Source organism: uncultured Roseibium sp. (genome assembly GCF_963675095.2).
Taxonomy (GTDB): domain Bacteria; phylum Pseudomonadota; class Alphaproteobacteria; order Rhizobiales; family Stappiaceae; genus Roseibium.
In genome coordinates this window covers 1-42,344 of record NZ_CAXXSJ010000039.1, presented here as the reverse complement: position 1 = coordinate 42,344, position 42,344 = coordinate 1, and the positions used below count along the sequence as shown (strand labels likewise).

The 42,344-nt window shown below is 61.3% G+C and carries 44 protein-coding genes; 26 read left to right on the top strand and 18 right to left on the bottom strand.

All coding sequences use genetic code 11. The features are described from left to right. Positions 1 to 68 precede the first annotated feature (68 nt). On the bottom strand, positions 69 to 1,448 hold the full coding sequence (locus ABIN98_RS15145) for an ATP-binding protein (RefSeq protein ID WP_346911263.1): 1,380 nt from the start codon (positions 1,446 to 1,448) through the stop codon (positions 69 to 71). Next, entirely contained in the window at positions 1,445 to 2,188 is a 744-nt protein-coding gene (locus tag ABIN98_RS15140; RefSeq protein ID WP_394701515.1) for a response regulator, read from the bottom strand. The genes ABIN98_RS15145 and ABIN98_RS15140 overlap by 4 nt, the downstream gene beginning before the upstream one ends. Positions 2,189 to 2,351: 163 nt before the next feature. Between ABIN98_RS15140 and ABIN98_RS15135 the strand changes: the two genes are divergently transcribed. The 3 genes from ABIN98_RS15135 (at position 2,352) to ABIN98_RS15125 (ending at position 3,863) form a co-directional block, all read left to right on the top strand. Further along, positions 2,352 to 2,855: a calcium-binding protein gene (locus ABIN98_RS15135; protein ID WP_346911262.1), complete on the top strand. Its 504-nt coding sequence runs from the start codon at positions 2,352 to 2,354 to the stop codon at positions 2,853 to 2,855. 61 nt (positions 2,856 to 2,916) lie between these two features. Beyond that, a complete protein-coding gene (locus ABIN98_RS15130) occupies positions 2,917 to 3,405 on the top strand; it encodes a cytochrome b/b6 domain-containing protein (RefSeq protein WP_346911260.1) in 489 nt (162 codons plus the stop codon). A 26-nt stretch (positions 3,406 to 3,431) separates the two neighbouring features. Further along, complete coding sequence (locus ABIN98_RS15125; protein ID WP_346911258.1) at positions 3,432 to 3,863, top strand: EF-hand domain-containing protein; 432 nt, start codon at positions 3,432 to 3,434, stop codon at positions 3,861 to 3,863. 145 nt (positions 3,864 to 4,008) lie between these two features. Here the strand turns inward: ABIN98_RS15125 and ABIN98_RS15120 are convergent, their stop codons facing one another. Beyond that, positions 4,009 to 5,331: an MFS transporter gene (locus ABIN98_RS15120; protein ID WP_346911256.1), complete on the bottom strand. Its 1,323-nt coding sequence runs from the start codon at positions 5,329 to 5,331 to the stop codon at positions 4,009 to 4,011. Between the two features lie 7 nt (positions 5,332 to 5,338). Next, complete coding sequence (locus ABIN98_RS15115; RefSeq protein ID WP_346911254.1) at positions 5,339 to 5,596, bottom strand: metal-sensing transcriptional repressor; 258 nt, start codon at positions 5,594 to 5,596, stop codon at positions 5,339 to 5,341. 776 nt (positions 5,597 to 6,372) lie between these two features. Between ABIN98_RS15115 and ABIN98_RS15110 the strand changes: the two genes are divergently transcribed. The 5 genes from ABIN98_RS15110 to arsB all read left to right on the top strand — a co-directional run bounded on the left by ABIN98_RS15110 (position 6,373) and on the right by arsB (position 9,987). Next, complete coding sequence (locus ABIN98_RS15110) at positions 6,373 to 7,032, top strand: HupE/UreJ family protein (RefSeq protein ID WP_346911265.1); 660 nt, start codon at positions 6,373 to 6,375, stop codon at positions 7,030 to 7,032. 69 nt (positions 7,033 to 7,101) lie between these two features. Continuing rightward, positions 7,102 to 7,665: a transmembrane anchor protein gene (locus ABIN98_RS15105; protein WP_346911252.1), complete on the top strand. Its 564-nt coding sequence runs from the start codon at positions 7,102 to 7,104 to the stop codon at positions 7,663 to 7,665. A 95-nt stretch (positions 7,666 to 7,760) separates the two neighbouring features. Beyond that, a complete protein-coding gene (locus tag ABIN98_RS15100; protein ID WP_346911250.1) occupies positions 7,761 to 8,141 on the top strand; it encodes a DUF6488 family protein in 381 nt (126 codons plus the stop codon). Between the two features lie 338 nt (positions 8,142 to 8,479). Further along, complete coding sequence (locus tag ABIN98_RS15095) at positions 8,480 to 8,824, top strand: metalloregulator ArsR/SmtB family transcription factor (RefSeq protein WP_346911248.1); 345 nt, start codon at positions 8,480 to 8,482, stop codon at positions 8,822 to 8,824. A gap of 122 nt (positions 8,825 to 8,946) precedes the next feature. Beyond that, entirely contained in the window at positions 8,947 to 9,987 is a 1,041-nt protein-coding gene (gene arsB / locus ABIN98_RS15090; RefSeq protein WP_346911246.1) for an ACR3 family arsenite efflux transporter, read from the top strand. Between the two features lie 4 nt (positions 9,988 to 9,991). Here arsB and ABIN98_RS15085 read toward each other — a convergent pair whose 3' ends face one another. Continuing rightward, the gene (locus tag ABIN98_RS15085; RefSeq protein WP_346911244.1) at positions 9,992 to 10,648 is read right to left on the bottom strand and encodes a GntR family transcriptional regulator; all 657 of its coding nucleotides are present in this window, start codon (positions 10,646 to 10,648) and stop codon (positions 9,992 to 9,994) included. Positions 10,649 to 10,770: 122 nt separating this feature from the next. Here ABIN98_RS15085 and ABIN98_RS15080 point away from each other — a divergent pair, with 122 nt between their 5' ends. From ABIN98_RS15080 to ABIN98_RS15055, 6 genes are all read left to right on the top strand, one after another. Beyond that, positions 10,771 to 11,664, top strand: coding sequence for a dihydrodipicolinate synthase family protein (locus ABIN98_RS15080; protein WP_346911242.1), 894 nt, complete (start codon positions 10,771 to 10,773; stop codon positions 11,662 to 11,664). Between the two features lie 4 nt (positions 11,665 to 11,668). Then, positions 11,669 to 12,910, top strand: coding sequence for an FAD-binding oxidoreductase (locus ABIN98_RS15075; RefSeq protein ID WP_346911241.1), 1,242 nt, complete (start codon positions 11,669 to 11,671; stop codon positions 12,908 to 12,910). Positions 12,911 to 12,923: 13 nt separating this feature from the next. Next, positions 12,924 to 13,955 (top strand): 4-hydroxyproline epimerase, encoded by a 1,032-nt coding sequence (locus ABIN98_RS15070; RefSeq protein WP_346911239.1) that lies wholly within the window; start codon positions 12,924 to 12,926, stop codon positions 13,953 to 13,955. A 138-nt stretch (positions 13,956 to 14,093) separates the two neighbouring features. Continuing rightward, positions 14,094 to 14,762: an SH3 domain-containing protein gene (locus ABIN98_RS15065; RefSeq protein ID WP_346911237.1), complete on the top strand. Its 669-nt coding sequence runs from the start codon at positions 14,094 to 14,096 to the stop codon at positions 14,760 to 14,762. 133 nt (positions 14,763 to 14,895) lie between these two features. Next, entirely contained in the window at positions 14,896 to 15,915 is a 1,020-nt protein-coding gene (locus ABIN98_RS15060; protein WP_346911235.1) for an MliC family protein, read from the top strand. A gap of 232 nt (positions 15,916 to 16,147) precedes the next feature. Next, positions 16,148 to 16,903, top strand: a complete 756-nt coding sequence (locus ABIN98_RS15055) for an autoinducer binding domain-containing protein (protein WP_346911233.1) — start codon at positions 16,148 to 16,150, stop codon at positions 16,901 to 16,903. 25 nt (positions 16,904 to 16,928) lie between these two features. Here ABIN98_RS15055 and ABIN98_RS15050 read toward each other — a convergent pair whose 3' ends face one another. Next, positions 16,929 to 17,264: a PAAR domain-containing protein gene (locus ABIN98_RS15050; protein ID WP_346911231.1), complete on the bottom strand. Its 336-nt coding sequence runs from the start codon at positions 17,262 to 17,264 to the stop codon at positions 16,929 to 16,931. A 170-nt stretch (positions 17,265 to 17,434) separates the two neighbouring features. On the opposite strand from ABIN98_RS15050, the gene ABIN98_RS15045 reads away from it, so the two are divergent. Further along, positions 17,435 to 18,559 (top strand): ATP-dependent RecD-like DNA helicase, encoded by a 1,125-nt coding sequence (locus ABIN98_RS15045; RefSeq protein WP_346911229.1) that lies wholly within the window; start codon positions 17,435 to 17,437, stop codon positions 18,557 to 18,559. Here ABIN98_RS15045 and ABIN98_RS15040 read toward each other — a convergent pair. Continuing rightward, positions 18,556 to 19,113 carry a TetR/AcrR family transcriptional regulator gene (locus tag ABIN98_RS15040; RefSeq protein WP_346911227.1) on the bottom strand — a complete coding sequence of 186 codons (558 nt, stop codon included), beginning with the start codon at positions 19,111 to 19,113 and terminating at the stop codon, positions 18,556 to 18,558. The two genes, ABIN98_RS15045 and ABIN98_RS15040, sit on opposite strands and share 4 nt — an antisense overlap. Before the next feature lie 187 nt (positions 19,114 to 19,300). On the opposite strand from ABIN98_RS15040, the gene ABIN98_RS15035 reads away from it, so the two are divergent. Further along, entirely contained in the window at positions 19,301 to 20,038 is a 738-nt protein-coding gene (locus ABIN98_RS15035) for an SDR family oxidoreductase (protein ID WP_346911225.1), read from the top strand. Between the two features lie 88 nt (positions 20,039 to 20,126). On the opposite strand, the gene ABIN98_RS15030 is transcribed toward ABIN98_RS15035, so the two are convergent. Then, positions 20,127 to 21,071 (bottom strand): glutathione S-transferase family protein, encoded by a 945-nt coding sequence (locus ABIN98_RS15030; protein ID WP_346911223.1) that lies wholly within the window; start codon positions 21,069 to 21,071, stop codon positions 20,127 to 20,129. A 213-nt stretch (positions 21,072 to 21,284) separates the two neighbouring features. Here ABIN98_RS15030 and ABIN98_RS15025 point away from each other — a divergent pair, with 213 nt between their 5' ends. Then, on the top strand, positions 21,285 to 23,726 hold the full coding sequence (locus ABIN98_RS15025; RefSeq protein WP_346911221.1) for a Tex family protein: 2,442 nt from the start codon (positions 21,285 to 21,287) through the stop codon (positions 23,724 to 23,726). 134 nt (positions 23,727 to 23,860) lie between these two features. On the opposite strand, the gene ABIN98_RS15020 is transcribed toward ABIN98_RS15025, so the two are convergent. Next, on the bottom strand, positions 23,861 to 23,983 hold the full coding sequence (locus ABIN98_RS15020; RefSeq protein WP_346911219.1) for a hypothetical protein: 123 nt from the start codon (positions 23,981 to 23,983) through the stop codon (positions 23,861 to 23,863). Positions 23,984 to 24,146: 163 nt separating this feature from the next. Between ABIN98_RS15020 and ABIN98_RS15015 the strand changes: the two genes are divergently transcribed. Next, complete coding sequence (locus ABIN98_RS15015; RefSeq protein WP_346911217.1) at positions 24,147 to 25,058, top strand: LysR substrate-binding domain-containing protein; 912 nt, start codon at positions 24,147 to 24,149, stop codon at positions 25,056 to 25,058. 9 nt (positions 25,059 to 25,067) lie between these two features. On the opposite strand, the gene ABIN98_RS15010 is transcribed toward ABIN98_RS15015, so the two are convergent. The 3 genes from ABIN98_RS15010 to ABIN98_RS15000 all read right to left on the bottom strand — a co-directional run bounded on the left by ABIN98_RS15010 (position 25,068) and on the right by ABIN98_RS15000 (position 27,347). Next, positions 25,068 to 25,886 carry a sugar phosphate isomerase/epimerase family protein gene (locus tag ABIN98_RS15010; protein WP_346911215.1) on the bottom strand — a complete coding sequence of 273 codons (819 nt, stop codon included), beginning with the start codon at positions 25,884 to 25,886 and terminating at the stop codon, positions 25,068 to 25,070. Positions 25,887 to 25,989: 103 nt separating this feature from the next. After that, positions 25,990 to 26,937, bottom strand: coding sequence for a glyoxylate/hydroxypyruvate reductase A (locus tag ABIN98_RS15005; RefSeq protein WP_346911213.1), 948 nt, complete (start codon positions 26,935 to 26,937; stop codon positions 25,990 to 25,992). After that, positions 26,934 to 27,347, bottom strand: coding sequence for a VOC family protein (locus ABIN98_RS15000; RefSeq protein WP_346911211.1), 414 nt, complete (start codon positions 27,345 to 27,347; stop codon positions 26,934 to 26,936). The genes ABIN98_RS15005 and ABIN98_RS15000 overlap by 4 nt, the downstream gene beginning before the upstream one ends. 384 nt (positions 27,348 to 27,731) lie before the next feature. Here ABIN98_RS15000 and ABIN98_RS14995 point away from each other — a divergent pair, with 384 nt between their 5' ends. Together ABIN98_RS14995 and ABIN98_RS14990 are read left to right on the top strand one after the other, a co-directional pair. Further along, on the top strand, positions 27,732 to 28,433 hold the full coding sequence (locus tag ABIN98_RS14995; RefSeq protein WP_346911209.1) for a GntR family transcriptional regulator: 702 nt from the start codon (positions 27,732 to 27,734) through the stop codon (positions 28,431 to 28,433). A 108-nt stretch (positions 28,434 to 28,541) separates the two neighbouring features. Further along, positions 28,542 to 28,736, top strand: coding sequence for a hypothetical protein (locus ABIN98_RS14990; RefSeq protein WP_346911207.1), 195 nt, complete (start codon positions 28,542 to 28,544; stop codon positions 28,734 to 28,736). A gap of 15 nt (positions 28,737 to 28,751) precedes the next feature. Here the strand turns inward: ABIN98_RS14990 and ABIN98_RS14985 are convergent, their stop codons facing one another. The 5 genes from ABIN98_RS14985 to ABIN98_RS14965 form a co-directional block, all read right to left on the bottom strand. Beyond that, entirely contained in the window at positions 28,752 to 29,243 is a 492-nt protein-coding gene (locus ABIN98_RS14985; RefSeq protein ID WP_346911206.1) for a copper chaperone PCu(A)C, read from the bottom strand. A 9-nt stretch (positions 29,244 to 29,252) separates the two neighbouring features. Continuing rightward, positions 29,253 to 30,575 carry an FtsX-like permease family protein gene (locus tag ABIN98_RS14980; RefSeq protein ID WP_346911204.1) on the bottom strand — a complete coding sequence of 441 codons (1,323 nt, stop codon included), beginning with the start codon at positions 30,573 to 30,575 and terminating at the stop codon, positions 29,253 to 29,255. Beyond that, positions 30,568 to 31,248, bottom strand: coding sequence for an ATP-binding cassette domain-containing protein (locus tag ABIN98_RS14975; protein ID WP_346911202.1), 681 nt, complete (start codon positions 31,246 to 31,248; stop codon positions 30,568 to 30,570). The genes ABIN98_RS14980 and ABIN98_RS14975 overlap by 8 nt, the downstream gene beginning before the upstream one ends. Positions 31,249 to 31,255: 7 nt before the next feature. Beyond that, positions 31,256 to 31,699 carry a hypothetical protein gene (locus tag ABIN98_RS14970; RefSeq protein ID WP_346911201.1) on the bottom strand — a complete coding sequence of 148 codons (444 nt, stop codon included), beginning with the start codon at positions 31,697 to 31,699 and terminating at the stop codon, positions 31,256 to 31,258. 92 nt (positions 31,700 to 31,791) lie between these two features. Next, positions 31,792 to 33,285, bottom strand: coding sequence for an alkaline phosphatase (locus ABIN98_RS14965; RefSeq protein WP_346911200.1), 1,494 nt, complete (start codon positions 33,283 to 33,285; stop codon positions 31,792 to 31,794). 456 nt (positions 33,286 to 33,741) lie between these two features. On the opposite strand from ABIN98_RS14965, the gene ABIN98_RS14960 reads away from it, so the two are divergent. The 6 genes from ABIN98_RS14960 (at position 33,742) to ABIN98_RS14935 (ending at position 40,237) form a co-directional block, all read left to right on the top strand. After that, positions 33,742 to 34,527: a DeoR/GlpR family DNA-binding transcription regulator gene (locus ABIN98_RS14960; RefSeq protein WP_346911198.1), complete on the top strand. Its 786-nt coding sequence runs from the start codon at positions 33,742 to 33,744 to the stop codon at positions 34,525 to 34,527. Further along, on the top strand, positions 34,524 to 35,597 hold the full coding sequence (locus ABIN98_RS14955) for an ATP-binding cassette domain-containing protein (RefSeq protein WP_346911196.1): 1,074 nt from the start codon (positions 34,524 to 34,526) through the stop codon (positions 35,595 to 35,597). The genes ABIN98_RS14960 and ABIN98_RS14955 overlap by 4 nt, the downstream gene beginning before the upstream one ends. A gap of 66 nt (positions 35,598 to 35,663) precedes the next feature. After that, the gene (locus ABIN98_RS14950) at positions 35,664 to 36,947 is read left to right on the top strand and encodes an ABC transporter substrate-binding protein (RefSeq protein ID WP_346911195.1); all 1,284 of its coding nucleotides are present in this window, start codon (positions 35,664 to 35,666) and stop codon (positions 36,945 to 36,947) included. Between the two features lie 208 nt (positions 36,948 to 37,155). Then, complete coding sequence (locus tag ABIN98_RS14945) at positions 37,156 to 38,043, top strand: sugar ABC transporter permease (protein WP_346911193.1); 888 nt, start codon at positions 37,156 to 37,158, stop codon at positions 38,041 to 38,043. Further along, positions 38,040 to 38,861 carry a carbohydrate ABC transporter permease gene (locus tag ABIN98_RS14940; RefSeq protein WP_346911191.1) on the top strand — a complete coding sequence of 274 codons (822 nt, stop codon included), beginning with the start codon at positions 38,040 to 38,042 and terminating at the stop codon, positions 38,859 to 38,861. The genes ABIN98_RS14945 and ABIN98_RS14940 overlap by 4 nt, the downstream gene beginning before the upstream one ends. A gap of 113 nt (positions 38,862 to 38,974) precedes the next feature. Next, positions 38,975 to 40,237 carry a glycerate kinase gene (locus tag ABIN98_RS14935; RefSeq protein ID WP_346911190.1) on the top strand — a complete coding sequence of 421 codons (1,263 nt, stop codon included), beginning with the start codon at positions 38,975 to 38,977 and terminating at the stop codon, positions 40,235 to 40,237. Here ABIN98_RS14935 and ABIN98_RS14930 read toward each other — a convergent pair. Beyond that, positions 40,234 to 42,344, bottom strand: a 2,111-nt coding sequence (locus ABIN98_RS14930) for a PAS domain-containing protein (RefSeq protein ID WP_346911188.1), incomplete at its 5' end; no start/stop codon positions are given. The two genes, ABIN98_RS14935 and ABIN98_RS14930, sit on opposite strands and share 4 nt — an antisense overlap.

Below are 42,344 nucleotides of genomic sequence, written 5' to 3'. Positions count from 1 at the left end.
TTTCCGCCGATATGTGGCGCTGGACTTCGACGAGCGAACGCCAGATGCTCATCAGGACAGCGGTCGCCTCAGTCAGCATGATGCTTCTTATCGCGGATATGCCCCGTCGATAGGGGCAAGCGGACCAGTGTCCGCAAGCCGCCTTCGGCCCGGTTGGACAGACTGACGTCGCCGCCATGAGCGCGCAGGATCGAACGGGCGATCGGCAGGCCGAGGCCGACGCCACCCGTGTCACGGGAACGGGAGGTCTCCAGCCGGTCGAACGGATTGAAAACCCGTTCGAGATCCGCCTCGGGAATGCCAGGGCCGTTATCGTCGATCACGATCTCCACCATCTCTCCCTTGCGCGAGAGCGTGGCGGCAGCCCCGCCGCCGTAGCGTTGCGCATTTTCCAGTAGGTTCCGGAGCGCCCGGCGCATGGCGACGCGCCGGAGCGGCAGCACCGCCGGCTCGGCGGCAGTGATCTCCACCGGCGGCCCGATGGTCGACAGTTCCTGTGCCAGTTCGCCCAACAGGGCGGCCAGGTCGACCTCTTCCACGGGCTCGGCAACAGAGACCCCGCGCGCGTAGGCGAGCGTAGCCTCGGTCATTTCCTGCATCTCGTCGAGCGATGTGAGAATGCGCTCGCGCGTTTCGTCATCATCGACCATTTCCGCCCGGACCCGCAAGGCGGTGATCGGTGAGCGCAGATCGTGACCGAGTGCGGCGAGCATCTGGGTTCTTTCCCCGATCATCTGCGACAACCGGGCATGCATGCGCGCGAGCGCTTCCGATAGGGCCCTGACCTCGCGCGGACCGCCTTCCGGCATCTTCGGCAGATCCGTTTCCAGCTCCATCTGATCCGCGGCGCCCACCAATTCCCGCAAGGGCCGTGTGATGCGCCGCAGGCCGAGCCAAAGCGCACCGACCAGCAACGTGACGGTAAGCAGCGTTGATGCCACGATCTGCGGCGGCAATTGCAGTCCCGGCCGTTCCAGCCGCGCCTTTGAATTGAGCCAATCGCCGTTTGCAAGCGGCAGGGACAGTCGCAGTTCCACCGGCGCGAGACCGGCCTTCATCATGGCCTCGCGCAACCATTGCAGGCCGGGCGGCGGGCGCAAGCGGCCATGAGGCGTGATGACGTATTCCCTGGACCGGCTTCCGGGCCATTCGGTGGCAAGGTCCGTTCCCGACCCAACGACCGATGCCTGGAGCGCCACGTCAAACCCAAGCGCGGTCGATGTCGCCGCTTCAACGAGACTGTCGCGCAAAACCAGGGGCTTGCTGTCCAGCAGCCTTGCGAGGCGGATCGTCCGTTCGATCGCCTCGGAGCGTTGCTTGGTCCGGATCGCGGTGGCACGTTCTGCGGTAAACAGCCAGTACCCGGCGACCTGGGCAAGGATCATGGCAATGATCGTAAGCCAGGCGACCTGGGTGAGCAGACTGCGGGCGCGGCGGGGGTGTTTCACGAAACCTCCCGGACATCAGCGGCAAGACTGTAGCCTCCGGCTCGAACGGTGGTGATGATTTTCGGATTCGCCGGATCATCCTCGATCTTGCGGCGCAGGCGGCTCACCTGATTGTCAATCGTCCGGTCGAAAACATCGGCACTGCGGCCGCTGGTGATATCGAGCAATTGCTCGCGAGAGAGCACGAAGCGCGGACGCTCGAGAAAGGCAATCAACAGTTTGAAATCCGCGCTGGTCAGCGACACCTCGTGTTCATCGGCTTCCCGTACGAGCTTGCGCGTATCGGTGTCGAGCACCCAGCCCGCGAAAGACAGTTTTCGCCCGCCAAGTTCTCCTGCCAGCGGTTCGAGACGTTCGTGCCGGCGCAGGATCGCCTTCACCCGCGCCAGCAGTTCGCGTGGATTGAACGGTTTAACCAGATAGTCGTCCGCTCCGATCTCAAGGCCGATAATGCGGTCGGTGTCCTCTCCGAGCGCGCTCAACATGAGGATCGGCGGCCCGCTTGCGGCACTCAGCCGGCGTGCAACCGACAGGCCGTCCTCGCCCGGCATCATCACGTCGAGAACGATCACATCGAAGCGGCCGTTTCGAAGCTGCTCGTCCATCTCCGTAGCGTTCTTCGCCGGAGTCGCCCGCAGGCCGTTCTTTTCCAGGTAGCGGGTGACCGCATCGCGGATTTCACGGTGATCGTCCACGACCAGGACATGCGGGATGTGAAGCTGCTCAGACATGAATGCCATTTAACATGCCTCACCGATTGCCGAAAAACGAATTGTCGCGGCCGGTCGCAGTCCATCCCCTTTGCGACAGAGCGATACAAAACGGCCGGTCGGTTGATAAGGTTCTGCGACACGGGCGCCTCATCTTCACCTCATCGAAACGCAGAACCGAAGAGGTGATGACATGAAACGCAAGACGATTTTCGCAAGCGCCGCCGTTGCTGCCGTGGTGATCGCGGGTGCCGTCGCGATCCCGGCAATCGCAGCCGGACCGGGCGGTTGGGGCCCGATGGGCTGCGACGGCGGCCCCGGCATGATGATGCAGCGTATGCACGGTGGCATGGGGTGGCAGCGCGGACCCGGCCGCATGGGCGGCTTCGCCAACAATCCGGTATTCCTGTCCTTCGACACCGACAAGGACGGCACCGTGACCGCAGCCGAAGTCGAAGCCGGTATCGACGGTCTCCGCAAGACCCATGACGCCGACGGCGACGGTGTCCTTTCCCGCGCCGAGTTCGACGCGCTGTTTGCGGAAGTGACCCGCAGCTTCGCCGAGCGGCCCTTCACGATGCTCGACGCGGACGAGGACGGCAAGCTGAGTGCCGAGGAAATGCAGTTTCCCGCCAAGATGATGGCGCGGATGCAGAAGTGGCACGGGCAGCCGACCGAGGCGCCGAAGAACCAGTAAGCCGAGACGATGGCGGCCCCATGCGGGCCGCCGCTCTCCTCAGAATTCTAAGGGGCAAATCATGACCACTCCCGGATATTCACGCACGCAGATCGCGCTGCACTGGATCGTCGCGGCCCTTATTTCCGCCCAATACCTGTTCAAGGATGCCATCTCGGAGGCCTGGACCGCCTATGTCCAAGGCCAGAGTTTTGCATTCGATCCGCTGATCCTGGCCCATGTGACCGGAGGGATCATTATCCTGGCATTGGTGCTCTGGCGCATCGTCCTCCGTTTTTCCCGTGGCGCACCGCCGCTTCCGGAAAAGGAACATCCCGCCCTGAAGCTGGCGGCAAAGGCCGTCCACGTTGTCTTTTATCTGGTTCTGATCGGTCTTTCCGTCAGTGGCGGGCTGGCCTGGTTCGCCGATGTCCGTGTCGCCGCCAACCTGCACAATGTGCTCAAGGTGGTGCTGTTGGCCCTGATCGTCGTGCATGTCGGCGCAGTGGTCTTCCACCAGCTCATCCTGAAGACCGCGATCATGCAGCGGATGCTGCGCCCGAGCGTTTGAGACAGGCCGATCAAGAGGATAATGACATGACCAATTACCGACTTTCCTTGGCGCTCGCGTTGACCCTGACGGCGTCCGCCGCCTTGGCGCAGACCACGCCCGGCGATCAATTCCTTCAAAACTGGGATCTCGACGGCAACGGCACGGCCACGCTTGCCGAACTGGAGGAAATGCGAGGCAATGTCTTCATCACCTTCGACGCCAACGAAGACGGCTATCTCGATGCCGAGGAGTATGTCACCTTCAATGAGGCCCGCGCCAATGACGTCGGCAACTATCAGGCCGAACAACGCGCTCAGATGAAACGCGTTGCCGACGGCATGAGCCTCGCCGCAAACGATCGCGATGGCGATGGCAAGGTCTCCCGTGAGGAATTCCTTCAAGGTGCCGCCGACTGGTTCAAGTTCCTGGACAAGAACGGTGACGGCGGCGTGAGCCTGGAGGATTTCCGCAGGTAGACTCTCAATACGAAAGCTGGGCGATAATCTCGCACCGGAGGGAAGCACGGGGGCCCTTACTTCCTCCGGTGTTCCGATCTCAGGATTACGGTCTTATCGTCGTGGTGCTCACATCGATCGGACCCCATGGTCGAAACGGTCGATTTCAGCGAAGGTGAGACCGGCCTTCGGGCCAGTGCCCGTGAAGGTCGTCGATCACGATCTGGTGCTGATGGTCTTTGCCGCCGTGTTCCTTCAGGTGCGGATGATCCGGCGGCAGTTCCGGATGCGCGTGGGGCAGTATGTCCGGTTCGTGCGCCGGCCAGAACCACAGCGCTCCGGCAACGCCGAGCCCTGCCAGACCAGCCATCAGGAAAAAGGTCGTGTCGAGCCCTGATGCGGCCCCGAAACGGCCCGCCAGCGGATACGCCAAAAGCCAACAGGCATGGCTTAGCGCGAACTGAGCGGCGAAGATTGCCGGACGATCTTCCGGATGGGCCGAGCGGCGCAGCAGTCGACCGGTCGGGGTCTGGGTCAGGCTGTAGCCGAAGCCGAGAACAAGCCATAGCGCCATCAGCCCGGCAAACGAACCGACGAACGGCCCGGCGAGCGTGCCGAGGGCGAGAACGGCCGCACCTGCGATCATCGGCGGCCGGTCGCGCATATGGTCCAGAAGTTGCGGCAGGAGCAGGGCGGCGACCATGGATCCGCCACCGAACGCCGCCAGCGCCAGCGCCACCTGGGTTTCGCCGAGGCCGAGGCGGGCCTGGACGATGACGACCGTATTGACGATCACCATGGCGCCGGACGCGGAGACGGAGAGGTTCAGGGCCAGCAACCCCCTCAGGCGGGGCGTGGCGAGATAGATGCGGATGCCGCGCGTTGTCCGATCCCAGATGCCGCGAGGGGCGGCGGGTTTCGGCGAAGGCAGGGTTACGGAAACGACCAATGCCGCGGAAGCCAGGAACCCTATGACGGTTCCGCCGAACAGGACCGGAAAGCTGACCAGGGTCAGCAACGCCGCAGCGAGCATGGGCGAGAGCAGGTTTTCAAGGTCATAGGCCAGCCGGGACAAAGACAAGGCGCGGGTGTAGTCGGCCTCGTCCGGCAGCACGTCCGGAATGGTCGCCTGGAATGTCGGCGTGAAGCCTGCCGAAGATGCCTGCAAAAGGAAGATCAGCAGGTAGATTTGCCAGACCTCCGTGACGAACGGCAGCGCAACCGCGATGGCCGCCCGGATCAGGTCGAGCGTGACCAGCATCGCCCGCCGGGGTACCCGGTCGGCAAAGGCGGAAGCGATGGGCGCGAGCGTGACATAGGCAATCATCTTGATCGCCAGTGCCGTTCCCAGCACCAAACCGGCCTTGTCTCCCGCGATCTGCCAGGCGAGCAGGCCAAGGGCGACTGTCGCTAGCCCGGTTCCGATAAGCGCAATCACCTGGGCCGCGAACAGATGCCGATAGGTCCGGTTGGCGAGAATGGTCAGCATGCAAACCTCAAAGAAGCTTGGCGAGCGCCCGCATTTCGGCGAGATCCTGCTCGCCGCCATGACCGAGGCAGTGATCGATGTGGTCGTGGATCAGCATGCGTTTCGCCGCCGTGATCGCCTTTTCGACGGCCTGAAGCTGGATAGCGATATCACCGCAAGGCTTGCCATCCTCGATCATGTCGATGACGTGGCGCAGGTGCCCGTCGGCGCGTTTCAAGCGCTTGATCAGGCCCGGGTGGCTTGCATGTTGATGCGTATCTGACATATATGGAAATTATCCCCCCTGGGGGGATATGGCAAGTTCCTTCCGGTAACGTTATGATGGCATGGTCCCGCTTATGGGCATTCTTGTAAGAGGACAGATCTCCATCACCTTTCGGCAGGGGCCGCCACCGGCTGGCCGGCGGTCACTGCGATTTCGCAATTTTGTGGGGAACGTGTTCCATTGGCTGCTGCCATCGCTCTCCGGCCACAATGTTTGGTCACAGTGAGCCAAATCGGATATAGAGTACCCTCAGATCCAAAGAGCGAAAGGGATCGGCAGGTTTGTTCGTAACGGGCTTCATGACCAGACTGGCTTCGCGGAAATTTCTATCCGCGATCTTGTGCCTCTGCCTGTTTGCCTGGGCGTTGGCCCCGGCTTTTTCGCATAAACCACAATGGATCGAGGCTGTTCAAGACCATTTTCAGATGGTCGAGGAACACGGTCATTCCCATGGCTTGGACCTCGATCTCCTGTGGGCCATACATGGCCATCAACACGATCTTGCAGATCACGATCACAAGACGGCTGTTCTGGTCTGGCCTCGCCTCACACCTGAACATCGCTATCACCGAACGGCCTGGCATTTTCCGCCCAGCGGTGCCGTGTCCGCCCTCCATTCTCCTCCGGAGCGTCCTCCCAGAGCCTGACAGAGACCCGCTTGCCGGGTGTTCAATCAAATTCATCTGTCAACTGACTGGGAAATTCTCATGAATTCTGCAGCCACGGTTGGGCAAAGCCGTCTGGAAAAGACCGGCTATTTTGTCCTGCCATTGTCAATGCTGGCGCTTCTTCTGTGGCCGGCATCAGCCCTTGCGCATAATGTTACTGCCGGTGACGCAGGTTACATTCAGGAAATATGGGGGGTGAACATCATTCCCTTCATGTACCTGGGCGCCAAACACATGGTCACCGGATACGACCACATCCTGTTTCTTTTAGGAGTCGTGTTCTTCCTCTACCGGATGAAGCACGTAGCGATTTACGTCAGCCTTTTTGCGCTCGGTCACTCGACCACGATGCTGGCGGGGGTCTATTTCGGCTGGAACGTCAACCCGTATATCATCGACGCCCTGATCGGGCTGTCCGTGGTCTACAAGGCGCTTGATAATCTCGGCGCCTTTCAGCGCTGGTTCGGTTTTCAGCCCGACACCAAAGCCGCCACCCTGATATTCGGGCTGATTCACGGCATCGGTCTGGCCACCAAAATCCTTGACTACGAAATCGCCTCGGAGGGTCTGATACCGAACCTGCTCGCCTTCAATGTCGGAGTGGAAATCGGACAGCTTCTGGCGCTTGCCCTGATCCTCATCGTGATGGGCTATTGGCGCCGGACTGCGGGTTTCTGGCGGCACGCCTACACCGCCAATGTGGTGATGATGTCCATGGGATTTGTCCTGATGGGGTATCAGATCACCGGATATTTCGTCGTTTCCTAATTCAAAGAAAGAACTGATATGTACAACGCAAACAAACCAAACCCCGATGAGCTGCCGAGCTCGGCGCAGTTGATCCGTTCAACGGTTCTCGCGCTGATAGCTGCCGTCATTATCCTTGTGACCATCGTTCTGCCCGCGGAATACGGCATCGACCCGACCGGCATCGGCCGGACGATTGGTCTCGCCGAGATGGGAGAAATCAAGACAGAACTGGCAAGAGAAGCGGAAGAGGACCACAAGGCAGGTGCGGTTGACCGACGGTCGAACTTTCTCGACGGGTTGTTCGGCCTTATCATCGGCACAGCCCATGCCCAGGATGCCTGGCGCGAGACTGTCACCTTCACCCTGGAACCCGGTGAATACACCGAGATCAAGTTGGTCATGAAGGAGGGAGACACGGCAGAGTACGATTGGGTGGCCGAAGGTGGACGTATCAACTACGACCTCCATGCCCACGGCGGCGGCAAGTCGATCGACTATGAAAAAGGACGTGGAAAGACCGACGGGAAGGGAAGCTTCACGGCGCCGTTTCCCGGCGATCATGGATGGTTCTGGCGCAACCGCGACAATGCGGATATCACGGTGACCCTGCAGCTGCGCGGTGACTTCAGCGACATCAAGCAGTCGAAGTAAGAGAAACGAGGCCGGGTTTCAGGGTGACGCTTCGCCTAAGTGGCAAGTCTCACAGCGAGGCCCGGCCTTTCTTACCCGTTTCAGGAGAAAGCATCATGTTGAAAATCATCGCCTTGGTTGCGGCGCTGTTTCTAGGAACTGCCTCGGCCTACGCTCATTCCGGCGGGCATGGGTTTCTGACGGAAGAAGATGCCCGGATCACAGCTTCGAATGCGGCCGGCTATTTCGTAACCCATGATGTCGGCAAGCAGTGGGGGATGCTGCCGCAGAGCTGGAGCGTCATTCCTTTCGACCAGACGAAGATTCTGGCGGTCGTGGATGGGGACTTTGTCATCGCGGTGATGAACCTTGAGGAAAAGAAGACCCTCTACGTTCTCGTTGCAGGGAGCGGGGATGTCCTCGATGCAAATTTCGAAGGCATTTTTCCCTTCGTTTACGATGCCAAGAAGGAAGGCACGCTTGTCACCCTCGACTGAGTGCGAAAGCCCAAGCGATTGAGTTCCTGCCTGAGCCTTCGGCATTTGTCGTACTCTGAGAGGTTTCGCCCCGGTAGCAAAAAGCCTCCGGGGCATTCCTTTTCGAAAGCCTGCCGAAAGGCAAGGAGACGCCTTCTGCCCTTTTGGCATGGTGGCAGGAGACAGGAAAACTGAAAGAGAGCTTCACGGAGTTTTCCTGGTGGGGTGCTCAACATTGGCTTCTGACGGTCATCGAGCCACCGGTTCTCGGGGTGCTCGGTTGGGAAGGTCCCAAGCGGTTCGGGAGTTGATTTGATTTTTCCATTGCTATATTTCGATAATTCGACTACTTTCGAAATATGAAGAAAGAACTCGCACTCGACGCGCTGGCGGCGCTTGGGCAGGAAACGCGCCTCGACGTCTTTCGCCTGTTGGTGAAAGCCGGACAAGAAGGCATGCCTGCCGGCGCCATATCCGATGCGCTCGACGTGCGGCCGAATACCCTGTCGACCCACCTGGGCGTCCTGTCCCGCTCCGGCCTTGTGCACGCCGAGCGGGACGGGCGCTCGATCCTTTACCGGGCGGACCTCGCCGCGATGGGAGACCTGGTGACCTATCTGCTGCAGGACTGCTGCGGCGGCCAGCCGGAACTCTGCGCTCCCGTCCTGTCCTGCCTTACACCTGCTGTCGAAGCCGAAACGTAACGTCATTTCATTCGCAGGCCCCATCAAAGGGCCTTTGACCATTCCGCCCCACCAAGGATGACAGCCCGTCACGGAAACGGCGATTTCCTGGTCGAGGTGAACCGCTGTCTGGAGACTGAGACATGGCAACTGTCGATGAAACGCCGCTTGGCGTGTTCGAGCGCTATCTTTCCGTTTGGGTGGCCCTGTGCATCGCTGCCGGTGTCGCGCTCGGGCTGGCCGTTCCGGGCCTGTTTTCGGCGATTGCCGGTCTGGAATACGCCAGCGTCAATCTGGTCGTGGCGGTGTTCATCTGGGTGATGATCTATCCCATGATGGTCAATGTGGACTTCGCGTCGCTGAAGGACGTCGGCAAGAAGCCCAAGGGTCTGTGCATCACGCTGGTGGTCAACTGGCTGATCAAGCCATTCACCATGGCCGCCCTCGGTATCCTGTTCTTCGAATATCTGTTCGCGGGCTTGGTCGCTCCGCAGGATGCCAAGGAATATATTGCCGGCATGATCCTGCTCGGCGTCGCGCCGTGCACCGCCATGGTATTCGTCTGGAGCCAGCTGGTCCGGGGGGATGCCAACTATACCCTGGTGCAGGTCTCCATCAACGACATCGTCATGGTGTTCGCCTTCGCGCCGATCGCGGCCCTCCTCCTGGGCGTGACCGATATCATCGTGCCCTGGGAAACTCTGCTGCTTTCCGTCATTCTTTACGTGATCATTCCGCTGGCAGCGGGATACGTGACGCGGCGGTCCCTGGATAATTCGGGTCATCATGAACGCATTGCCCAGTTCACAGGACGGGTGAAGCCGTTCTCCGTCATGGGGTTGCTGGCGACCGTCGTTCTGCTGTTCGGGTTCCAGGCGCAGACCATCGTCGACAAGCCGATGGTGATCGTCCTGATCGCGATCCCGCTTCTGGTGCAGAGCTACGGCATTTTCGCGGTGGCCTATATCTGGGGCTATCTGTGGCGGGTGCCGTTCGCGACGGCCGCACCGGCGGCGCTGATCGGCACGTCCAATTTCTTCGAGTTGGCAGTGGCCGTCGCCATCAGCCTGTTCGGCCTGAACTCAGGCGCGGCGCTCGCGACCGTTGTCGGCGTGCTGGTGGAAGTGCCGGTGATGCTGTCGCTGGTCGCCTTCGCCAACCGGACGCGCAGCCACTTCGCCTGACCGTCTAGCCCGCCCAGTCGACACCAGCGATCAGGGCCGCGGCCTGGCGGTGGAGATACTGCATCAGTTCGCCGGCCTTCATGATGGCCAGCTGTTCCTCGCCGGCCGCGATCGCCTGCATCAGTTCAAGATGGGCCCATGCGGCCGCGTCGAGATCGCTGTCGGCGAAATAACGGAACCAGAACCGTCGGCTGAGGGTCTGTAAGGGCGCGACTGCCTTTGCGGCGAAGGGATTGCACGACGCGCCCGCGACGATTCCGTCAAAGCTCTTGTCCAGCCGGTAGAAGGCGGTGACGTCCTGGCCGGATGCAGCGTCTCGCATCTTGCCCGCACACTCCTCCAAGGCAGTGCGCTCCTCCTTGCTGGCAAGACGGGCCGCGGCGCCGGCCAGCAGAATCTCCAGTCCATGGCGGGCGTCGAGCACGCGAGCGAAGTCGCCCGGGTGCAGGTCGGCAATGACGATGCCGAGCCTGGGGCGGATCGAAACCAGGCCTTCCCAGCTTAAGCGCTGGATCGCTTCGCGGATCGGCGTCCGGCCCATTTTCAGGTCCTGGGTCAGCCGGCTTTCCGTGACCGCCTCGCCCGGTTTCAGCTTCAGTGTGACGATGGCTTCCTCAAGCTGCCGGTAGGCGGCTTGCGAGAGGCTTTCTTCTTCTCCCATCTGATCTCCGAACCTGACAGGGATGGCGTGGCTTTCTTGATATTCTATTGATATATCACTTGTTGACAAGTGGCAAAGGGAGGCGCACGATCCGGATCAACCGGTTTCTTGAGGAGAGTGTCATGTGGAAGGGTGTTTTTCCGGCGGTCACGACGAAGTTCACGGAAAACGATGAGCTGGATGTAGCCGAAATCGAGCGCTGCTTCGGCCTGCAGTTCGATGCGGGCTGCGACGGCATGATCGTTTGCGGCTCGCTCGGCGAGGCGATGGCCCTGGAGCCGGAGGAAAAGCTCGAACTGCTGCGGATCGCGAAATCCGCAGCCGGTAGCCGGCCGGTCCTGATGACGGTCTGTGAAAGCTCGACCAAACGGGCCGCCAAAGCTGCCCAGGCGGCGGCCAAGGCCGGCGCCGATGGCCTGATGGTGTTGCCGGGCGTGCCCTACAAGTCCGCGCCCCATGAGACGGTTGCTCATCTGAAAGCCGTGACGAAGGCCGCCGGCCTGCCGGTCATGATCTACAACAATCCGGTCGCCTATGGTGTCGACGTTACCCTCGACATGTTCGAGGAACTGGCCGAAGAGCCGCTGGTCGTTGCCATGAAGGAATCCACCGACGATATCCGCCGCGTAACCGACGTGATCAACCGGTTCGGCGACCGGTTCGACGTCTTCACCGGCGTCGACAATCTGGCGCTGGAAAGCCTGATGATGGGCGCGGTCGGCTGGGTCGCCGGTCTGGTGGTCGCCTTCCCGAAGGAAACGGTCGCCATCTACAAGCTGGTTCAGGTCGGACGTATCGCCGAGGCACTCGAGATCTATCGCTGGTTCCGGCCGTTGCTCGATCTCGATGTCTCCACCAATCTGGTGCAGAACATCAAACTGACCGAGGTCCATGCCATCGGTTCCAGCGACCGCTGCCGCGCGCCGCGCCTGGCGCTCTCCGGTGCGGAAAAGGAACGCGTCGAGGCGGTGATCAAATCCGCTCTTGAAAAAAGACCCGAATTACCCGTCATTTAGTGACATGACCAAACCTCATGTTCATATCGTCGGCGCCGGGATCGTCGGCCTCGCGACAGCCTGCATCCTCGTCGAGCGCGGCTGCAAGGTCACGATCATCGACCGGGAAGGGCCGGCGGCAGGCGCCAGCCAGGGCAATGCCGGCGGTATCGCTTGGACGGATGTTGCGCCGCTGGCGTCTCCCGGTGTCTGGAAGCAGGCGCTGAAATGGCTGGCCGATCCGCTCGGGCCGCTCACCATCCGTCCGGCCTATGCGCTGAAGATCCTGCCCTGGATGCTGCGTTTTCTGGCCGCGTCCAGCCGCTCGCGGGTGAAGGAAAGTACCGAGGCACTGGCCGCGCTCAACAGCACGGCGCTGCCGGCCTGGGAACGGGCCTGGCGGCTGACCGGCACCCACAACCAGGTGAACTACAACGGTTGCCTGGAAATCTTCGATAACAAGGCAAAGCTTGAAAGCTACCGCAAGACCTGGGCGGAACAGCGGGACTACGGTGTCGAGGTCCAGGAACTGACCGGCGACCAGATCCGCGAGATGGAACCGGAACTAACCGAGCGAATCCTCGGCGGCGGTCTGCTGCCGGGCTGGGCGCAGATGGACGATCCGAAGAAGCTGTGCCTGTCGCTTGCCGACTGGCTGAAAGCGCAAGGGGTGACTTTCGAGATCGCCGCGGTCGATGGTGTCTCGGCCAGGGAAGATGGTGCGGAACTCCGCTTTGCCGATGGAACCAGCCGGTCGTGCGACAAGCTGGTGATCGCCTGCGGCGCATGGTCGAAAAGGCTCACTGCCCAGCTCGGAGATGCGGTGCCGCTCGACACGGAACGCGGTTACAACATCACCGTGCCGGACCCGGGCATCAGGGTGACCCGGTTCATCATGCTGCCCGGCCACGGTTTCGTCCTATCGCCGTTGGAAACCGGTCTTCGGATCGGCGGCGCGGTGGAATTCGGCGGTCTCGAGTTACCGGAGAACTGGAAGCGAGTAGATGCCATGATCGCCCGGGCGAAGACGATCTTTCCGCGGCTCGATGCCTCGACCGGCACCCGCTGGATGGGTTTCCGGCCGTCGCTACCCGACAGCCTGCCGGTGATCGGATCGTCCTCGGCAAGCGATCACATCGTCTACGGTTTCGGCCATGCCCATCACGGCTTGACGGAGGCGGCGGCGACCGGTGAACTGCTGACGGCGCTTATTCTGGGCGAGACACCGGCAATCGATCTGTCGCCGTTCCGGGCGACACGATTCTAGAGGAGAGCAGGGGATGGCACGTCACACGTTTTTCTGCATCGACGGTCATACCTGCGGTAACCCGGTCCGGCTCGTGGCGGGTGGAGGCCCACGTATAGAGGCTGCTTCCATGTTCGAGCGGCGGCAGAAGTTCCTCGCCGATTACGACTGGATCCGCACCGGACTGATGTTCGAGCCGCGCGGCCATGACATGATGTCGGGCACGATCCTCTATCCGCCGTCCTCCGACGATTACGACGTCGGCGTGCTCTACATCGAGACCACCGGCTGCCTGCCCATGTGCGGTCACGGCACCATCGGCACGGTCACGATGGCGATCGAGGAGGGGCTGTTGACGCCGAAGACGCCGGGTATCACCCGTCTGGAGACGCCGGCGGGTCTGGTCACCGCCGAATACCGGATGGACGGCGAGTATGTGGCCTCCGTCAAGCTCACCAACGTGCCGTCTTTCCTGGCGGCCGAAGGCCTGGAAATCGACTGTCCGGAGTTCGGCCGGCTGACGTTCGATGTCGCCTATGGCGGCAATTTCTATGCGATCTTCGAGCCGCAGGAGAACTTCCCCGGTGTCGGCAAGGTGCCGGTCGACCAGCTGGTGGCGGTGAGCCCGAAATTGCGTGTGGCGCTGAACGAAGCCTTCGAGATGCGCCATCCGGAAAACCCGGAGATCAAGGGCATCACCCATATCCAATGGACCGGACCGGCAGCAGATCCCAAAGCCGATGCCCGCAACGCGGTTTTTTACGGCGACAAGGCCATCGACCGGAGCCCCTGCGGCACCGGCACCTCGGCGCGGATGGCGCAGCTCTTCGGAAAGGGCAAGCTGAAGGTAGGCGAAACATTCGTCCATGAAAGCGTCATCGGCTCGCTGTTTACAGGTGGCGTCAAGCAGGACGTTCTCGTCGGCACCAAGCGTGGCATCGTGCCGACCATCGAGGGCTGGGCGGTCAAGACCGGCATCAGCACCATCACCCTCGACGAACGCGACCCGTATATGACCGGCTTCTCGGTCACCGGCACCGGTGTGAAACGGTATCCGCGGCCCTAGATCGTATCGCTCTAACACGCTGAAAAATACCGTTCATCTTCGGTTCATCCGCGATATCGTAGTTACCAGACGTCACTTCATGAATCGCCACGCGCTTTCTGCGTGGCGTCTTACCGTTTATTCTAGGCAGGAATTTTCATGCGCGGTTTTTTGCAGCTTGTTATGCTTGGCCTTCTGGCTTTATCCACTCCGGCCTCGGCCTCTCCGGATGTCGATTTCCCCCAGCCGGGTACCTCCTACGGCGGCAAGGTTCGCGGTGGTCCGGGCATGCAATATCAGCAGGTCGGGAGCCTTCGCGAAGGCGACAGTATCCTGATCCTCAACGGCACGGGCGCCATGATGAACGGCTACGAGTGGTTCCTGATCCGCTTCCACAATGGCCGGACCGGCTACCAGTGGGGCGGGATCATGTGTTCGCAGAAGCCTTATCCGACGATTTACCGGGTATGTCCCGGTTATCAACCCCAGGCAGCCCCTCAGCCCACCTTTCAGAACCCTCCCGTGACGCAGCCCGCTCAGGTGGACGAGGTGCAGATCAAAGCGAATGGCTTTAACGTCGTTGTGGTGAATTACAACGGCGGAGGGTTCGTGCGGACCGGCATTCATGGCCAGTGGACCGAATCGGATCATTTTGGAAACGAGAAGTTCTATTTCCAGCAGAAAAGCCATGACCCGGTGTCGGTTACGCTCTTCGACGCGTCCAGAAATGTGACGATCAAGCTTAATCTGAGCCGCAGGAAAATTCTCTACGGTGAGGGCAACCAGCCGCTGAGAGATCTCTACGACATTACCTACGCGGACAAGTAACGGGCCGGTTTCCAGGTCCAATCGGTTCATGGCCGGTTCAGCCGGCCCTGGATAGGCTTCGAACAACGGGCGTACGACCGTTGGCCGTCGCCTCTGGTCAAACTTCGATAATCTCAATTGCAGGGTTTTTCAGATGATACGGTTTCTTTCATTGCTGGCATTGGCCATCAGCGCAGGATTTGCTTCCTCGGCCTCGGCATCCCCGGATGTCGATTTCCCCCAGCCTGGCTATTCCTACGGCGGCAAGGTCCGCGGCGGACCGGGCATCAACTACCGGCAGGTGGGCAGCCTTCGCGAAGGTGACAGGATCCTGATTCTCAACGGTACCGGCGCCATGATGAACGGCTACGAGTGGTTCCAGATCCGCTACCGCAACGGCCGTACCGGCTATCAGTGGGGCGGCCTCATGTGCTCGCAGAAGCCCTATCCGACGATCTTCCGGGTTTGCAATGGCCCGAGCCTTGCTGCAGGCCAGCCGAACAATGGCCAGCCCAATTACGGGCAACCGAATAACGGCCAGCCGAATTATGGGCAGTCGTATAATAGCCAGCCCAACTACGGCCAGCCGGCGCAAAACCCGTATCCCGCTCCGGTGCAGGTCAACGGCTACAATGTCTCCCAGGTCTTTCATTCGCGCGGCAGCTTTTCGCAGGCCGGTCGGGGTCAATGGGAAGAGCTGAACGACCAGGGCCGGGTGACGTTCCGGTTTCAGGAACAGCAGCGCGACGAGTGGTCGGTCTACCTGTACGACGCCTCCCGCAACGTTTCCCTGCAACTGGATCTCCATCGCAGGCAGGTTCTCTACGGCGTTGGCAATGCGCCCAAAGGCCCCCTTTACGCAATAACAAATGCCATTGCGGATGTGGCTCCCGCACAGCCCCGAACCGGCGGCGTCTATCCGCAGCCGGCTGCGCCGAATTCGAACACCGTTCAATACACCTGCCCGGAGGGGATTCCTCTGGTCGTGACCTATGTGAACAGCGGCAACGGGCATGTGATTGTCGGCATCGACGGCGGGCCGGGCATCCGGCTTGAGCAGGTGGTCTCCGGCTCCGGTTCCCGTTACACGAACGGCACATACACGCTCTACAGCAAGGGCAATTCCGCGGGTCTTGAATCACCGTCCGGTTTCGACCAGTGCTATGAGCGCTGACCGGATTGGGTTGGGTCGCATTGGCGGGCAACTGTCCCGGGTGGTCCCGACACCGTCGAGAAACGCGTTCCAGGTAAAAAAACAGCGGCAGGTTGCCCTGCCGCTGTCTTAAAATAAAATCCCCTAAAGTAAGTTTTTGCCCATCGGGCGAAACATCTATGTCATTTATACCAAATAGGCATTACTTCTGGTAGCTAACAGAATTGTTAGGGGCAGGGCCAGGTTGTATACGATGGTCGACATTGGAAAGGCGATCGAAGAAATTCAGCGCTCGCGTTCGTCGGCGGAGGCATTCAAAGTCTTCACCAGAGCGGTCGAGCAATACGGTTACGACAAGGTCTGTTTTACCTTGATGACCGACCATCCGGCTTTGGGTCTTCAGGCCTTCCACGGTTTCGCCACGAGCTATCCGGATGACTGGATGAGCCATTACATGGAGCGGGACTATTACGCTTCGGATCCGGTCGTCTACCGATGTTTCCAGAACCCGTCGCCGTTCTTCTGGGAGGATGCGGTCACCGAGCAAAGCCGCGATCCCGCTAGTGATGACAAGGCGCTCATCACGTCGAGAAGGCTCATGAACGAGGCCAGCGATGCAGGCCTTGCCGACGGAATAGGGGTGCCTTTCGTCAGCATGTCCGGCGAGTTGTCAGCCGTCGGATTGTCCCGGGACCGGCCGATTGCAGAACGCAATTACCGGGAACTGGCGGAAGTCGCGCTGCTTGGACATGCGTTCCACGACAAGTTTCTGAGCTTCTACGCAAGCCCGACGATGCCACGTATGACCGACCGGGAACGGGATGTTCTCGCCTGGTCGGCGGAAGGCAAGACGGATGCGGAGATCGCGATCATCCTGGGCGTTTCCGCCGCAACGATCCGGTTCCACTGGAACAACGTCTTCAAGAAGATGCAGGTTTCCAACAAGGTTCTGGCCACCTGCATGGCCATCCGGCTCGGGATCATCAGCGTCCAGAAACCGGGCGCGTGACACCGGGTCCTGGTCTCGGTTGACGTTATTTCGGTGGGCAGGCTGCGTCGCCCGCACGGCCGGCAGAAGTGCCGCCGACGATGACATCGGCGGACCCGCCTGCGACACAGTTGCCGGCAGGCATCGCGAAACGCACGGCCGGTTCGCCTTCGACTAGGAACCCCGGCACGATTTCAAACATGCCTTCCGGACAGTTTGCCACATCCGATAGCCTGAGCATCGGTCGTCCGTTGATGAAGACGGACGACGCCCCGCTTGCCGCACATGCGGGCAGGTTCGGTGTCTTGTCCTGTGTCTGGGCTTGAGCACCAAGCGGCAGAACAGCGGTCAGGAACATGGAAAGGCGGATCAGAATTTTCATCCGTTTTCTATGACAGAAAGCGGGCTTTCGGGGAAGCAACGGATGCGGCAGATGGCGCCGACCCATTCCCGGAAACGCGCATTCATTGGTGCGATTTTCACTCGCCCATAGCCTCCGGCCATAAATCGCGCTATGCACGGAGCAGACGAGAACGAAACGGGAATCAGGTGATGGCGTGGTCGCCGGAACAGGACAAGGCGCTGGCAGAAACGGCAAGCTGGCTGAAGCGCGGCGACCGGCAGGTGTTCCACCTGTTCGGTTACGCGGGAACGGGCAAGACCACCCTTGCGCGGCACCTTGCCGAAGGCATTGACGGCGACGTCTGTTTCGGCGCCTTCACCGGCAAGGCCGCCCATGTCCTGCGCCAAAAGGGCTGCGCCGATGCGGGTACGATCCATTCGCTGATCTACCGTCCGCGTGCCGCCAAGGAGGAAGAGGAGACCGACGACGACGAGGACGACGCAGGCCCGCAGTTCGCAATCAAGCGCGACAGCGTGGCGGCGACCGCCAAGCTGATCGTCATCGATGAGTGTTCCATGGTGGACGAGGAACTCGGCCGGGACCTTCTGTCATTCGGCACGCCGGTGCTGGTGCTCGGCGACCCGGCGCAGCTGCCGCCGGTCAAGGGCGGCGGCTATTTCACCGAGGCCGAACCGGACGTGATGCTGACGGAAGTCCACCGCCAGGCTCAGGACAATCCGATCGTCCGCATGTCCATGGATATCCGCGAGGGCGGCAAGCTGGAGTATGGCGAGTATGGCGAGAGCCGGGTCATTCACCGGCGCGACATCGACAAGGATCAGATCCTGGCGACCGACCAGGTGCTGGTCGGTACCAACAAGACCCGCCGGCTCTACAACGGCCGCATCCGCGAGTTGAAGGAGTTCACCACGCCGATGCCCGCCGTCGGCGACAAGCTGGTGTGCCTGAGGAATGACAAGACCAAGGGCCTCCTGAACGGCGGCTTGTGGACCGTCAAGCGCCTGCGGACGCCGCAGGGCAATACGCTCCGCTTCGATGTCATCCCGGAGGACGATATCGGCGCGAAGCAGGTGGTGAAGGTCAAGGTCCTGCCGGCCATGTTCGAGGACGGCGCGGAACAGATCCCCTATGCCATCCGGCGCAAGGCCGACGAATTCGACTACGGCTACGCGCTCACCGTGCACAAGGCGCAAGGCTCCCAATGGGACGACGTGGTGCTGTTCGACGAGAGCTGGGCCTTCCGCGAACACAAGGACCGCTGGCTCTACACGGCGGTGACCCGCGCCGCGGAACGGATCACCGTGGTGCGTTAGGCGCCGTTTTTGGAAATTCCCGGTAACGCCGACAAGGCGACCTCGACCATCGCCCTCAGTTCTTCCTCTCTCGCTCCGGCCTGGGCTTGGGAGGCAAGTGCCGCAGGCTGTGCGGAATAGAAGTCCGCGAGCACATTGGTATCGGCCTTTTTTGACAATTCGCCACGGTCCTGCGCGCGATCCAGCACGGTTTTGAGAGCTTCGCGCCGCGCGGCGTTCAGGGATTTGGAGAGTTCCTTGAGGCCAGGTCCGGCTTCGGCGCAGTCAAAGCCGCTGTTGATGATGAAACAGCCCTTCGGGTGGGCGTTGCCGATGACCGAATGGGCGATTTCAAAAAGATACCGGCGCAAGGCGGTTTCAAGCGGACCATCGAAAGCAAGCAGCTCATTGGTCAGCGGCGAAGCCATCTTGTCAGAATAATGCTCCAGAGCCTTTTTGTAGATGTCTTCCTTGTCGCCGAAATTCGCGTAGAGGCCAGGCTTCGCCATCCCGGTCGAGGCGACGAGGTCCGACATGGAAGTGCCCGCAAAGCCTTTTTCCCAAAAGGTTCTCATGGCGGCCTCCAGGGCGATTTCAGGTTCTATTTTCCGTGGGCGCCCGCGGGTCATGAAAGCCAATGTCCTGATTTTTGGAATTTCGTACCGAGTGGTAATTTATTCTCTTGAAATCCCGGTTCAAGCTCTTATTAAAATACCGATCGGTATTTAATTATGAATTCCGACCTACGAGAGGAATGTCTACATGAGCAGGATCAATGGGAAAGCAGCCCTGGTAACGGGGGCAAACAGAGGAATCGGCCGTGCCTTTGTTGCCGGTTTGCTTAAGGCCGGCGCGGCAAAGGTCTATGCAACCGCACGAAATCCGCAGACGCTCGACGATCTCGTCAAAGAGGGCAACGGCAAGGTTGTTGCCCTGGCTTTGGATGTGACCCGGCCGGACATGATTGCGGAGGCCGCCAGGAATGCCGATGTCGCCTTGCTCGTCAACAATGCCGGGATTGCAGCCTTTGAAGGTCTGATAAGCGCCAAATCGAGCGAGCCGGCGCGCGAAGAAATGGAAACCAACTACTTTGGACTGCTGAACATGGTGCGCGCTTTCGCACCGGTCTTGGCAAGGAATGGCGGCGGCGCGATCATCAACCTGTCTTCCATCGCCGGCCAGGTGAACTTCCCGGCTCTCGGTTCCTACAGCGTGTCAAAGGCAGCTGTCCACTCGTTGACCCAGGGTATTCGGGCAGAACTGAGCGGACAGGGGACGCAGGTACTGGGTGTTTACCCGGGTCCCGTCGACACGGATATGGCCGCGAATCTGCCCATGGATAAGACCCCGCCAAGCGCGGTCGTCGACAACATTCTGCAGGCCCTGGAGGCCGGGGAGGAAAGTGTCTACCCGGACCCCGCCTCGCAGGAATTGCATGGTGGCCTGCTTGCCGATCCGCTCGCTGTCGAAAGGCAGGTCGGGCAGATGCTTCCGGGCTAACGGCTCGACAAGATTATCGAGTGGGCCGCGGGCTCTGACCCGCGGCTCCCATCTCGAACCTGCCGACCCCCGGTTCGGGCGGAAATTATCAGATAACCTCCACCTTGTAGCCGGAGCGCGGAAAATGGACGTACACATCGCCGGCATCCGGATCGGTGCGATGCAGCGTTATCGTGTCGGCGCTTGCCGCGGCCACGGTGCCTTCCACCGGCTGTTCGCCACCATCGACATCCGGCGAAACGACGACGGAAATTCCGGCCTTGAGGCCCTGGGGGTCGTTGCGAATTTCGGGGTCGCATTCAAGCGGCGTGCACTGGCGGGCGCGGTCGATGGCGTCTTCGGCCGACATCCCGGTCATGGTGCCATGGCCTATCCTGGCGACGTTCTCCTCCCAGCGCAGTACATGGGCGAATTCCGACAGAAGGTGGCTGCTGTCGTTCCAGCGGCCGTGGACGAACCAGACCACGTGATAGAACTGGGCGTCGATTGCAGCGGGCGCGTCGCCCAGCAGAAAAGACCGGCCGTCGGAAAGCTGTTGCTCGAGCCATGTCAGCGGCACACGCAGTTGCGCGACCAGATGGGGCAGCTCAGTGTTGGCTGCCTTGAGACCTGCAGCCCAGTCCGGTCCCAGATAGAGCCGGCCGCGATCTTCGGCAAATTCCTTCGGCAGGTCTTCACCGGCAGAACCCAGCACGATCTTGACGCTGAGGTCGAACAGCGCGCCGTCGGTCCACCGGCTCAGGTTCCACATCAGGCCCTCGTCCCCTGCCGGGAAGAAGCCCGGTGAGGGGTGGCGGCGTTCCAGTTCACGCAGGATCGCCTGGCTGTCGCAATAGATGTCGGCGCCGATCTGCATCACAGGAGTGCGCCGGTAGCCGCCGGTCAGTTTGGCGAGCATGGGCTTGGGCGGTAGGCGGGGGATTTCCACCGAACGCCAGCTTAGCCTCTTGATGCCGAAGCCGACACGCACTTTTTCGGCGACCGGCGATTGCGGGTAGTTGTGTAGAATGATTTCGTCTGCCGCGCCGGTCATGCGCTCCTCCCAGTCAGATATCAGGATGGTAATGTGGTAGCCGGATTTTCCGGACGTATCATCCCGGAGTCGATGCAGATCGTTCGGAATTGACTGTCCTGAAGTGCTGGGCGAGGCCGGTATTTCTCCGTGGATCACACCTTCAGGTCTCTTTATCGCCGTCATTACCGGCACTATCGTCGCCTGCCCTGAAACGCATTTGGGAATGTTTGAATGTCGGACGTCACCATGAGTTCCTCTGCCCCTGCTGCAAACCCGCAGGCGACAAGCGCTGAAACCGCCTTGCGCATCGCGCGCCGGATCGCGGACGAGATCGCCTGCCAGCCGGCACAGGTCAACGCCGTGGTGACGATGCTCGACGAGGGCTCGACGGTTCCCTTCATCGCCCGCTACCGCAAGGAGGCAACCGGCGGTCTCGACGACACCCAATTGCGCAAGCTGGAAGAGCGGTTGATCTATCTGCGCGAGCTGGAAGACCGGCGCGCGGCGATCGTGAAATCGATCGAGGAACAGGGCAAGCTGACCGACGATCTTGCTGCGTCCATCGCCGCCGCCGACACCAAGGCGACGCTCGAAGATCTCTATCTGCCCTACAAAAAGAAGCGCCGCACCAAGGCGCAGATCGCCCGCGAAGCCGGGTTGGAGCCCTTGGCGGATCTGCTGCTCGGTGATCCGATGAAAGACCCGGAAGCAGAAGCGGCCGGTTATGTCGATGCGGACAAGGGTGTCGAGGACACCAAGGCAGCACTCGATGGCGCACGCCAGATCCTGATGGAACGGTTTGCGGAAAACGCCGAGCTGGTCGGACGTCTGCGCTCCCATGTCAGCGAGCGCGGCGTGGTGCAATCGAAACTGATCGACGGCATGGGCGAAAAGGGCGCCAAGTTCGCCGACTATTTCGACTATTCCGAACCCCTGTCGAAGATCCCGAGCCACAGGGCGCTGGCGCTGTTCCGCGGCCGCAACGAGGGTGTTCTGTCGGTCGACCTGACCGTCGATGCGGATGATGTCTCGCCGGTGAAGCCCGCGGAAAAGATGGTGGCCGACACCTATGGCATTTCAGACAAGGGGCGTCCGGCCGACAAGTGGCTGATGGACGTCGCGCGCTGGGCGTGGAAGGTGAAGCTCGCGCTTCATATCGAGCTCGACCTGATGGGCGATCTGCGCGAAAAGGCGGAAGAAGAGGCGATCCAGGTCTTCGCCCGGAACCTGAAGGACCTGCTGCTTGCGGCGCCCGCCGGTGCCAAGTCGACCCTCGGTCTTGATCCGGGCATCCGCACCGGGGTCAAGGTTGCGGTCGTGGACGAGACCGGCAAGCTCACCGATACGGCGACCATCTATCCGTTCCAGCCGAGAAACGACGTGACCGGCAGCCGCGCGGCGCTGCTGGCGCTGATCGCCAAGCACAAGGTCGGGCTGATTGCTATCGGCAACGGCACGGCGAGCCGGGAGACCGATCGCCTCGCCGCCGATGTGCTGGCCGATATTCCACCCGCCAGCCGGCCGGTGAAGGTGATCGTCAATGAGGCGGGCGCGTCCGTCTATTCCGCGTCCGAACTGGCGGCGAAGGAAATGCCGGATGTGGACGTTTCCCTGCGTGGCGCGGCCTCCATTGCCCGGCGCCTGCAGGATCCGCTCGCCGAACTCGTCAAGATCGAACCGAAGTCCATCGGCGTCGGCCAGTACCAACATGACGTCAACCAGACCCGGCTGGCGCGCGCGCTCGATGCGGTGGTCGAGGATGCGGTGAACGCGGTTGGCGTTGATCTGAATACGGCATCGCCCGCGTTGCTGACCCGGATTTCCGGTCTGTCCGACAGCCTGGCCAAGGCGGTGGTGGAGCATCGCGATTCCATTGGTCGCTTCACCAGCCGCAAACAGTTGAAGGACGTGCCGCGTCTTGGTGCGAAGGCGTTCGAGCTCTGCGCCGGGTTCCTGCGCATCAATGACGGCGAAGATCCGCTCGATGCCTCTTCCGTTCACCCGGAGGCCTATCCGCTTGCCAAGCGCATCGTGAAGGCCTGCGGCCGGGATGTGCGCCAGATCATGGGCGACAACAGCCTGCTGCGCGGTCTCGACCCGAAGGAATTCACCGACGAGCGCTTCGGCCTGCCGACGGTAAAGGACATCATCTCGGAACTGGAAAAACCGGGGCGCGATCCGCGCCCGGAATTCAAGACCGCCGCCCTTCAGGACGGGGTAGAGGAAATCTCCGACCTGAAGCCGGGCATGAAGCTGGAAGGCACGGTCACCAACGTCACCAATTTCGGCGCCTTCGTCGATGTCGGCGTGCACCAGGACGGGCTGGTCCATGTGTCCCAGCTCGCCGACCGCTTCGTCGACGACCCGCACAAGGTGGTCAAGGCCGGGGATATCGTGAAGGTGACGATCCTGGAGGTGGACGTGCCGCGCAAGCGCATTTCCATGACCATGAAGTCACAGGCCGATTACCAGGGGCAGCGGGAGCGCCAGACCGAGCGCGGCCGGGACGACCGCAGGGGCGGCGGGCGGCCGGATCGCTCAGGGCCCGGCGGACGCGGTCCGAAACCCGGCGGCAATGGTCCGCGTGGAAATGGGCCCCGTGGAGCCACCGGCGGCGGCAACAACGCCATGGCCGCGGCCCTTGCCGCGGCGATGAACAAGCGCGGAAAATAGGGTCGGATAAAGTTCTCTGGCGAGCCGACCGTTGACCCCTACAGCACAAAAGAAAAACCGCCTGATGCAGCCTGCATCGGGCGGTTTTCAATTCTGCCGTAAAACGGTGCCGGGCAGAAACCCGCGCAGGCGTCTTATTTCCGGCCCTTGGCGGACTGCTTGCGCGAAGCCTGGCCCATGTTGCCGTTCTGGGACGGCGCATAGGAGGAGACGACGCCCAGGAGCGTGCTGCCAAGGATTTGTGCAAAAAAGGTCATGGCGTTTCCTAACCTGACATTCGATCTGATGTTTCTCGGGAGGCGGTTGCCTAATTCGTTGGCCGCTTGCCCCGTATATGGGCACCCATTGCCTTTCAATCAAACGAATTGTATTTATGTGATCGATCAAAAAAATTGAACTGAATAAAACAGGCCTGCCGGCATGGAAAACGGATTCAGACAGGGCGCTCCGCTGATCGATCTGGACCTCTATCGGACCTTCTTTACGATCGCGGAAACATCAAGTTTTACAAAGGCTTCCGAGCTCGTCGGGCGCACGCCTTCGGCGGTCTCGATGCAGATTAAGAAACTGGAAACCATATTGGGAGTTGCGGTTTTTTCACGGGAGGGTCGCGCTGTGCGCATGACTCCCGAGGGCGAAGCGCTGCTTGGATATGCCCGTCGTATCCTGAAATTGAACGAGGAAGCCGTCAGCCTGTTCCGCTCACCTGCGGTGGAAGGCGAGGTCCGGTTCGGCGCGCCGTCCGATTTCGGCACCCGGTTCCTGCCGAATTTCCTCTCGCGATTCGCCCGCTCTCATCCAGGCGTGAATGTGGATGTGGACCTGGACGCAAGTCCCGGGCTTGCGCGAAAAATGAAGAACGACGAACTTGATCTGGTTCTCTATACCGCGCGCCCGGACAGCGAACTTCTGAAAGACGGCGACATCGTCTTCACCGAGCCGCTGATCTGGGTCGGGCTGGAAGGCGGCGTTGCCTATGAGCGCGATCCCCTGCCGCTTGCGGTCTCTACCTCCGGCTGCCCCTGGCGCCGGGCGGCACGGCTCGCCCTCGACAAGGCAGAGAAACCCTACCGGATTTCCTATACGAGCTTTCACAGCGCCGGCCAGGAAGCAGCTCTTCTAGCCGATCTTGCGGTTGCGCCGTTTCCGGCCAGCGTGGTTGAACCTCCGCTGCAGGCGCTCGACGAGCGCCACGGCCTGCCGGATATCGGCAACTATCACATCATCCTGGCGCAGAACCCGCTCGCGGGCAAAGCAACCCGGGCCTTTGCCGACCACGTGCGGGAGTGTTTCCGGGAGATGGCGCTCGGAATGAGCGCCACCGCAGGATAGTCTTATCGCCTACTGCGCCAGACCCAGGCTTTCCAGATGGGCGATGGAGGCGGGAATGCCGGCCGGATCGCGCAGCTCGATGATCAGCCGGGGTTCGCTCGTCAACTCACCAAGTGCTTCGAACACGGCAGGCCAGTTGACCGTGCCCTGTCCGAGCGTCCAGTGGCGGTCGGCATAGCCGTCGGCATCCTGCAGGTGAATGTGGCGCAGCCGGTTGCCGGCGGCCTTGACGTAATAGTCGACGGGCGGAGCGCCGGTCGAGCCGTGGGCATAGTGGGCGTGGCCGGTATCGATGGAGACGGCAACCGCCTTTGAACGGAAGCTGTCGGCGAGGCGGACCCGGTCGTAAGGGTCCTTGTCCTCGATGTTCTCGATCACCAGTTCGCAACCGATCTCTCCGGCGCGTTTGACCGCGTCCTTCATGGTCAAATGGCAGAGTTCGACCAACCGCTCGCGGCCATTCGGGTAATTGTCGAGATTGTTGTAGCTCCAGGTGGTGAAGGGGCTATGCACCACCATGTGCGTGCCGCCAAGGGCCTCGCAGACGTCCAAGCCCTGCAGCAGGCGCTTGCGGACGATGGCGCGAACCTCCGGATCCATTGTGTCGACCGCAAGGCCCCAGAAGGGACCGTGAATGCCGACCCGGCCCTGATGGCCGTCCAGCAGACGTTTCGCTTCCGCGACGATCGATTGCCAGTCGCCGTTGAGCACGTCGGCATAAACGAAATCCTGCAGCTCCAGATCGCGATGCTTGTCGCGCATCAGGTCTCGGTGGACTTCGAGGTGTTTCAGCGTCATTGCCGCGCCGACTACGGGAAGGTCTGTCATGGGTGTGCCTGTGTCCGGGAAGGGAATGGTCCTGTTTCCCGGCTCTTAGGCAGGATCGTTGACAACCGTGCGACAGTTCAGCGTCGGAACCGCCGAATTTTGCTCAGTATCCCCGTTTTCGGTCGACGCTGTCGGGAATGGTGCCGGTCTCCAGAAAGGCGCCGATGTTTTGGCCGACGATCCGGGACGCCGTCGCCGGGATCGTCGGCGCGGTGATATGCGGCAGGACCGTCACGCCCGGGTGGGACCAGTAGGGGTGGTCCTGGGGCAGGGGCTCGGTGACGAAGACATCGAGCACGGCATGGTCGAGACGGCCACTGTCCAGGGCCGCAAGCAAGGCCTCGTCGTCGATGATCGGACCGCGGGCGAAATTGATCAGCGAGGCACCGTTAGGCAATTGGCTCAGGGCTTCTGCGCCGATCATGCCACGGGTCTCGGGTGTCAGCGGCATGAGCAGAACCAGGATGTCCGATTTTGAAAGGACGGTCTTGAGGCCCTCGGCTCCGTGATGGGTCTCCACGCCGACGAAGTTCTTCTCCGTCCGGCTCCAGCCGCAGACGGTAAAGCCGTGGTCGCGCAGCCGGGCGAGCGCCTGACTTCCCAGTTTGCCGAGCCCCAGAATGCCGACGGTGCGTTCTTCGGGCAGTTTCAGGGGATGTTCCAGCCAGACCCGGTCGCGCTGCTGGCGGGTATAGCGGGGCATGTTCCGGTGCAGGTAAAGGGTCCAGGCAAGGACGGCCTCCGACATGGTCTCCGCCATTTGCGGGTCGGTCATACGCACGATACGCGGACCGTCCTCGGGGAGTTCCGAAACGAGGCGCTCGACGCCCGCCCACAGGCTCTGCACCCACTTCAGGTTCGGCAAAGAGGCAACGTCCTTGGGGTCCGGATTGGCGACGATGGCGACTTCGGCCGCTGTCCGTTCCGCATCGCTCAACTCATCGAGGGGCTTGAGGGTCGCGATCTCCTCAAGCGCGGCCGGCAGGTGGCGATACCACAGTTCGAGTTCGTCCTCCTGGGCGCGGATGATCATGGGAACGACCGGCTTCATGCTGCAAAGATCCCGCTGGTGTCCTTGAAGCCCTTGACCTCGATCGGGTTGCCGGAGGGATCGCGGAAGAACATGGTGCTCTGTTCGCCGGGCTCCCCCTTGAAGCGCAGGGTCGGCGGGATCACGAAATCGATCCCTGCCTTCTCCAGCTTGTCGGCAAGCGCGGTCCAGCTTTCCATGTCCAGGATGACGCCCAGATGCGGCATCGGCACCATGTGATCGCCCACCTTGCCCGTATTCGTGGTTTCGAAGGGTGTCCCTTTATGCAGCGAGATCTGGTGCCCGAAGAAATCGAAGTCCACCCAAGTATCGGTGCTGCGGCCTTCACGACATCCCAGAAGACTGCCGTAAAAGGTGCGCGCCTCGTTCAGATCGGTCACATGATAGGCAAGGTGAAAACAGGACTGCAATTTCTTCTCCTGAAGGGGATGTCCGGATTTAGGTCCGCTGGCGGGCTCCGGAGGCGGGGGGTAAACGTTACTGATAACGTTTTTTCGGCGTTATGACAGCCCCGCCCGTGCCGATGCCAGTGCGCGGACCGATTGTCTTGTTCCCGGTCCATGATTGCATGTTTTTATATGTATTATTTCCCGAAAATGCTGGATTTTTTGGCAATAACCATGTTTGGCGGAATTTCGAAAAAGGCCGGCGGATATATTTCGCCGATCCAATAAAATGCTATTGTAAATTTTAACGATAGGTATCGACTTACCCGTCAGAAGAGGGCTGATTTGAAATCTGGTCAGCCGGGTCTGTCAGCGGGAGCAGGGCAGATCCGCGCAATCAGTACTTGTATGCCATTTGAGATAGGGTCTTCGGCGTTGATGCAGACAAGATCAAAAAACACACGTGTGGACGACGCCTACGATCGTCTCAAATTTGAAATCACACATTCCAAACTCCCCCCGGGTTCACAAGCTCCGGAGCCGGATATTGCCGAAAGGCTCGGCATGAGCCGGACGCCGGTTCGCGAGGCGCTGATCCGTCTGGAAGCCGATGGACTGGTTAATCTTGTTCCCAGGCGTGGTGTCCGGGTCCTGGGTGTTTCGGTGCAGGATCTCGTGGAGGTTTACGATATCCTCAGCGCTCTCGAGCCGCTCGCCATCTCAAATCTTGCGGGCCGGACGATTGCGCCCAAGGACCTGGAAAAGCTTGAAGATCTGATCAGGGACATGGACCTTGCTCTCGAACGAAACAATCTAGACGCCTGGGCGGACGCCGAAGACGGTTTTTACCGGCTGCTTCTCGCTCTGGGTCAGAACCGGCGTCTGGAAAAGGTCGTGCTCGGTCTTTATGACCAGGTCAGGCGCGGGCGCATGGTTCTCCTGCGGCTACGCGGCGTTCCCGTAGCCACGGTCCAGACCTACCGGGACATCCTGGCGGCCATCGTCAGCGGCGACGGACCTGGCGCCTACAGACAGTCTCACGCATGCCGGCAGAGAACCCTTGAGACCTTTTGCGAGTTGTTCCGGACGAGCCAGCTGTCGCAGATCTAGATCCCGGTCTCATTCCTGCGGCCGTGACCCGGCCCGGGTTCGCATCCTTCCTGTTTCGGTCATGTGCATGATCGAAGACTATGGCAGACTGGGACGGTATCGGACATTGTGCGGGATCTGGGGCTGACCGGCTCTAAGACCTATCAGGCGGATGCGCGGTTGGCCGGGGCGGTGTTCCGTCTGGGCGGGTATCCGTCGACCGTTTTCCTGAATGGTGAGGGTGAGGAAACCGGACGTTATGCCGGTCCGATCGACTGGTTCGATCCCAAGGTTCGCGGGACTTGGCTCGAGCGTTTGCGATAAAGGCGAAAGAGCCTGTCAGTGGGCATGTCCGGCATGGCTATGGGTCTTGGCGTCTGCGGCCTCGATGGTGACATGGACGTCCATATGGCCGATGTCGAACTCGATTTCCATTTCGAACTCCTGGCCTTTTTCCAGCTTGCCGGTCAGGCCTTCCAGGCGCATGGCCAGTGCTTCCGGCTCCAGGTGCAGTTCGCTGCCGGCGGCGACGGGAACCTGCGGCAGGGGCGTGTAGACGGCCTTGCCGTCGACAAGCTGAAAGCCGACCAGATCAACGCTGCCGGCATTGTCCGCTTCGCCACCCAGCAGGATGACTTCCTTGTCCGTTTCGTTCTCGATTTCGACGAACACCAGGGCATGGTCATCGGAGGTCGCACGTGTCCAGGCGTGAATGGCCTTTACGCCATGCAGCTCGCTGAGGTGATGGTCGTGATCGTCATCGGATGCCGTTGCAGGGCCCGCAAAGGCGAAAAAGCCGGTCATGGTGGCGGTGACAAGGAAACGGATCATGGAAAAGTTCTAACCTCTCAGGTCGGTGACGACGGGACGCCGCAGGATCAAGGCGGCCGGCAGCAGGGCCAGCAGGATGGTCAGGCTGACAAATCCGGCCAACAGGTGGAATTCGGGCCAGCCCAGAGACGCGGTCACCAGAATATCGGTGCGCGCGCTGACGATGTCCGAGATGATTTTCACCGAAACCCAGCCGACGGCGAGGCCAAGCAGGGAGCCGCTCAGGATCAGGGTGGCCGCATAGCTCCAGACGACAGAGAAGACAAAACGCCTGGGCGCGCCGAGCGCACGCAACAGCGCAAGCCGGCGGGCAAACAGCCGCGTGAGCACCACGAGCCCCGTTAAAACCCCGGCTGTGACCAGCACCTGTGTAATGACGGCCATCATCGACATGATCTGGCGAATGTCGCCCATCAGGCCATGGAGCCGGGACAGGACCGCACCGGGGAAAAAGGCCATGGTGTCGCTGCGGGTGAACTCGGATCTCAGCGCATAGTTTTCCCATAAGGCTTCCGCCCTCACCAGCACGGCGGGCGTGCCGGGGAAATAGTCCGGGTCGAACGGCGGGCCGATCTGGTCGATCCGCTCCGGGGTGTGGCCGTTGGCAAGGCCGTGGACCTCCCAGACAGCTTCGACCGGGACCAGGATCGCCTTGTCCCAGGGGCTTCCCGTCGGTTTCATCCGGCCGACGATGGTGCTTTCATGGCCCTCGTGCGCATTTTCTTCGACCGCATCGCCGATGCCGTGATCAGGTGTGTAAGTGGTGCCGAGCGGCAGATCCACCTTGGAGCCGGCGATCGCCTCATGGCTGGCTGCGAACAGGCGTCCCTCGGCCAGGTCGCCGGTCAGATGCTGGATGAATTGCGGCGTGGTCCCGACAATCGGAGCACCGGCATAGCTGTCGCCGAACGCGATCGGAGCGGCCAGGCTGACCCGCTTGTTGGTGGCAATCTCGTGATAGATGCCGCCGCCCAATAGCGGGACGTCGCTCGGCTGCAGATAGACGGCGGCAAACAGCATGGTGATCTCGCTGCCGGGTGCGGCGACGATCAGGTCGAATTTCTCTGCCGCTTTCGCCGTTCCCCTGCGCAGGCCGCGCTCCTGGGCGAGGAGCCCGACGCCGATGCCGACCGAGACCCCGATCAGGAGGACGAACATGACGTTGGTCCAGCGAAACCGCCACAGGAGAGCGCCCACCAGCGAAAACGGTCGGTAGCCGCTGACCACGGCAAGTCCGGTCACGATCGCGGGCAGAAGCAGGAGGGCAAGCCGGAGGAGGTCCTGCGTCAACACGGGCAGGGACTGCCAATAGTCTGTCAGTCCTTCAATCATTGCCGGCCTCCGGCGCAAGTCGTCCGTCGATGATCTCGATCACGCGGTCCATGCGGTCCAGAAGCTTGAGATCGTGGCTGACGGCGATGAAGGTCTTGTTCTCCTCACGGGCGAGGTCGGTCAGGTCGCTGATGAGCCGATCGGCCGCCTCCCGGTCGAGGCTTGCGGTCGGTTCGTCGGCCAGGATGATCGCAGGATCACCGGCGAGTGCCCGAGCGATGGCGACCCGCTGGCGTTCGCCCCCGGAGAAGCTGTCGACCGACCGGGTCATATCTTCAATTCCCAGATGGCCGAGCATGCGTTCGACGTTGGCCCTGATCGGGCGCCGGCGCTTTTTTTCCCCGAAGGCGGCGGCCAGCGCGGCGTTGCCGAGCGCGGTCAGCTCTTCAAACAGAAGAAAATCCTGGAAGATGATGCCGACATTCTCGCGTCTGAATTTCGCGCGCTGTCCCTCCCCAAGGGACAGGATGTCGGTTTCGCCCCACCGGATTTCGCCGGTGCTGTTGGGCTGCAGACCGCACAGGGCGTAAAGCAGGGTGGATTTGCCCGCGCCCGAGGGACCACGAATACCGACCGCTTCGCCCGGACGGATCTCCAGGTCGTCGACATTGAGCAGGACGCGGCCGTTGCTGGCGCGAACTGTCAGATTTCGGAGGGTCAGCGGCAGCGTCATCGGTGCTTTAGGGGCGCTCGTAACTGGCGTCTACCAGACGGACACGGCTCAGGAAGCCGGTCTCCGGATCGGTGAAGCTGCCGAGCTTGAGCGTGCCTCTGGTGATAATCTTGGTGTTGAACGAAACCACGTCGATGATCCGCTTGGTATAGATCGCAAGAATGTCGTCCGGCCAATCGGCCTCGGTTTCGCAAAACGGGCAGACCGCCATGGGACGTCTGGTCAGGACGAAGAATTTCGATTCCGCCTTGAGGGGCGGCGCCATGAAGCCGGAGACGGAAACGCGCTTGTCTTCCATCGACAGGGCGTAGTCGGAGTAGCTCAAGTCCTTGTTGTAAAGTTTTCTGAGCTTGATCGTGTCCTCGGCATGGGCGGCCTCGAGCGACAGGCCGGAAGCCAACGGCAGAAGCGCACAAAGGCCGGAGCCTACGATGAAATGCCGGCGGTTCATCTTTCATCCCTTTCTTCGTGCAAGTGACATCAGTTTGAGGTCAATGGAGAAAGGCCCGCACGGGCGGGCCTTTCCGTTTTCTTCAGGTCGCCTTATTCGGCGTTCACGGCATAATCCATGACGTGGAAGATGTAGTTCTGTTCGACCACGCCGTCGAACAGGTGCGACCAGGGGCCCTTGGCGAACACGGCAACGTCTTCACCCGAGTGGGTTTCGGACGACATCGGGATCAGGGCCTGCTGTATGTAGTCCTGGTCCATCGCCTGTTCGTTGGTCAGGTCCGGACGGGAACCGGTCCACTTGTCCTCTTCCTTGAGGATCGAGCCGGTGCCGTTCAGGTAGCCGGCAACCGTGTAGGGCTTGCCGTCCTTGCCGGTCAGCGGCTTGCCGGTGTGCTTCACGCCCTTCTTGTCGACGTCGTAGCACAGGCCGGTGATCGGCGAACCGCGGCCGCAGTAGCCGTTGAAGGCAATGGCGTGTTCGTGGTCGGCGGTGACGATGATAAGCGTGTCTTCGTCGTTGGTCAGCTCGTCGGCCATGGCAATCGCATCGGCGAAGGCGGCGCCGTCGGTCAGGGTGCGGTGCAGGTTGCCGTCATGGTTGGCGTGATCGACGCGGCCGGATTCCACCATCAGGTAGAAACCGTTTTCGTTCTTGGACAGGGCCTTGATGGTGGCCGCGGTCATTTCAGCCAGGGACGGCTCTCCGGTCCGGTCGGCTTCGTACTTCATGTGGGAGGATTCGAACAGGCCGAGAATGGGCGTGTTGCCCATGTCTCCGAGCGCCTCGAAGGTTTCCTCGTTCCAGGCGTACTTGGCGCCGAAGCCTTCGGCTTCCCTGATGAGGTTCACGCCGTCGGTGCGTTTGCCGCCTTTGCCTTCCTCGTCGGTGACATCCTTCGGCAGGAAGTGGCGGCGGCCGCCGCCCATGGCGATGTCGATCACGCCGGCCTTCATCTGGTCGATGAGCTGTGCGGCGATGTCCTTCTGCGCCGTGCAGCCTTCCGGAAGACCGCTGTTGTCTTCCCAGTTCCGGTGTGCGGTCTTTGCATAAACAGCTGCCGGAGTGGCGTGGGTGATGCGGGCGGTGGAGAGAACGCCGACCGACTTGCCGGCTTCGTCCATCAGTTCGGCGAAGGTCTTCATTTCATGACCGGCCATGTTGGCGCAATCGCCGACGGCGACGGTTTCGTCGACGTTGATCATGTTGTTCTTGGACTTGACGCCGGTGTTCATGGCCGATGCGGTCGGGGCCGAATCCGGGGTCTGACCGTTGGTGGTGTAGGTCTTCACCAGAGCCGAATGCGGGAAGGCCTCATGCGGCTGCACATATTCGGAACCGAGCAGGCCGGCCTTCTGGCCGGAGAACAGGCGGATCGCATAGTTGGTGCCGACACCGTTGCCATCGGCGGTGAACAGGATGACGTTCTTCGCACGGTGGGTGTTCGGCTGGCGCGCAACCATTTCCTTGATCAGGGCCTGCGCGTCGGTGAACCACTTGCTGTTCTGCTGGGGCAGGGCTTCCTGAGCGGATGCGACAGAGCCGGCCATCGCCAGCGCCAGCGCGGAGCTAACAAAAATCTTCATGACATCTCCCGGATTTCAGGGGGGTGTAAATCGCTCCGCCTCATTAGGTTGCCTCCATGACAGTTTCTTGAAGCTTTCGCGAATGTTGAGCGCCGGTTGCTCTGTTCTGTTCCGCACTTTCGCTAATTCATCTTTGAAAACAGATTTCTATCGTTCTCACCGAAAAATCGGTGCGCTGCTTGATCCCCTGACGGCAGTTTATGTCCTTCTTTCTTTGAAATCTCGTTTTTCCGTCTACGGAGCCCGGCAGGCGACCGCGGACGCTCTGTCACAGGATGTTCATATGAACGTCTAAGAAGGTTCATATGAGCGCGCTAACCAGCAGGCTGAAAGAAAACGAGGTTGAGGCATCGCGGCATCTGCAGCGTTGCACTCAGGCCTTTTCGGCCTTGGCTGCACATCCTGAGATGATTGCCGCAGGTCTGACACGGGGTATCGGGGACGGCCAATTTGCGCATGCAGCTCGCTCTAGACATTACCAAAAGACAGGCCGAGATCACGGATCTTGTGCAAAAGGCGGGCTTCGCGTCGGTTGAGGACCTGGCCGACCGGTTCGATGTGACGACGCAGACGATCCGCCGGGACGTCAACGGCCTGTGCGAACTGGGCATCCTGCGGCGAACGCACGGCGGGGTCGAGCCACCCGCACCGGCCTCCAACATTCACTACAACACCCGCAAGATCCTCAACCTCGGCGCCAAGCAGCAGATCGCGAAAATCGTCGCCGCCGAAATCGGGAACGGCCAGTCGGTCGCCTTCTCGATCGGGACGACGCCGGAAATCGTCATGCAGTCGCTTGCCGGCCACGAGAACCTGCACATCTTCACCAACAATCTCAACGTCGCCATCACCGCGTCGAACAATCCGACGTTCCAGGTGACCATCGCCGGCGGGCGGCTGCGCCACGGCGACCGGGATATTCTCGGCGCCTCCGCGCAGGAGTTTTTCGCCAACTACAAGGTCGACGTCGGGGTTTTCGGTGTGGCCGGCGTGGATGAGGACGGCACGCTGCTCGACTTCCACGAAGACGAGGTGGCCGCGCGTCAATCGATCCTCGCCAATTGCCGGCAATCCTTCCTGGTGCTCGACCACAGCAAGTTCGGCCGCAGCGCCCATGTGCGCGGCGGTCATATTCGTGATGTGAGCGCCGTCTTCACCGACCGGTATGTCCCCGGTCCCATCGCCGATCTGTTGCGTGAGAGCGGTTCTCGGATCTTTGTCGCGCCGGAGGATGCGACATGAGCAAATCCTTCGACAAGAAATTAGCTGGCAAAGCAATCGAACTGCAGGCGGTATCCAAGGTGTGGGGCGGCACGCGGGCGGTGGATGGTGTGTCCATCCAGGTGCCGGCGGGATCCTTCACCGCGCTGCTCGGCCCGTCCGGCTGCGGCAAGTCGACCACGTTGCGCATGATCGCCGGACTGGAGACGGTCGACGGAGGGCAGATCCGGATCGGTGGAGAAGACGTGTCCAGGCGTCCGTCGTCCCAGCGCGACCTGTCCATGGTGTTCCAGTCCTACGCGCTGTTTCCCCACCTGAACGTGGCGGAGAACATCGTGTTCGGGCTCAAGGTGCGCAAGGTTGCGAAGGCGGAGCGTATGGAGCGGCTGAAGCGGGTCGCCGACCTTCTGGGGCTTTCGCCCTATCTCGACCGCAAGCCGGCGCAATTGTCCGGCGGGCAGCAGCAGCGGGTTGCGCTGGGCCGGGCCATCATCGGCGAGAAGCCGGTCTGCCTGATGGACGAGCCGCTCTCCAACCTGGATGCGAAACTGCGCCACGAGATGCGCGTCGAAATCCGCGCGCTGCAACAGCAGCTCGGCTTCACGATGGTCTATGTCACCCACGACCAGGTCGAGGCGATCACCATGGCCGACCAGGTGGTGCTGCTCAATCAGGGACGCCTGGAACAGGCCGCCGCGCCGCGGGAGCTTTACGCGAAACCGGCAACACCGTTTGCCGCGCGCTTTATCGGCACGCCGCCGATGAACCTCCTGCCCGCAGCCGCCTTCGAGCGCCTTTCGGGCGCCGGAACGCTGCAGCTCGGGATTCGTCCTGAGGCCATGCGGGTTGATGAGAATGGACCGGTCCGGGCACGCGTCCAGACCGTGGAATATCTCGGTGCCGACACGCTGGCAGACTGTCTGCTGGGGACGGCGCCGTTCCAGGTGCGGCTTTCCGGCGACAGCCGGATTGCGCCGGGAGAAGACCTGTTGCTCGGCTTCGACGTGGCGGACCTGCATGTCTTCGACGATGCCACCGGCGGGCGTCGGGACGATCTGATTTCCGAAATTGGAGCGCAGCTGTGCTCCTGAAAAGCTGTGCCGAGAGGCGCAGGACAGCCGCAATCTTGCGGGGGCTCAAACCAAGGATGATTTGAGATGTTGAAGTCCACTCTCTTGAAGGCCGTTGCCGCGACGGCTCTTTCATTCAGCACCTGGGCCTCCGCCCAGGCTGTTGACCTGCAGTTCTATTTCCCGGTCGCCGTCGGCGGCAAGGCCGCTGAAACCATCCAGGGTCTGACCGATGCCTATGCAAAGGCTCATCCGGATGTGAAGATCGACGCCGTCTATGCCGGTTCCTACCAGGACACCGTCGCCAAGGCGATCACCGCATCGCGCGGCGGCAACCCGCCCCAGCTTTCGGTGATCCTGTCCACGGACATGTTCACCCTGATCGACGAAGACCTGATCGTTGCCTTCGACGATTACCTGACGACTGACGAAGACAAGAAGTGGATTTCCGGCTTCTACCCGGCGTTCATGGAAAACAGCCAGACCGGCGGCAAGACCTACGGCATCCCGTTCCAGCGTTCCACGCCGGTTCTCTACTGGAACAAGGAAGCCTTCAAGGCTGCCGGTCTCGATCCTGAAACGGCTCCGGCCACCTGGGAAGAAATGGTCGAATTCGGCAAGAAGCTCACCAAAACCGATGCTTCGGGCAACGTGACCCAGTGGGGCGTGCGCATTCCGTCTTCCGGTTTCCCTTACTGGCTGTTCCAGGGTCTGGCGATCGAAAACGGCGTGACCCTTGCCAATGCCGAAGGCAACAAGACCAACTTCGACGATCCGAAAGTGGTCGAGGCGCTGCAGTACATGGTCGACCTGAGCACCAAGGACAAGGTGATGGCTCCGGGCATCATCGAGTGGGGTTCCACGCCGAAGGCATTCTTCGAAGGCCAGACCGCCATGATGTGGACCTCCACCGGTAACCTGACCAACGTTCGCGACAACGCTCCGTTCGACTTCGGCGTCGGCATGTTGCCGAAGAAGATGCAGCGCGGCGCTCCGACCGGCGGCGGCAACTTCTACCTGTTCAAGGGCGCGTCCGAAGAACAGACCAAGGCAGCCGTTGAGTTCGTGCAGTGGATCACCGCACCGGAACAGTCCGCCAAGTGGACCATGGCAACCGGTTACGTCGCTCCGCGTCCGGAAACCTGGGAAACCGACACCATGAAAAAGTATGCGGAAGGTTTCCCGCAGGTTCTCGTGGCACGTGACCAGCTCGAGTTCGCCAAGGCCGAGCTGTCCACCTATCAGAACCAGCGCGTCACCAGCATCTTCAACGATGCGCTCGCTGCTGCCATCACCGGCCAGAAGACGCCGGAAGCCGCTCTGAAGGAAGCCCAGGCTCAGGCCGACGCGATCCTGGCGGAATACCGCTAAGCCGACTTCGGAGGGGGGAAGTTTCCGCCGCCCTCCGGTTTGCATGGTCCACGTTTTCGTGGACCTGCCGGTTTCCCCGGGGTGGGACCGATCGGATGACGGGCGCAGAGGGTCGCGCCGCTGTCTGTCCTGTCGCCCTATCCCGGGGAAACTCCCAAAAGGTTTTATTGAACACACGAACGAACGCGAATTCGAGGCTGAACGGACCATGCGGGACTGGACGTTGAAACGGGAATGGATTTACGGCTGGCTGCTGTTGCTGCCGGCCATGGTGTTCCTGTTCGCCTTCACCCATGTTCCGGCCGTGACCACGCTGATCAACAGCTTCTTCTCCACACCGCGCGGGCGCCGGCCGGCCAAGTTTTTGGGGCTCGCCAATTACGACCGGCTTTTGAACGATCCTGTTTTCTGGAAGGTGCTCTGGAACAATCTGTGGTTCGCGCTGGGTACCATTCCGGTATCCATCGGGCTCGCCATTCTCATGGCGCTCTGGGTCAATGAAAAGCTTGCCGGGCGGAGCTTCGTACGCATGGCCTATTTCACGCCGACCGTGCTGCCGCTGATTGCCGTCGCCAATATCTGGATGTTCTTCTATACGCCCGGCTTCGGCCTGTTCGACCAGATTGCAAGCGTCTTTTTCGGCTCGACCCACACGAACTGGCTCGGTAATCCGGCAACGGCGCTGAACGCGATCATGATCGTCACCATCTGGAAGGAAGCCGGGTTCTTCATGATCTTCTATCTGGCAGCCCTTCAGGCGATCCCGGTATCGCTGAAGGAGGCGGCCGAGATCGAAGGCGCCGGACGCTGGACGGTGTTCTGGAAGATCACCTTTCCGCTGCTCATGCCGACGACCCTGTTCGTCTCGGTCAACGCGGTCATCAACTCCTTCCGCCTTGTGGATCATATCTTCATCCTGACCGACGGCGGTCCTGACAACGCCTCGTCGCTGCTGTTGTTCTACATCTACGAGACTGCGTTCCGCTTTTGGGAAACCGGCTATGCGGCGACCCTGACCGTCGTCCTGCTTGTCTTGCTGTCCGCACTCGCCATCGGCCAGTTCTTCTTCTTCGACCGCAAGGTGCACTACAAATGAGCCGGTCCGCGTTTTCTCTCGATCGGATCCTGAACACGGCGGCGGCCTGGGCGCTGGGCATCCTCTGGATCCTGCCGCTTGCCTATGCGGTGTGGACCGCCTTTCACCCGGCGGCCTATGAGGCCCGCTTCGTCCTGACGGCGCCGCTGACGCTGGAGAACTTCGTCAAGGCCTGGCAGGCGGCTCCCTTTGCGCGCTATTTCCTGAACACCTTCATCCTGGTGACGATGATCCTCGCCTGCCAGTTTTTCCTCGGCACGCTGGCGGCCTATGCCTTTGCCCGGTTCAAGTTCCCGGGGCGGTCGGTCTTTTTCGCACTGGTCCTGCTGCAGCTGCTGGTCATGCCGGACATCCTGATCGTGGAAAACTACAAGACCATGCGGATGCTCGATCTGGTCGACACGATCCCGGCGATTGCGCTGCCCTATATCGCCTCCGGTTTCGGCATCTTCCTGCTACGCCAGACCTTCATGACCGTGCCGAAGGAACTGGACGAGGCGGCCCGGGTGGAAGGAGCCTCCTTCATGGGGATTCTGTGGAAGGTCTACATCCCGCTCGCCAAGCCGACCTACCTTGCCTATGGCCTCGTTTCCGTCAGTCACCACTGGAACAATTTCCTCTGGCCGCTGATCGTGACCAATTCGGTCGATACCCGGCCGGTGACCGTGGGCCTCAGCATCTTTTCGGCCATCGATTCCGGTATCGAATGGTCGGTGATCAATGCGGCCACGTTGATGACCTCCGGTCCGCTGCTGATCGCGTTTCTCTTGTTCCAGCGCCAGTTCGTCCAGAGCTTCATGCGGGCCGGCATCAAGTAGGACTGTCTCCCTGTTTTCGAAGCCGGCGAACCGTTTCGCGATGACAAAGCCTTGCCGGTTCGCTGTCTGCTCCGCTAACTAGAGCCGGGTAACGTCAATCCGGAGGGAACGAGATGACCGGCGATCCGCGCGAATTTCTGCGGGCCTTGTTCGACAAGGCGGTCGAGGCCGCCGATCCGATGCGCAGCCTTGCTGCTTTCCTGCCGGAAAAGCCCGAGGGACGCGTGGTGGTCATCGGCGCCGGCAAAGCGTCGGCGCGGATGGCGGAGGCGGTCGAAGCCGAATGGGGCCCGTGCGAGGGCCTGGTGATCACCCGCTACGGCTACGCACGCCACTGTCGGGGGATCGAGATCGTGGAAGCCGCGCACCCGGTTCCCGACCAGGCCGGGCTTGATACGACGAAGCGCATGCTTGATCTGCTGGATGGCCTTGGCGAAGACGATTTCGTACTGGCGCTGATATCGGGCGGGGCCTCCGCGCTGCTGATTGCCCCCTTCGAGCCGATTACGCTTGCCGAAAAGCAGGCGGTGAATTCAGCGCTTCTAGCGTCGGGCGCGCCGATCGGTCAGATGAATATCGTCCGCAAGCACCTGAGCCAGGTGAAGGGCGGGCAGCTGGCGGCCGCCGCCTATCCGGCGCGTATGCTGGCGCTCCTCATCTCCGATGTTCCGGGCGATGACCCTGCTTCGATCGGGTCGGGCCCGACGGTCGGCGATGCCAGCACCGCTGATGATGCCCGCAAGATTCTGGACCATTGGCGCATCGACCAGCCGAATTCCGTTTCCAGGGTGCTCAGCACAGGCAACGGCGTTCTGCCGCCTGACGCGCCCGAGCTTGCGCGGACCGAAAACAGGATCGTTGCCGCCCCTTCCCAGTCTCTTGAGGCGGCAGCCGGTCTTGTCCGTGAAGCGGGATATCGTGCGGAGATCCTGGGCGATGCGCTGGAAGGCGAGGCGCGGGAGGTGGCAAAACACCATGCCGCTCTGGCGCTGGACCGGCAGTCCCGGATGCAGCCCGGTGACCAGCCGCTTGTGCTCCTGTCCGGCGGGGAACTGACGGTGACCAGAAGGGGCGACGGCATCGGCGGTCCGAATGCGGAATACGCGCTGGCACTGGCGCTTGCGCTAGGCGGCAAGCCGGGTATTCGTGCCATTGCCTGTGATACCGACGGGGTCGACGGGGCGGCGGAAGTCGCCGGCGCCCTGATAGACGCTCAGACGATGAAAAGGGCGGGCGCACTCGGGGTCGATCCGCAAGCCGCGCTGGATCGCAATGATGCTCACAGCTTCTTCGGCAAGCTTGAAGATCAGGTGGTTCCGGGGCCAACGCTGACCAACGTCAACGATTTCAGGGCGATCCTGATCGAGCCGGCCTAGGCGCGCTGAGCCACGTAGTCTGCGAGACAGTGCCGGGTCGTTTCGATCGACTCGGCAAGTTCGCCGACAAGAGCCAAGGTTTCCGACCGGTCTCTTTTGGCCGCCGCCATGAGGTCGCGGCAGAGCCGATAGACTTCGCGGCAGCCGAGGGTGCCCGCCGACGAGGATAGGGTGTGGGCTTCGACGCGGATAGTCGCCAGGTCGATCTCGGGTGCTTGCATGGTGGCGATCCGCATCGTCATTTCGTCCTCCAGCATTCGGATCAATCGCGCCGTTTCCTGCGGTCCGAATTGGTTGATGAGGTCGTCCGGTTTTTCAGGCTCGAAATAAATAGGTGCCTCGGCCACACCTTCGTCGGCTGGATGAGACGGCGTGCCCGGCGTGGTGTCGGGGTGCGGCCGTTCCGAAGTCATCAGACCGGCCATGGTGCCGAAGAGTTGTGACCAGTCGACCGGTTTGGCGAGCCAGGCATCGAATGCGGCTGGTCGAAATTGCTCCTGCTCGCTTGCATAGACATTCGCGGTCAGGGCAATGATCGGAATGGTCCGGCCGCCCGGCATTCCACGGATGAGGTGGGATGCCTCGCCGCCGTCGAGCTGCGGCATCTGGATGTCCATCAGGATTACGTCGAAACCGTCCGAGCCGGCGTTTTCCATTGCAGCAACCGCGGCCCGACCGTCGGCCACGTCGGTGACGATGCACTCTTCGGCTTCCAGAGCCAGCCTGATAAGCCTCCGATTGACGTCGTTGTCTTCCGCCAGCAGAACCCGGGTTCCTATGAGGCGTCCGTCTTTCGCCTCATGCGGTGCTTGGGGAGAACCAGCCTCGGATCCTTGTAGCGGGAGGGTGAAATAGAAGGTGGATCCGGCGTCGGGAGCGGTTCTGACACCGATGGTGCCGCCCATCAGATCGACCAGGGACTTCGATATGGCGAGCCCGAGCCCCGATCCCTCGTGTCGGCGGGTGATCGAGGTGTCCGCCTGGGTGAAACGCTCGAAAATGGTGGCAACCTGGTCTTCGGGAATCCCGATTCCGGTGTCGGCCACCGCAAAGCGGATATGGCTGTTCGGTTCTTTCGAAATCTCCAGGACCACCTTGCCGCCTTCAGGGGTGAACTTGATGGCGTTGGAGAGAAAGTTGATCAGGATCTGGCGAAGCCTGCGCGGATCGCCCGAGATCGATTGCGGCAGAGCGGGGTCGAGTCTTCGGGTGAGACTGAGCTTCCCGGCTTCAGCCGCATTCGCGACGATTGCCAGGCAGGCGTCGGCCAGGTCCGCAAGGACGAGCGAAACCGTTTCGATCTTGAGACGGGAACCCTCGAGTTTGGCGAAGTCCAGTATGTCGTTGACTTGCGCCATCAGGGCGTCGCCGGCCGCCTTCTGGATTTTCAGGGCCGACAGATGTCGTTCGCTCAGCCGATCGCCCAGTTCCGACAGGATCAGATCGGTAACTCCAAGAATACTGGTGAGGGGGGTGCGGAGTTCGTGGCTCATGTTTGCCAGGAAGTCCGTCTTCGCCCGGGAGGCCGCTTCCGCGGCGTCCCTCGCCTCCTTGAGTTCGGCCTCCGTCCGCTTGCGGTGCGTAATATCGGAATGGGTTCCAATCATGCGCAGGGGATTGCCGTCTTCGTCGCGGCTCACGACCTTGCCGCGGTCGAGCACCCAGATCCATTCGCCATTCTTGTGGCGCATCCTGAACTCGGCCTCGAAGGCGGGCGTTCTGCCTTCCTTGTGGGCCCGGTCTGCCTGAAGGACGGCTTCCCGGTCATCGGGATGGATCAGGTCCATCCAGGCTTCCGTATCGGAGGAAATCTCTTCCTCGCCGTAGCCGAGCATGGCCTTCCAGGTCGGTGAGTAGAAAGTCTTGCCCTGCTGGAAATCCAGGTCCCAGATGGCCTGATTGGCGTTGTCCAGAGCGAAGGTGGCGCGCCGCTCTTCTTCGCGAATTTGCGCTCTGGCTTTCTTTTGTTCGGTAATGTCGCAATGGGTGATGATCAGGCATGTCGGCCGGCCGGAATCGAGTTCGGAAGCAGACGTTGTCCGGCTCAGCAGCCAAAGCCAGCGGCCGTCGGCATGGCGCATGCGATAAATCCAGTCGATGGGTCGCT

What these genes read in the sequence shown, in the direction of transcription:
- ABIN98_RS15140 (WP_394701515.1), bottom strand. Translation starts at nt 2,188, where the DNA reads ATGGCATTCATGTCTGAGCAGCTTCACATCCCGCATGTCCTGGTCGTG.
- ABIN98_RS15135 (WP_346911262.1), top strand. Translation starts at nt 2,352, where the DNA reads ATGAAACGCAAGACGATTTTCGCAAGCGCCGCCGTTGCTGCCGTGGTG.
- ABIN98_RS15130 (WP_346911260.1), top strand. Translation starts at nt 2,917, where the DNA reads ATGACCACTCCCGGATATTCACGCACGCAGATCGCGCTGCACTGGATC.
- ABIN98_RS15125 (WP_346911258.1), top strand. Translation starts at nt 3,432, where the DNA reads ATGACCAATTACCGACTTTCCTTGGCGCTCGCGTTGACCCTGACGGCG.
- ABIN98_RS15120 (WP_346911256.1), bottom strand. Translation starts at nt 5,331, where the DNA reads ATGCTGACCATTCTCGCCAACCGGACCTATCGGCATCTGTTCGCGGCC.
- ABIN98_RS15115 (WP_346911254.1), bottom strand. Translation starts at nt 5,596, where the DNA reads ATGTCAGATACGCATCAACATGCAAGCCACCCGGGCCTGATCAAGCGC.
- ABIN98_RS15110 (WP_346911265.1), top strand. Translation starts at nt 6,373, where the DNA reads ATGCTGGCGCTTCTTCTGTGGCCGGCATCAGCCCTTGCGCATAATGTT.
- ABIN98_RS15100 (WP_346911250.1), top strand. Translation starts at nt 7,761, where the DNA reads ATGTTGAAAATCATCGCCTTGGTTGCGGCGCTGTTTCTAGGAACTGCC.
- ABIN98_RS15095 (WP_346911248.1), top strand. Translation starts at nt 8,480, where the DNA reads ATGAAGAAAGAACTCGCACTCGACGCGCTGGCGGCGCTTGGGCAGGAA.
- arsB (WP_346911246.1), top strand. Translation starts at nt 8,947, where the DNA reads ATGGCAACTGTCGATGAAACGCCGCTTGGCGTGTTCGAGCGCTATCTT.
- ABIN98_RS15085 (WP_346911244.1), bottom strand. Translation starts at nt 10,648, where the DNA reads ATGGGAGAAGAAGAAAGCCTCTCGCAAGCCGCCTACCGGCAGCTTGAG.
- ABIN98_RS15080 (WP_346911242.1), top strand. Translation starts at nt 10,771, where the DNA reads ATGTGGAAGGGTGTTTTTCCGGCGGTCACGACGAAGTTCACGGAAAAC.
- ABIN98_RS15075 (WP_346911241.1), top strand. Translation starts at nt 11,669, where the DNA reads ATGACCAAACCTCATGTTCATATCGTCGGCGCCGGGATCGTCGGCCTC.
- ABIN98_RS15070 (WP_346911239.1), top strand. Translation starts at nt 12,924, where the DNA reads ATGGCACGTCACACGTTTTTCTGCATCGACGGTCATACCTGCGGTAAC.
- ABIN98_RS15065 (WP_346911237.1), top strand. Translation starts at nt 14,094, where the DNA reads ATGCGCGGTTTTTTGCAGCTTGTTATGCTTGGCCTTCTGGCTTTATCC.
- ABIN98_RS15060 (WP_346911235.1), top strand. Translation starts at nt 14,896, where the DNA reads ATGATACGGTTTCTTTCATTGCTGGCATTGGCCATCAGCGCAGGATTT.
- ABIN98_RS15055 (WP_346911233.1), top strand. Translation starts at nt 16,148, where the DNA reads ATGGTCGACATTGGAAAGGCGATCGAAGAAATTCAGCGCTCGCGTTCG.
- ABIN98_RS15050 (WP_346911231.1), bottom strand. Translation starts at nt 17,264, where the DNA reads ATGAAAATTCTGATCCGCCTTTCCATGTTCCTGACCGCTGTTCTGCCG.
- ABIN98_RS15045 (WP_346911229.1), top strand. Translation starts at nt 17,435, where the DNA reads ATGGCGTGGTCGCCGGAACAGGACAAGGCGCTGGCAGAAACGGCAAGC.
- ABIN98_RS15040 (WP_346911227.1), bottom strand. Translation starts at nt 19,113, where the DNA reads ATGAGAACCTTTTGGGAAAAAGGCTTTGCGGGCACTTCCATGTCGGAC.
- ABIN98_RS15035 (WP_346911225.1), top strand. Translation starts at nt 19,301, where the DNA reads ATGAGCAGGATCAATGGGAAAGCAGCCCTGGTAACGGGGGCAAACAGA.
- ABIN98_RS15030 (WP_346911223.1), bottom strand. Translation starts at nt 21,071, where the DNA reads ATGACCGGCGCGGCAGACGAAATCATTCTACACAACTACCCGCAATCG.
- ABIN98_RS15025 (WP_346911221.1), top strand. Translation starts at nt 21,285, where the DNA reads ATGTCGGACGTCACCATGAGTTCCTCTGCCCCTGCTGCAAACCCGCAG.
- ABIN98_RS15020 (WP_346911219.1), bottom strand. Translation starts at nt 23,983, where the DNA reads ATGACCTTTTTTGCACAAATCCTTGGCAGCACGCTCCTGGGCGTCGTC.
- ABIN98_RS15015 (WP_346911217.1), top strand. Translation starts at nt 24,147, where the DNA reads ATGGAAAACGGATTCAGACAGGGCGCTCCGCTGATCGATCTGGACCTC.
- ABIN98_RS15010 (WP_346911215.1), bottom strand. Translation starts at nt 25,886, where the DNA reads ATGACAGACCTTCCCGTAGTCGGCGCGGCAATGACGCTGAAACACCTC.
- ABIN98_RS15005 (WP_346911213.1), bottom strand. Translation starts at nt 26,937, where the DNA reads ATGAAGCCGGTCGTTCCCATGATCATCCGCGCCCAGGAGGACGAACTC.
- ABIN98_RS14995 (WP_346911209.1), top strand. Translation starts at nt 27,732, where the DNA reads ATGCCATTTGAGATAGGGTCTTCGGCGTTGATGCAGACAAGATCAAAA.
- ABIN98_RS14985 (WP_346911206.1), bottom strand. Translation starts at nt 29,243, where the DNA reads ATGATCCGTTTCCTTGTCACCGCCACCATGACCGGCTTTTTCGCCTTT.
- ABIN98_RS14980 (WP_346911204.1), bottom strand. Translation starts at nt 30,575, where the DNA reads ATGATTGAAGGACTGACAGACTATTGGCAGTCCCTGCCCGTGTTGACG.
- ABIN98_RS14975 (WP_346911202.1), bottom strand. Translation starts at nt 31,248, where the DNA reads ATGACGCTGCCGCTGACCCTCCGAAATCTGACAGTTCGCGCCAGCAAC.
- ABIN98_RS14970 (WP_346911201.1), bottom strand. Translation starts at nt 31,699, where the DNA reads ATGAACCGCCGGCATTTCATCGTAGGCTCCGGCCTTTGTGCGCTTCTG.
- ABIN98_RS14965 (WP_346911200.1), bottom strand. Translation starts at nt 33,285, where the DNA reads ATGAAGATTTTTGTTAGCTCCGCGCTGGCGCTGGCGATGGCCGGCTCT.
- ABIN98_RS14960 (WP_346911198.1), top strand. Translation starts at nt 33,742, where the DNA reads ATGCAGCTCGCTCTAGACATTACCAAAAGACAGGCCGAGATCACGGAT.
- ABIN98_RS14955 (WP_346911196.1), top strand. Translation starts at nt 34,524, where the DNA reads ATGAGCAAATCCTTCGACAAGAAATTAGCTGGCAAAGCAATCGAACTG.
- ABIN98_RS14950 (WP_346911195.1), top strand. Translation starts at nt 35,664, where the DNA reads ATGTTGAAGTCCACTCTCTTGAAGGCCGTTGCCGCGACGGCTCTTTCA.
- ABIN98_RS14945 (WP_346911193.1), top strand. Translation starts at nt 37,156, where the DNA reads ATGCGGGACTGGACGTTGAAACGGGAATGGATTTACGGCTGGCTGCTG.
- ABIN98_RS14940 (WP_346911191.1), top strand. Translation starts at nt 38,040, where the DNA reads ATGAGCCGGTCCGCGTTTTCTCTCGATCGGATCCTGAACACGGCGGCG.
- ABIN98_RS14935 (WP_346911190.1), top strand. Translation starts at nt 38,975, where the DNA reads ATGACCGGCGATCCGCGCGAATTTCTGCGGGCCTTGTTCGACAAGGCG.